Here is a 55,866-nt window from a genome sequence, read left to right on the forward strand (position 1 = left end):
CAATGAAGGCCTGGCCGCCGAAGCCCGGATTGACCGTCATCAGAAGCACCAGATCGAGCCGGTCGAGCACATATTCGATGACGCTTTCCGGCGTTGACGGGTTCAGCGACACGCCGGCCTTCTTGCCGAGATTCCTGATTGCCTGCAGCGAACGGTCGAGATGCGGTCCGGCCTCGGCATGCACTGTAATGATGTCGCAGCCGGCGTCGGCGAAGGCGCCGAGATAGGCGTCGGCCGGCGCGATCATCAGGTGGCAGTCGAAGACCTTGTCCGTTCGATTACGGATCGCCTTGACCACCGGCGGACCGAAGGTGATGTTGGGCACGAAATGGCCATCCATCACATCGAGATGGATCCAATCGGCACCCGCCCGGACGACCGCTTCGACCTCGTCGCCGAGCCGCGAGAAGTCCGCGGAAAGCACCGAGGGCGCGATGATTGTCTTGGTATCCATGGTCGTAGGCTCCCATTCTGTCGTCCGTTTCCGGTCGCTGCACACCAACCGGCGTCGTCTCGTCAGCGCGCCTTCGTCTCCGGTTCGCCTTCGAGCTTACCTTCGGCGAATACGCGGCTGCCGCGAATATCGGATTCCTCGATGGTGATAAGGTCGGCTTTCGTCAACGCCCGGTCGCGCGATGCGAAAAGCCGGCTGGCCTGGCGAAGCCGCGCCCGGTCGAGGCCATTGCGGACCGAACGGGCGTTCGAGAAATGCGGCAGTCGCATGCGGATCGGGAGATACTCTTCGAGCGCCTTGGCCGCCGCTTCGCTGAGACGGTAATTCTGTTCCGCCAGCATGATCTCGGCGATCGATTTGAGTTCGCTGACGCCGTAGTCGGGAAAATCGAGGTGATGGGCGATGCGCGAGCGCATGCCGGGATTGCTGTCGAAGAAGCGGTCCATCTTGTCCTTGTAGCCGGCAAGAATCACAACCAGATCGTCACGGTTGTTTTCCATGCATTGCAGCAGGATTTCGATCGATTCCTGGCCGTAGTCGCGTTCGTTCTCGGGCTTGTAGAGATAGTAGGCCTCGTCGATGAAAAGCACCCCGCCCATGGCGCGCTTGATCACGTCGCGGGTTTTGGGCGCGGTGTGGCCCACATATTGGCCGACGAGATCGTCGCGCGTCACCGCGACCATGTGCCCTTCGCGGACATAACCGAGACGATGCAGGATTTCGGCCATTCTGAGCGCCACGGTAGTCTTTCCGGTACCGGGATTTCCCGTAAAGTTCATGTGCAGCGTCGGCGCGCCCGAGGTCAGGCCGAACTTGCGGCGAAGCCGGTCGACCAGGAGCAGCGCGGCGATCTCGCGGATGCGGTTCTTGACAGGTTTCAGGCCAACGAGTTCGCGGTCGAGCTTTTCCATCACCTCGTCGATGTTGGATGCCTCGAACTCGGCCTGCAGATCCACCGATTCGCCCTGCGCGGCAGCGCCCTTTGCTATCGCGTCCAGCATGGTTTCGCCTAGCTCCGCTCGCCTTCGGGCCTGTCGGTCGCATAAGGCACGATCGAATAGCCCTGGCTGCGCCCGTCACGCTCCTGGCGCAGCAGCCGGAACCCGGGTTCATTGGGCGGCCGGTTGACGATGAATGACATGCGCGGCGCTTCCCAGCCCTTGGTCGAATCGAAGGCGGTGACCCGGACATACATGTTCGGCATGGCTTTCCGGCAATTGTTGACTTCAAGCAGGATGCCCGCCGGGTCCCTCAGGTCGAACATCGGGTTGCCGTACATTTCCCAATAGGTGTTTCGCGGATGCGGATCGTCGGTGTATTCGACGCTGACCGCCCAGTGGTTTTTCAGCGCGTATTTGATCTGCGCCGAAATCTGCTCATCGGTCAGCTCGGGCAGGAACGAAAACTGTCCCTGCGTGACCTTGTTTCCGGGATTGGTCATCATGGCGACGGTTCCTTTCGTCTAGAAGCTCGGCGTTGCGGTTGGCACAAAGTCGGCCGTGTCGGTCGATTCGTAGTTGAAGGTGACGTCCTTCCACGTCTCCAGGGCCGCCTTGAGCGGCGTGCACCATCTGGCCGCCTGTTCGAGGATTTTGGTCCCTTCGCGCAGATAGTCGCGGCCCTCGTTGCGGGCGAGGATCATCGCCTCCAACGCGACGCGATTGGCCGTCGCGCCGGCCTGGATGCCGTCCGGATGGCCGATCGTGCCGCCGCCGAACTGCAGGATAACGTCCTCGCCGAGATAATGGATCAACTGGTGCATCTGGCCGGCATGGATGCCGCCCGAGGCGACGGGCATCACCTTGTTGAGCGAGGCCCAGTCCTGATCGAAGAACAGCCCGGTTTCGAGGTTCTGCGGCGTGCGCTCCTCGCGCAGCGTGTCATAAAACCCCTTGATCATAAGCGGGTCGCCTTCCAGCTTGCCGACCACCGTGCCGGCATGGATGTGATCGACGCCGGCCATCCGCATCCATTTGCAGATGACGCGAAAATTCATGCCGTGGTTCTTCTGGCGCGAATAGGTCGAGTTGCCGGCCCGGTGCAGGTGCAGGATCATGTCATTGCGGCGTGCCCACTTGGCCATCGACTGGATCGCCGTATAGCCAATGACGAGGTCGATCATGACGATGCAGGAGCCAAGCTGTTTTGCAAATTCGGCGCGCTCGTACATCTCCTCCATCGTGCCGGCGGTGACGTTGAGATAATGGCCCTTGACTTCGCCGGTGGCGGCCGACGCCTTGTTCACAGCCTCCATGCAGTAGAGGAAACGGTCGCGCCAATGCATGAAGGGCTGCGAGTTGATGTTCTCGTCGTCCTTGACGAAGTCGAGGCCACCCTTCAGCGCCTCGTAGACGACGCGGCCGTAGTTGCGGCCTGACAGGCCAAGCTTCGGCTTCGTCGTCGCGCCGAGCAGCGGCCGGCCGAACTTGTCGAGCCGCTCGCGTTCCACCACGATGCCGGTCGCCGGGCCCTGGAAGGTTTTGAGGTAAGCCACCGGGATGCGCATGTCCTCGAGCCGCAAGGCCTTGACGGCCTTGAAGCCGAACACGTTGCCGATGATCGATGCAGTCAGGTTGGCGATGGAGCCGGGCTCGAACAGGTCGAGGTCGTAGGCAATATAGGCGAAGTACTGCTGCTCGATCCTGGTGCCTGGACCTGTGTTCGGCACCGGCTCGGATTTGAACGCCTTGGCGCGGTAGAGCTCGCAGGCGGTCAGCCTGTCGGTCCACACCACGGTCCATGTCGCGGTAGAGGATTCACCGGCGATGGCGGCGGCCGCCTCCTCGTGGTCGACGCCGGGCTGCGGCGTGATCCGAAACATAGCGATCAGGTCGGTCTCCTTTGGCCGGTAGTCCGGCTCCCAGTAGCCCATCTTCTTGTAGGGGATGACGCCCGACCGGTAGCGTTCCTTGCCTTCCTTGAGCGTGCCTGCTGACGGCATGTCGATCTTGTTCATGGCAGGTCTCCTGTTTGCCGCTCAGGCGGCTTTCGCGGTTGCGATATGGGGGTCTAGCTTTCCTGCGGCGTAACGTTTCGCCATCTCATCCATCGCGATCACCCTGATCTTCGACGCATGGCCTGCGGTGCCGAAGCGTTCGAAGCGATCGCGGCAAAGGTCGCGCAGGGCGTCCATGGCGGGTTTCAGGAATTTACGCGGATCGAATTCGCGCGGGTCCTCCGTCGCGACGCGGCGGAACTGTCCGGCCATGGCCATTCTGCAATCGGTGTCGATGTTGACCTTGCGCACGCCGTATCGGATGCCGCGCTCGATCTCCTCGACCGGGACGCCAAAGGTCTGGGGCATCTCGCCGCCATAGTTGTTGATGATGTCCTGCAGTTCCTGCGGCACGGAGGAAGAGCCGTGCATGACCAGATGCGTGTTGGGCAGTTTTTCGTGGATCGCCTCGATCACCTGCATGGCCAGGATGCCGCCGTCGGGCTTGCGGCTGAATTTGTAGGCGCCGTGTGAGGTACCGCAGGCGATCGCCAGCGCGTCGACCCGGGTGGCGGTCACGAAGTCGACCGCCTGATCGGGATCGGTCAAAAGCTGGTCGTGGGAAAGCGCACCTTCGGCGCCGTGCCCGTCCTCGGCCTCGCCCTGGCCGGTTTCGAGCGAGCCGAGCACGCCGAGCTCGCCTTCGACCGAAGCGCCTACCCAGTGCGCCATGCGTGCGACACGTTCGGTGATGGCGACGTTGTAATCGTAGCTCGCCGGCGTCTTGGCATCCGCCATCAGCGACCCGTCCATCATCACCGAGGTGAAGCCGTGGCGGATCGCCGACAGGCAGGTGGCTTCGTTGTTGCCGTGATCCTGATGGATGCATAACGGAATGGCCGGATGGATTTCGGTCAAAGCCTCCATCATCTTGGCCAGCATGATGTCGTTGGCATAGGAACGGGCGCCGCGCGAGGCCTGGATGATGACCGGCGCATCGCAGGCCCTGGCGGCCTCCATGATGGCGAGGCCCTGCTCCATGTTGTTGATGTTGAATGCCGGCACCCCGTAGCCGTGCTCGGCGGCATGGTCGAGAAGCTGGCGAAGGGTGATGCGGGCCATGGTCGTCCTCCTAGATGATGAGCTTCAGCGCCGCTGCCGCGACGGCTTCGGGCGTGATGTCGAAATGCCGATAGAGATCCGGGGCAGGGGCGCTGGCGCCGAAACCGGCCATGCCGATGAAAGTGCCGGTGTCGCCGATCCAGCGGTCCCAGCCGAGCCGTGCTGCGGCTTCGATGGCAATGCGCGGCGCTGAGCCGAGGACGGCTTTGCGGGTGCCGGCGTCCTGTTCCTCGAAAAGCTCCCAGCACGGCATCGAGACAACCGCGGCGGCGATGCCGTGCTCGGTCTCCAGCCGTTCGGCGGCGGCAACCGCGATTTCGACCTCCGAGCCGGTGGCGATCAGCGTCACCGCGCGGTGCCCGGCTGGCTCGCGCAGGATGTAGGCGCCCCGGCTCGACCGGTTCTCGTCGCTGTCTGTCTGGCGCAGCATCGGCAGGTTCTGGCGCGAGAGCACCAGCACGCTCGGCCGGTTCTCGCTCTTCAGGGCCAGTTCCCAGCACTCCGCCGTTTCGATGATGTCGGCCGGACGGAAGACGTTGAGGTTCGGCGTGGCCCGCAGCATCGCCAGGTGCTCGACCGGCTGGTGGGTCGGGCCGTCCTCGCCGAGACCAATGGAATCATGCGTCATCACATAAATCACGCGCTGGCCCATGAGCGCCGAGAGCCGCATCGCGCCGCGCGCATAGTCGGCGAAGCACAGGAACGTGCCGCCATAAGGCACGAAGCCGCCATGCAGTGCGATCCCGTTCATGGCTGCGGCCATGCCGTGCTCTCGGATTCCATAGTGGATGTAGCGGCCTGCGTAGTCGCCCGGCGCGATGCGGTTCATACCCTTGGTGATCGTCAGGTTCGAATGCGTCAGATCGGCGGAGCCGCCGACGGTCAGTTCGGTTGCGCCATTGATCGCAGCGAGTGCCATTTCCGAGGCTTTTCGCGTTGCAACCTTGGTCGCCTTCCCGACATGCTCCTTGCGGAAAGCGCCGAGCGCTTCGAACACCGCGTCGGGCAGGGCGCCGGCGACCGCGCTCTCGAAAGCCTGCCGCCGTGGCGAGGCGGCAAGCCGCTGCTCCCAGGCGCGGCGTGCCGCTTGCCCGCGCTCGGCAATGTCGCGCCAAGCGAAAAGGATATCGTCCGGCACCTCGAACGGCGCGTAGGCCCAGCCGATGTTTTCGCGCGTCGCGGCGATCTCCGCATCGCCCAGCGGCGCGCCATGCGTCTTTTCCGAACCGCCCAGATTGGGCGCTCCCTTGCCGATCACCGTGCGGCAGGCGATCAGGGACGGCTGGTCCGATTGCTGCGCCGCTTCGATTGCCGCCGCAACGGTTTCGGTGTCGTGGCCGTTCACCGACTGGACCTGCCATCCAGCGGCTTTGAAACGTGCCGGCTGGTCCACCGATGTCGACAGCGAAGTCGGTCCGTCGATCGAGATCGCATTGTCGTCCCAAAAGACGATCAGCCGGGAGAGCTTCAGGTGACCGGCAAGATCGATCGCCTCGTGGCTGATGCCTTCCTGCAGGCAGCCGTCGCCGGCGATCGCGTAGGTGAAATGGTCAACGAGATCTGCGCCGTGGCGGGCAGCAAGCATGCGCTCCGCCAGCGCCATGCCGACAGCGGTCGAAATGCCTTGTCCAAGCGGGCCGGTCGTCGTCTCGATGCCAAGCGCATGGCCATATTCCGGATGTCCGGCGGTGCGGCTGCCCAGCTGGCGAAACCGCTGCAACTCCTCGATCGGCATGTCTTCAAAGCCTAGCAGGTAATGCAGCGCATACTGCAGCATCGAGCCGTGCCCGGCCGACAGCACGAAGCGGTCGCGATCGGGCCAGTTGGGGGCCGACGGATCGATATTGATAAAGCGGCTGAACAGCACCGTTGCGACATCGGCCATGCCCATCGGCATGCCCGGATGACCGGAATTGGCCTTTTGGACGCTGTCCATCGCCAGTGCGCGAATGGCGTTGGCCATATCGCGTTCCGAGACGGCGGCGACGGGCTTCAGTGCTGCTGCTTGGCTGTTCATGGCGTCCTCCTCACGACACACGGTTCTTGCGTTCGATCAATTGCAGGATGAGCGGCGTCAGGATCAGCTGCATGGCAAGGTCGAGCTTGTTGCCGGGCACCACTATGGAATTCGGCCGCGACATGAACGAGTCGTGGATCATCGAAAGCAGGTAGGGGAAATCGATGCCGCGGGGGTTGGCGAAGCGGATGACCAGCATCGATTCGTCGGGCGTCGGAATCCAGCGCGCGATGAATGGATTGGACGTGTCGACGATCGGCACGCGCTGGAAGTTGATGGCGGTCTGCGAAAACTGCGGGACGATGTAGCGGACATAGTCCGGCATGCGACGCAGGATCACGTCCATCACTGCCTCGGTGGAATAGCCGCGCGTTGCGCGGTCGCGATGGATCTTCTGGATCCATTCGAGATTTATGACCGGCACCACGCCGATCTTGAGGTCCGCGTGCCTGGCCAGGTTGATCTTGTCGGTGACGACGCAGCCATGCAGGCCCTCGTAGAAGAGCAGGTCGCTCGGCGGAAATTCGCGCCATTCGGTGAAATGTCCCGGCGGCGTGCCGTACTGCTTCTCCTCATCCTCGTCATGGATGTAGGTGCGGGTCTTTCCGGTTCCCCGGCGGCCATATTCCTCGAATACCTCTTCGAGGATTGCCAGTTCATTGGCCTCGGCGTGGAAGTGGGTGAAGTTCGGATTGCCTGCCTTTTCCTCCTCGGCCACCTTCGCCTTCATCGTGGCGCGGTCGTAGCGATGAAAGGCATCGCCTTCGATGAAGGCGGCCCCGATGTTCTCGCGCCGGAAGATCAGCTCGAAGATGCGCTTGACAGAGGTAGTGCCTGCGCCCGACGACCCGGTGATGGTAATGATGGGGTGCTTTGCCGACATGGTCTTCAGGCCCTGAAAAGGCCGCGGCGGCTGAACAGCGGCGCGCGCTCGCCGATGGCGCTCGGCTCGGTGTGGTAGCGGGTGATACGCGCGACTTCCCGCGCCGATCCGAAAACCATGGGCACGCGCTGGTGCAGGCTCTCGGGTTCGATTTCGAGGATGCGGGTGATCGTATCGGTGGCGGCACCGGCCGCCTGTTCGACGAGATAGGCGATCGGGTTTGCCTCATAAACGAGGCGAAGCCGCCCCTGCCTGTAGCCCTTGCGCTTGTCGCCCGGATACAGGAATACGCCGCCGCGCATCAATATGCGGTAGCAGTCCGCGACCAGGGAGGCGATCCAGCGCATGTTGAAGTCCTTCTCGCGGGGGCCTTCGGTGCCTTCGAGGCAGTCGTCGATGTAGAGCCGTACCGCCTCATCCCAGTGCCGGTAGTTGGCCGCGTTGATGGCGAACTCCTGGGTACGCTGGGGGATGACCCGGCTCTCGTAGGCCTGGACGAAGGTGCCGAGCCTGGCCGAGAGAACGAAGACGTGCGTGCCGCTGCCGAGAGACAGAACGAGCGCCAGCTGAGGCCCGTAGATGAAGAAACCGGCGCCCAGCTGGTTCACCCCTGCCTGCAAGAACGAGACGGCCGGATTCGCATCCGGCGCGCCAATTGCGGGGAGAAGCGAGAAGATCGTTCCAATCGACACGTTGGTGTCGATGTTGGAAGAGCCGTCGAGCGGGTCGATGGCGATGGCAAGAGGCGCTTGCGGGTCGAGGAGCACCGGCTGCTCCAGTTCCTCGGAAGCGTAGAGCGCGACCGGAGCGTGGCGCATGGCATCGAGAAAGATGTCGTCGGCGAAGACATCGAGATCCTTCTGAACATCGCCGTCAGCATTGGCGCCACGGGTTCCGGCAAACGCGGTACCGAGTACCCCTTGATTGATGGTGTTGCGGATCGTGGTGGCCGCCTGCGTCAGCCGACGGACGGTCATGACGACCGCGGCGCGCAGTTCGTTCGGCTCGCCGAGATAGGAGTTCAGAAAAGCGTCGAGCGTTGCCGCTGGCATCGTAACCTCCCGATCCAGCCGCCTCTCCTCGGGTCGGCCGGATTGGGGAATGAAAACAAACGATGCTGGATAAGTAAAATTCAATAACTTTACTTTGGCACTAAAAAAAATTTAGTATGCTGCATGAGAAACCTCACGCTCAAGCAGTTCAAGACCGTTCAGGCAATCGTCCGCCACGGGAAAATCGTCAGTGCGGCCAGGGTGTTAGGCCTGTCTCCTCCAGCGGTGACGATCCAGTTGCGGCAGGTTGAGGAAGAGTTCCAGCTGGCCTTGTTTGACCGGACGGCGGACGGTATGCGTCCCACTGCCGCAGGTCTTGCCTTCGTCGAGACCGCACAGGCCATCGAGGAGCGGCTTCGTCTGCTCGAAGACAAGATGGATGCGATCAAGGGCGTGCGCGCCGGCAGCTTGCGACTCGGTGTCGTTTCCACGGCCAAATATTTCGCACCGCGGCTGATGGCTGCCTTCATGAAGGAACATCCCGACATTGACATGCGGCTTGCCATTGGTAATCGCGCCGAGACGATCGACAATCTGAAGAATCACGACATCGACATCGCGCTGATGGGACGCCCGGCGAAGGAAGTCCCGGTGCGTGCCTCGGTCTTCGGCGATCATCCGCTGGTCATCATCGCGCCGCCGGACCACCCGCTGGCCTCGGTGCGCGAGATATCCAAGGAGCGGATCGCCCAGGAACATTTCCTCATTCGCGAGTCCGGCTCCGGCACGCGCATCTCGCTGGAAATATTCCTGAGCGACGTGCCTGGCCGCATCGACGATCTCGGCGTCGAGATGGGCTCGAACGAGACGATCAAACAGGCGGTGATGGCCGGGCTCGGCATCGCCTTCATCTCTGCCCACACCATCGCCGCGGAAATCGAGGCTGGCCGGCTGGTCATCCTCGACGTTGTCGGCATGCCGATCCGCCGGCAATGGTTTTCGGTGATGCGCAGCGATCACGCGATCTCGCCGGCGATGGCGACCTTCCACGATTTTCTGATGCGCAAGGGCGCGATGTACCTGCCGCTGTTCGGCAAGCTCTATCCGCACGAGGAACCGAACACTAGAGGCCGCGCGAGTTAGGGCGCGCGGTCCAGGCAAACGCTTTTCACAAACGATGGCGTGCGTCAGCTACTGATCGGCTGTGACCTGTAGACCGATGTTCATGAGCCGAGGATCGGGAGGCATCGCTGGTGGCACGCATTTGCGGAGCCGAGGCGACTGCCATCCAAGCGGTGAGGGCCACGGGGTGCGCACCGCGTTCACGGAACGGGTGGGCTTTGACTGAGCTTCTGCTAGCCTACAATTGGTTCGGCGACAGCTTCTTCGAGGCCAGCTGCCGCTTGGTTGGCAAGACCGCGGGCCGCTGCTTGTGAATCGTAAAATTCCTCAAGTGCATAGACTCTGCCCCACCGCAGGGTGAACACGTGGAGACCACGGTTGACGTACGACGCGTCGCCATTGAGCAGCGTTGCGGTGCCGTCCCACTGGGCAAACACGGTGGTATGCCACGGCCAGCCCTTCACCCAGATGTGGTTGACCGTGAGATGGAGATTGGGCAGGACGCGGCCGAGGCGCTCAAACCAGCGGCGCATGGCTTCTTTGTCGTGGCGCTCACCACCAAGCGCGTGGGCGCCGGAAACGCGGTGATGCACATGCGGCGCGAGTGCCTTCACCGCCTCATCCCAGCGATGGTTGTTGACGTGGTCGAAGCTGTCTCGGATCGATTTCTCGACAAAATAACTGTATAGCATTTGACCTCTCCTCAAGCTTATTCGATGGCGCGATCGAAGGCACCGTGGCGCTCCGTCGGCTGATTCTGATGATGCTCGCCACCCTTGGGGAACGCTGGCGTTGATCCGGTGGAACCTTATTGGTTTCTGTCCGGTGGCTGCTGCTGTGGCCGTCTCTAATGCGGCTTTTGCCTGCTCCTAGCGCTCTCGGGAGGACCATCCGAACAGGACGCCCGCCAGCACAATGGCGGGTCTCGTTTTCATGCCCATCTCCTCATATCGAGTAGATTGCGTTCGACCTCTACGTCGGCCGCGCGGACGCGAGAGCCCACGGTCCGCAGCACGCAGGTCGCGGTCTGCACGTCGGGTCAGCGCATTGTCGCGTCGGCTCGCAGATCCATGTCAGTCTCGGTCGAGACCGTCACCTGCTCGCCGGACCTTGAGAACGCGTAAAGCGAGCCCTGGTGGCCCGGCATGGAAAAGGCCACGGAGTCATCGTTGGCGAGACCCATGACGACGCGCAGCGGATCGCCCCCCGTCTTCGGCGCGAAGGTGGCGGTGACCTCCAGCAGGTCGCCATCGACCGGGACGTAGTAGACCACCATGTCGAGGTGTCCCTCGTGCAGGCTGCCGCCTTCGACCGGTCGTCCGATGGTTGCTTCCTCGGCAAGAGCCGGGGTCGCAAGAAACAGCACCGCCAGCAGCGATGCGCTCAGGGTTTTGCTGATCATCTCGTATTCTCCTTTTTAGATTGCGTTCAACCTCTATATAGGTTATAGATTACGAATGCAATCTAAAAAAGGAGATGGCGATGCGCGTAAGTCGCACTCAAGCAGCAGAAAACCGCGAGACCGTGATCAATGTGGCAAGCCGGCTTTTTCGGGAGCGCGGCTTTGACGGCATCGGCCTTAAGGATCTGATGAAGGGGGCCGGGTTGACCCAAGGCGCCTTTTACAAGCAGTTCGCGTCGAAAGAGGACCTGGCCGCGCAGGCGTCCAGGCGGGCGATGGAGAGCGCCACCCACCGGTGGTCGGCCGCGACCGCGGCAAAGCCCGAGGATCCGCTTGGCGCGGTGATCGCGTTCTATCTCAGCATGGACCATCGCGGAGAAAAGATGGACGGCTGCCCGATCGTGGCGCTGGGTTCGGATGCCGCTAGACAGGGCACGGACGTGAAAGCGTCGTTCGAAGCCGGGATCGAGGAGCATCTCGAGATTCTCGGCCGTTTCATTGCCGAGGCCAATGGCGAGCAGTCCGATGGCAAGGCCATGGCCGTTCTCTCGACAATGGTCGGCGCGGTGCTGCTCTCGCGGGTCGTCAACGACCCCGATCTCGCGCAGGCTTTTCTGGATGCGGCGACCGATCAGGTTCGCGAAGCAGTCGCCACTTGAACGGCGTGAGCAACGCTGGCGGCCCACCCAAATCGATAGGAGACTAGATGCGACGCATCGTTGTTACAGGGATGGGAGCGGTCACGCCCCTTGCTGCCAATGTCGAAGCGTCCTGGTCGCGCCTCTTGGCCGGTCGTTCGGGCATTCGTAGGCTTTCGGACGATGTCGTGGGAGACCTGCCGGCGAAGATCGGCGGCGTGGTTCCCTCCTTGGAAGAAGATCCGGACGCTGGTTTCGATCCCGATGTCATCCTGGCTGCGAAGGATCAGCGCAAGGTAGATCGGTTCATTCTCTTTGCGCTGGCGGCGGCAAAAGAGGCGCTTGCGCAGGCGAAATGGGAGCCTGCCTCGGAAACGGATCGCTTGCGCACGGCCACGATCATCGCTTCGGGGGTCGGCGGGTTCCCAGCCATAACCGAGGCGGTGCGCACGGTCGACCGGCGCGGCGTCCGCCGTCTCTCGCCTTTTACGGTGCCGTCCTTCCTGGTGAACCTCGCGGCAGGCCACATCTCGATCCGCTATGGCTTCAAGGGGCCACTCGGCGCGCCGGTGACGGCGTGCGCGGCCGGCATCCAGGCGATCGGCGATGCGGCTCGTCTCATCCGCGCAAACGAGGCCGATATCGCCGTGTGCGGCGGCACGGAAGCATGCATGAATATCGTCAGTCTCGGTGGTTTTGCCGCGGCACGCTCTCTTTCTACCTCCTTTAATCACCGTCCTGATGAGGCCTCCCGACCGTTCAACAAGTCGCGGGACGGCTTCGTCATGGGCGAAGGAGCCGGCATGTTGGTCATCGAGGAATTGAGCCACGCGCTGGCGCGCGGCGCAAGACCGCTGGCCGAGCTTGTCGGCTACGGCACGACGGCGGATGCTCATCACGTCACCTCCGGTCCCGAGGACGGCGACGGTGCGCGCCGGGCCATGGAGATCGCAATCGCCCAAGCAGGGATTTCGCCCCGCGAGGTTCGTCATCTCAATGCCCATGCGACCTCCACGCCGGTAGGCGACCTGGGTGAGATCGAAGCGATCAAGAGCGTGTTCGGGCGCGATTTCGCGATAGCTGTCAGTGCAACGAAATCGGCGACCGGACACCTGCTCGGAGCCGCCGGCGGGCTCGGAGCAATCTTCGCAATCCTGGCGCTCAGGGATCAGATGGCACCGCCGACCCTCAATCTGGGCGCTCCCGATCCGGCCGGCGACGGGATCGACTTCGTCGCAAACCGGGCCCGGCCGATGGCGATGGGCTATGCAATCTCCAATGGCTTCGGCTTCGGAGGCGTTAATGCCAGCGCGCTGTTCCGGCGCTGGACGGATGATCTGGCCGGCGCGAGCACCGGAGGCGCTCATGATTGACGCCTTTCGCTCCGACCTTTCGTGCTTCTCCCACGCCAATCCAATACGAAGAAAGTGACCTCCATGAACAAGACCAATCTAGGCGTCGCCCTGGTGACCGGGGCATCCAGCGGCATCGGGCACACAACGGCCAAAGCCCTGCAGAACGCGGGCTTTCGCGTGTTCGGAACCAGCCGTCGCGCGGTCGCCGACCGATCCGACGGCGTTACCATGCTGGCCTGCGACGTGACCGATGATACGTCCGTGGCGAAACTTGTCCACGACGTGCTGGCCGAGACCAGGCGCATCGACCTGCTCGTCAACAATGCCGGCGTTGGCCTGCTTGGTGGCGCGGAGGAGTCCTCGATGGCCCAGGCCAAGTCGTTATTTGACGTGAACGTCTTTGGCGTTATGCGAGTAACCAAAGCGGTGTTGCCGACAATGCGCCGTCAAGGCAAGGGCAGAATCGTCAATTTGAGCTCGGTGCAGGGGTTCATTCCAGCTCCCTATTTCGCGCTTTATTCGTCGACCAAGCATGCCGTTGAGGGCTATTCCGAATCGCTCGACCACGAACTGCGTACTTTCGGAATTCGCGTCGTGTTGGTGGAGCCCGCCTATACCCGCACCTCATTTGAAGAAAATCTCGCCAGGCCGGATCAGCTGCTTGATATCTATGATTCCGCGCGCGCTGGCATGAATGCAGCTGTGCGGAAAGCGATGGAAAAAGGCGATGCGCCGGAAGTGGTAGCCAGGACCGTTTTGGCGGCTGCGACCGATCCCGCTCCGAAGAGGCGCTATGCGGCTGGAAAAATGGCGCGTCAGGTCAGTTTCCTGCGTCGTTTCGTCCCCGCATCTGCATTCGACAAAAGCCTGCGAAAGCAGAACGGGCTGCCGGTCTGAGGTCGACAACAATGATATTCCTGTTTCGGTCGAACCCGTGGGAGAGCGCGTTCCAGGAGTTCACATTTTTTGGCATTGGCACAGCCGGACGCGCGTCTTCGATGCGCTCGCGTCCGCGACTGAGCCCTGCGGTCGTTGGCGTTAGATTAGCGTCATGTTATATTGCGGCGCGAAAGAGCGGGGGCCACGTTCTTTTCACACCCGTAAGCGATCCGTATGTGCGACCCCTGCAGACTGGTCGATATCACGGAAACTCCCGGGCATGGGGTTCGGGATTCGAGGGGGACAAGGGGTAATGCTTTACACGCTCGTTATGATGGTCTGCCTGACGGATGTGCCGCAGACCTGTGAACAACGCGAACAGATGGTGGACGGCCTAGCGATGAATCCCGGGACCGCCTTCATGCAGGCGCAATCGCTGGTAGCCCAGTGGATCGAGACGCATCCCGGTTATTTCGTTCAGCGCTGGCGCGTGCTGCCCGGCCGTGGATCGTGATATCCGCCGCAAAGATCGAATGAGGTCCTACTTCTTCGCGGCGAGCGTTTCCGAGACGACCTTGGACAATTGATAGAGCCGCTGCTCGATTATCGTCGGCACTTCACAGACGTAAGTCAGTGATTGGACGCGCTCATTGAAAATTCGCGTTGCGAATTTCAGCTGTTCGGTTCGCCGATCGATCTCTTCGGGATCTGGATCCGGCTTTACCCGCAACGCATCGACATCGGACGCTTCCTTGCGCAACGCGGCGGCCATTTCGAGCTGCTTGTGGGCGTAACGAGAAATGCCGGAGATCACCTGCGAGCGCTCGGCGTCCATGTGATCGAACATGCCTTGCACCAGCATCGCCATTTTGGGTGCAAGTTGCTCGGCCGGCAAGGAGGCGGCGAAATCCTTGATCTTCTTTTGAGCTTCCGCAATCGGCATCCGGCGAGCTGCCAGCTCCTCGACCAGGGCGGAGATGGTGGGGTCGTTCGACCAGTCCTTCGCCGCTGAAGGAAGGTCCGGTCCGCTCCAGATCTGGCCGAGCGAGAGTTGCGGCACCTTGCGCTGTATGCAGGGCCAGTCTGGATCGGGGTTGGCTGCCATGGCGTTGACGCCCGGCGCGAGCATGGCAACCAGAGCCAGGCCGCGAACAAGGCTCATTCGTGCCATCAGGCATTTCCTCTCGTGTCCTGTTTGCGGGTCATCAGGCCGCGCGAAGGGTCGTAGGCGATGATGGCGGCGGCAAGGAACAGCAGCGTGCAGCCGGCAACGACGCCCAGCGACAGCCACTCAACCTGGCCGTAGAAGGCGAAGCGGATCAGTTCGACAGCGTAAGTAAACGGATTGGCGAGGCAGATTTTGTAGAGCAGGGGGCTAGCCTCCTGGATACGCCACAAGGGATAGAGTGCCGGAGAAGCGAAATAGCCGGGAAAGATGACGAAGTTCATGATGCCGGCGAAGTTTTCGAGCTGCTTGATCATCGAGGACAAAAGCATGCCGAGCGCGCACAGCATCATGCCTGACAGGAACAGCGCCGGCAGTACTGTGAGATAGCCGAGCGGCGGCGCCTTGACGCCCCAGAACCAAGCAACGATCAGGAACGCGTAAACCTGCGCGATCGACACGGCGACACCGGCGAGCATCTTCGAGATCAGTAAAAACCAACGCGGGAAGGGGCTGACCAGCAGGGTGCGCATGTTGCCCATTTCGCGGTCATAGACCATCGACAGCGAAGACTGCATGCCCGAAAACAGCAGAATCATGCCGCACAGGCCCGGCGTGATGTAGACCTCGTAGAGCACGTAGGTCTTGTAGGGCGGGATGATCGATACACCGAGCACCTGCCGGAATCCGGCGGCAAAAATGAACAGCCAGACGAGCGGCCGAACCAGCGAGGATATGAAGCGCTCGCGTTGGTGCAGGAAGCGCAGGCACTCCCGCACGACGATCCCTTTGAGGCAAATGAGGTAGTGGCGGAGCCCAAATTGTTCGAACTTCACCGGCGTGAGGGCGGCGACTTTTGCGGGCATTGCGGGAGCGCTCATGGCGACATCTCCGCGATGCCGCTTGTTTCGATGCGGTTGAGCCTGGAAAAGGCGTCGCGGATCGAACTGGCACCGCTCGTCGCAACGACATCGGCCACCTTACCCTTGGCAACCAGGTCGCCCTGCCGCAGCACGACGACATGGTCGCCGGCTTCGACCTCATCGATCAGATGCGTCGCCCACAGCACGCCGATGCCCTCGGTTTCGACGAGCTTGCGGATGGTGGCCAAAATGCCCGCACGCGACTGGATGTCGAGACCGACCGTCGCCTCGTCGAGCAAAAGCAGGGAAGGGCGGTGGAGCAGCGCCCGCGCGATCTCGATGCGCCGCATTTGGCCGCCGGAAAGACTGCGTGCCTTGTCATGCTGACGGCCCTGCATGTTGACCATGTCCAGCAGCGCGGCAATGCGCTGCCGGGCTTGGTGTCCGCCAATGCCATGCAGCGAGGCGTGGTAGGAGAGGTTCTGGTGGACGCTGAGGTCGAGGTCGAGCGTGCGTGCCTGGAACACGATGCCGACACGTCTGAGCGCTTCGCCCGAAGCGCGGCTGACATCATGGCCGAAGATGCGGATCGATCCGCGGCGAGTGCCGTAAAGATGGCTGATCAGTGAGAACAAAGTTGTCTTGCCGGCGCCGTTGAGACCGAGCAGAACGGTGAAAGTTCCCGGCGCGATCGAGAATGAGACGTCGTGGAGCGCCCGCTTCGGACCATAGGAATGGCTGATACCGGCAAGATCGAGCGCCGCCACCTCCTCTCCAGGTCCACCTGTCCTCACATGTTGCATGCCGCTGGCTCCTTCGGGGCGCGCTGGTTATCTAGTGCACTTGCAGCATCCCCGCGGCAAATATTCATCATGCCGGCCTCCCTGATAATCGCTGCGGTCTAGTGGGGCGATATGGCCACGCCCCAAGGCTGCTGGCCCACCGTGACCGATTGAACCGGCTCGTCGGTCGCCGTGTCGATGAAGGTGATGTCGTTGGAATTGCCGTTGGTGGTGATCAGCGTCTTCTGATCGGGGGTGAAGTCGAGATGCCAGACGCGCTGGCCGACCAGGATGTATTTTTCCACCTCGTAGGTTTCGGTATTGATGACGGCGACGTGGTTGGCTGGGCCGAGCGCGACATAGGCTTTCTTGCCGTCGGCGCTGATCGCGATGCCGACCGGCTGGATGGTTTCGGGCCGCAGTCCCGCAATCGCGAACTGGATCTTCTTCACCACCTCGCGTTTGAGACTGTCTATGACGCTGACGGTACCGCCGATTTCGGCACTGACCCAGATCTGTGATCCGTCGGGCTTGAATTGCGCAAAGCGCGGACGCGTATCGACCAGGACGTTGTCGGTCACCTCATGGCTGTCGGTGTCGATGAAATGCGCCATGCTGGTGGTTTCGGAGGTGTTGACCATGGTTTTGCCATCGGGACTGACGGCCATGCCTTCAGGCTCCACCCCAACGGGAATCTCGGTCATGACCTGCTTGCTCTCGATGTTGATCGCGGTGACGAGATTGTCGTCCTCGTTGGCGACGTAGAGCGTCTTGCCGTCGGGCGAAAGCACGAACAGTTCGGGATCTGGGCCCGATGGCAGCGTGCCCACGATCTGCAGCGTCGCGGTATCGATGATTTCGATTGTATCGTCATCGCTGGCGCACAAATAGATGAACTTGCCGTCGTGCGAGATGGTGATACCGCGCGGCCTCTGGCCGACTTCGACGGTCTTCACCACTTGCATCGTCGCCGTGTCGACGACCGTTACCGTATTGTCTTTCTCGTTGGAGACATAAACGGTGTAAGCCCACGCCGGATTGGCCATGAAGCCGGTTGCGAGAATGGCGAGTGCGCAAGCTCGTCTCTGCACGAAAATTCCTCCCGATTGGTTCTACTTAAGGACGCATTTCGTTTCCGGCTGATCGACGCCGAGCGTATCGAGCTCGGAGATTTGGTGGAGATAACCCTCCTGTGGCGATGTTGAGACCACCGATTTGGTGTCGCCGAGCAGGATTGGCTGGCGAAGCTGATGGTTCCACTTGCGGAAGGTCAGCTTCTGTCCCTTGAAGGCGGCGACCGAGAAATCGTCCGAGCGGATGTAGTCGCTGATCTTCTTCGGATCGTCGCCATTGGTCCGCGTGCTGGCTTCGCCCACCGCCCGCACCGCCGTCCAGGCCGACATATCCTTGGACAGCATTCGCCGGCCGGTCGTCCTCAGGAAACGGCTCTGCATTTGAATGCCACCCCATTGCTCGCTCGCGGGATGCCAGGACGATGCGACAAGACCGGCCGTGCCAGCGACCAGCCGCGGTGTCCAGGTGCGGTAGGGCACATAGGTTCCGAACACCTCGCTCTCATCGGCGACAAGCACCACGTCATGCTCCGGCAGATCCTGCGTGAACACGGAAATCTGCTGCTGTATCTGCGTAGCGCCGGTGTCGGTGCGGCGCGCCGTGCCAGTGTCTTTGAATTCCTTCTCGGCGACGATCTGACCGCCGAAGCGAGCCGCCGCGCGGCGCAACGCGGCCGCATAGAGATGATCCCGCTCATGCGAACCGTAGAGCAGCACCCAATTCGGCCATTTCTTTACTACGAGATACTGCGCCAGCGCGTCGGCCAGCATGCTTCGCGTCGGCGCCACATGGAAAATGTTTATCCGGCAGTCTTCCTCGCGCAGGCTGTCGTCAGTGGCACCGACATTGAAGACCAGAACGCCCTTGTCGCGGGCGATGTCGGCGATCGACAGCAATTGCCTGACCGAGAGGTCCGCGACAACATAGCGGTCACCTTTGGCAATCAGATCATTGAACGCCTGAGCCGCGTCGGCCTCCGGCTTGACCTCGGTTATGTCGAGGCTGAATTTCTGGCTGAGGAACTTTCCTGTCGTATTGTTGTCGCCGATCGCCACATTGGCGCCGGCGACACCTTCGTCGGGTGGCGGCAGGTCCAGCAGGGAAAGCGCCAGTTGCGGCGCGTAGGCCCGCAAATAACCTATTCTGATTTCGGTTATCTTTCTTTCCGGCCTGCCGGTTGCGACCGGTTGCTTGCCCGTCACTTCCTGGGCCATCACGTCCGCAACGTTGGCGGTCTGGAAAAAAAAGCACAAAAAGGCCGCGAGAGTGCCTGGCACCGCGCTCGTCATCGATAAAACTGCCCATTCTTGCACTAAAGTCCGATTGTTCCCGGACCAGCGCGAATTCAAGGTGCCCACAATGAGCTTAGCGGACCCCACAAGATTTATCAAAGCCCTGCAAGTGGACTTACGTGTCTGCTTTAGTCCTATGTCTTTTCGCGGAGATACGGCGGTGAATGAGCGTGTTGCGGTCTTCGACTCCGAGATCATCCGCAGCAATACCGGAATGTGAAACTCTATGGGTTGCCTTGGGAGGATTGCCTGATGAAAACGCGCGCCGCTGTCGCCGTCGCCGCCGGAAAGCCGCTGGAGATCATGGAGGTCGACCTCGAGGGCCCTCGCGAGGGCGAGGTGCTGGTCGAGATCAAGGCAACCGGCATCTGCCACACCGACGAGTTCACGCTGTCGGGCGCCGACCCGGAAGGCCTGTTTCCGGCGATCCTCGGCCATGAGGGCGCCGGCATCGTCGTCGACGTCGGCAAGGGCGTCACCTCGGTCAAGAAGGGCGACCACGTCATCCCGCTCTATACGCCGGAATGCCGGCAGTGCCCGTCCTGCCTGTCGCGCAAGACCAACCTGTGCACCGCGATCCGCGCCACGCAGGGACAGGGCTTGATGCCCGACGGCACCTCGCGCTTCTCGATCGGCAAGGACAAGCTGTTCCACTATATGGGCTGCTCGACCTTCTCCAATTTCACCGTGCTGCCCGAGATCGCGGTGGCCAAGGTCAACCCGGACGCACCGTTCGACAAGATCTGCTACATCGGCTGCGGCGTCACCACCGGCATCGGCGCTGTGATCAACACGGCCAAGGTCGAGCAAGGCGCGACGGCGGTCGTCTTCGGCCTCGGCGGCATCGGCCTCAACGTCATCCAGGGCCTGCGCCTGGCCGGCGCCGACATGATCATCGGCGTCGACCTGAACAACGACAAGAAGGAATGGGGCGAGAAATTCGGCATGACGCATTTCGTCAATCCGAAGGAGATCGACGGCGATATCGTGGCTCATCTCGTCAACATGACCAAGCGCGGCGCCGACCAGATCGGCGGCGCCGACTACACGTTCGACTGCACCGGCAACACCAAAGTCATGCGGCAGGCGCTTGAATCGTCGCATCGCGGCTGGGGCAAGTCGGTCATCATCGGCGTTGCCGGCGCCGGCCAGGAGATCTCGACGCGGCCGTTCCAGCTGGTCACCGGCCGCACCTGGATGGGCACCGCCTTCGGCGGCGCGCGCGGCCGCACCGACGTGCCGAAGATCGTCGACTGGTACATGGCCGGCAAGATCGAGATCGATCCGATGATCACCCACACACTGAAGCTCGAGGACATCAACAGGGGCTTTGACCTGATGCATGAAGGCAAGTCGATCAGGAGCGTGGTGGTTTACTGAGGAGGAGAAAGCCGCCGGCTAACCAGCCAGAGGCCGAAAAATGCAGATGTTCAACAAGGGAGGAAACAAAAATGCCGGAAAAACTGCATCCTAAGATCGACAATGGCCTGCCACGGGAAAAGGCCGACTTTGCCGGCGGCACGCTGGTCTGCGCCTGCACCAGCAACCCGGTCAAGGTGAAGGTCAAGGGCCAGATCGCCCATAACCATGCCTGCGGCTGCACCAAATGCTGGAAGCCGGAAGGCGCACTGTTCTCGGTCGTGGCGGTTGCCGCTACAAACGACGTGACGGTGACCGAAAACGGCGACAAGCTGAAGATCGTCGATCCGGGCGCGCTGATCCTGCGCCATGCCTGCACGGGCTGCGGCGTCCACATGCACGGCCCGGTCGAGCGCGACCACGCTTTCAAGGGGCTGTCCTTCATCCATCCCGAGCGCTTCCAGGAGGACGGCTGGTCGCCACCGGGCTTCACCGCCTTTGTCTCGTCGATCATCGAATCCGGTGTCGATCCGAGCCGCATGGACGGCATCCGATCACAGCTGAAGTCGATCGGGCTCGAGCCCTACGATTGCCTCAATCCCGGCCTGATGGACTATATCGCCACCTGGACCGCAAAGAGATCGGGCGCGTTGCCGGCCTAGCAGCTGCTCGACTATCATCGATCGAGCCGGGCGGCGCCGCCCGGCACGATCATGTGCACGTGCGGATGGTGGGTCATCGCGGGGCCCCACGTGGGCAGGAAAGCGGTGATGCCGACACGGGCGCCGAAAGCGCAGGCCTCGACGCCCTAATTTGCAGGCACTGCCCATTTCAATCGCCTCGATTGCGCCGAGGTGCCCAAGCGCGGTCAGCTGATACGGGTTCTCACGGTTGAGATCTCCCGTATTCTGTCCATCTGCCCAACATCACGGCCCCAGGCTTCGACATCCGGGCGCTGATGCCGCCCTGTGGAGCAGAAGAAGCTGGTGGTGCTCACGATCGCGCGAGCGGTTCACACAAGCATTGGCCTCCGCCCAGGCGGGCTGCACGAAGATCTGCCACGGCTTTAGTCGAGGATATGGGCAATTTGATCCGCCCCATCCTATTCGCCGGAAGATACACACTTGAAGATCAGGCCCAATTAGACTAAGTTTTATGAACTAAGTCACGAGGCCCGCAATGCGCACCGTCAATATTCACGAGGCCAAGACGCATCTGTCTCGTCTTATCGACAGGGCAGCCAAAGGCGAATCTTTCATTATCGCCAAATCCGGCAAGCCGATGGTCAAGGTCGTTGCCATAGACGCACCTGCGGCCGGCGAAATGCGTCGCGTGGGATTTATGGCCGGGCAGTTTTCAGTTCCGGACGATTTTGATCGCATGGCCGATGAGGAAATCGAGAAGCAGTTTGGCGGCGATGCATGAAACTTCTGCTCGATACCCATCTTCTGCTCTGGGCGGCGGGCGAGCCCGGAAAGCTCCCGCCCGCCGCTCTTGCTGAGATCGAGAATGTCGACAACCACCTGACCTTCAGCGCCGCAAGTCTCTGGGAGATTGCCATCAAATGCAGTTTGGGCCGCCCTGACTTTAGGGTCGATGCGCGTCTTTTACGTCGGGGCCTGATAGACAATGGCTATCATGAGCTGCCAATCACCGGGGAGCATGCCATTGCGGTGGAGGGGCTTCCACCCATCCACAAGGACCCCTTCGATCGGATCCTGATTGCTCAATCGATTGTGGAAGGCATTACATTGCTGACCGTCGACGATCTGGTCGCACAGTATCCTGGGCCTGTCCGTCGTCTCTGATGGAGGTGGCCCGAGCCCTCGGTGGGGTAAGCGGTTGAAGTCAGCTATCGCTTCAGACCACCCATGAACGCCTTTACTCGAGCAGAGTCGACTTGGTTCCACCAGACGCCGTCGTGCTTCAGCGCGCTGGCGATGATGACCCCGTCGACAATGGCGAGGATATCCTTGGCGTTGTCCGCCGTGACACCGCTGCCGACCAGCGTTGGCAGGCCGGCGGCCTGCTTGATCATGCTTATGTAGCCCAAATCCGCGGCGTGGCCGGTGCGCTGGCCGGTGGCGATGATGGCGTCGGCGTCGAAGAAGACCAGGTCCTTGACCAGTTCCTCCACCGGACGGTCGGCGACGATGGCGTGTGCGCCGTGCTTGACATGGGCATCGGCGAAAATGCGGATGCCGTTGGCGCGCAGCCTGGCGCGGTAGCGCGCCGCGCGGCCCGACTCGCCTTCGACAAAGCCCTCATTGGCGACATAGGCGTTCGCCCATTGATTGACGCGGACGAAACCGGCGCCGGCAGCGCTGGCGATCGCCAAGGCCGGGATCGCGGCGTTGGCCAGCACATTGATGCCGATCGGCCTGCCGAGTTCGCGGCGGATGCGGTCGGAAACAACCGCCATATAGGCCGCCGTCTCCGGGCCGATATCGTCAGGCTTGGCGAAGGGGAGGTCGCCATGGTTCTCGACGATGACGCCGTCGCAGCCGCCGTCGAGATAGGCTTTGGCGTCATCGAGCCCGCGCTGGTAGATCGCCTCGATAGCCTCGCCGTCATAGCGCGGCGCGCCGGGCAGCGGCGCCAGATGAACGACGCCGATCACCACCTTGGTGCGGCCGAAAAGGTCTAGAAGCGCGTCGCCGCCGGATTGGCCGATCTGGGTCATGAGAGCTCCATTTGATCGATGAGCACCGCCATCTCGGAGGCGGAAGGACAGGATGCCAGCGTGCCCGGCCGTGTCACAGCGATTGCGGCGGCCGCGAGCGCAAGCTCCAGCGCCGAGGTGACCGGCATGCCCCGCGCAAGCCCGCCGGCGAGGCAGCCGCAGAACACATCGCCGGCGCCGCTGGTGTCGAGCGCCTCGACCTGCGGCGCCGGCAAACGAAGTGGTTCTCCATAGTCCGGGGAGAGCACAAGGCAGCCTGCGGCGCCGAGCGTGATAACTACCGTGCCTGCGCCTTGGGCTACCAGCGCGCCGGCGGCTGCTGTCATATCATCCCGGCCGGTCAGGGTTTTCGCCTCGGATTGGTTGACAACCAAAACCTCCGCCAGGCCGAGATCGGGCAGCGAAATCGCATCGATCGGGCTGGCGTTGAGAACGGTGCGTGCGCCGTTTTCCCTTGCTGCCCCGAGGCAGGCATTGGTCACGGCAGCCCGCAAATTTCCCTGGCAGACGAGGATGTCGCCGGGCGCGATCCAGCGGACAAGTGCTGTCTGCGCAACCGGGTCGAAGGCTTCGCTGCAGGCGACGCCGCTGACGATGAAATTCTCTCCGCCTCGATCGACGACGATGGTCGAGCGGTCGCTCGGCAGCTCGAATTCGCTCACCTCAAGGTCGGACAGCTCGCTGTCGAGGCGGCTCCTGATCCATGCGCCAGCGGGGTCCTTGCCGAGCGCCGTCCAGAACGTCACCTCTGCACCAGTCCGTGCTGCTGCGACCGCCTGGTTGGCGCCCTTGCCGCCGAGCCCGTCGGCATAGCTCACGGCATTCAAAGTCTCGCCCGCGGCAGGGAAGCGGCCGACGCGAAACACGGTATCGACGCAGGCATTGCCGACAACGTGGACATGCATGGCTCAGCTCTCACCGGTCGCCCAGCCCAGCATCTGTTCGAACAGGGTCTTGTAGCCTGGCCAGGCGATGAATTGCGGCGGCAGCCAATGCGGCCCGACATCGGATGTCCAGGCCACGGTGCGGCCCTTGCCGTAATGGCCGGTGACAAGCAGCGGCAGCGAGCCATAATCCGACGACACACTGGCCAGGACCTCGGCCCCGTCCTTCAGCGTCACCTCGTTAAAACCGAGCAGGATCGGCCAGTCCGAGCCGAGGCCCCTGAGGATGGGATGGCTCGACCCTGGTTTCGGCACGGGCGCAAAACCTTCGGGAACCTCGACGCGGTCGTCGTAGGCCAGGCAATTCACCGGCAGCACGTCCTCGACCGGGGTCTTGCGGTAGCGCGCGCCGCCATTGATGCCCTGGAAGCTGTAGTAACCGCCGAACATCAATAGACCGCCGCCACCGCTGACGTAATCGCGCAGCAGACGCAGGCGGTTCGCCGTCGGCTTGGAGTGGACCCAGGTGTCGGGATGCAGCAGCAGCGTGTTGGCGCCGATGTCGGAGAGCACGACCGCGTCATAGGCCGACAGCGCCTCCATGGTCTGAGGAAAGCCGCGCTGCGCGTCATGTGCCGGCATGAAGGTGACGTCGAAGTCGGTCGCCTTCAGCGCGTCCAGCAACTCGTCCGCGCCGGTGTGGTAGGTAACGGTCGGAAACTGATCGAAACCCTTGATATGGGTCGCGGTCGACACCCAGGATTCGCCGGCAAGCAGGATTTTCTTCTTGGACATTTGAACTCCCGTCGTAACTCGAGGCCATTTAGAGCCGCGCGAATACGCTCTTTGGATTAGCGATCAGCATGCGGTCGATGGCCGCCTGCTCGACGCCGTGGCGTCTCAGGCGCGGTATGAAATGCTTCAGGATATAACCATAGCCGAAGCCGCCGAAGCGCGTCAGCATGATCTTGAGGAACACATCCTGCGACAACAGCAGGCGGTCGCCGAAGCCCGCCTCGACAAGGGCGGCGATGGCGCGTGCGTTCTCCTCGTCGGAGGGCGATTGCGCGTCCTGGTCGGCATAATAATAGTCCATGCCGATCATGTCGTATTCGAGGAACGCGCCGCGCTCGGCGAGGCTCTTCTGATAGTCCAGATCGTTGTGACTCGGGTTCATGTGGCAGAGCACGGAGTGGCGGAGATCCGCGCCTTCGGCCTCGACGATATCGAGCACTTCATGCGCCAGCCGCTCCCAGCCCGGCAGGTGGATCGACAGCGGCACGCCGGTGACGCGCGAGGCACGCGCCGAAGCACGCAGCGACTTGCGTTCCTCGGCGGTGAAATCCTTGCTGACGCCGACTTCGCCGATCAGCCCGGCCATGATCGGCGGCTGCGTCTTGCCGCCACCGACATCGTTGACGATGAACTCGGTCACCGCGTCCACATCCATCGCCTTCAGCCATTCGGGATGGGTGTGCTCGAGATAGAAGCCGGTGCCCATGACGATCTTCAGGCCGGACATGCGGCTGATGCGGGCGAGCTTTTCGGGGTCGCGGCCGATGCCGATATTGGTGGCATCGACGACGGTGTGGCCGCCCAGCGCGCGATAGCGCTGCAGCTCCGACAGCGCCAGGTCGGCGTCGTCGAGCGAAACGTTGTCGCGGTTGACGTAAGGGTTCATGCGCAACTCGCCGATGATCTCGATGTTCACCGGCTGCTCGGCGATCGCCATGTCATCGGGATGGCAGGGGCATTTCCAGCTGCGCGCGCCGTCGAGCAAGATGTGCTCGTGCATCAGCGTGATGCCCATGTCGTCGACCGGAACCGGGCCGAGCACGGTCATCACATGGCCAGTATCGACCCCGATCGCCAGCCGCTGGCCGGGCACTGCGTCATCGAACAGACCGCTCATCGGCTCAACGGCTCCGCACGGCGCCGCGGAACAGGCGGAAGTTCAGCCAGATGGCGATCAGGATGATCGTTCCGGTGACAATCGGCGTCAGGAAAGGCGACAGATGCGCCAGGATCAGGCCGTTGCCGATGACGGCCACGGTCAGCGCGCCGAGCACCGTGCCAATGATCGTTCCACGGCCGCCGAACAGGCTGGTGCCGCCGAGCACGACGGCGGCGATGACTTCCAGCTCGAAACCCTGTCCGGCATTCGAAGATCCCGATCCAAGCCGGGCAGCAATGATGATCCCGGCAAGGGCTGCCGCGGTGGCGGAAATCACATAGACGAAGAGCGTCGTTTGCCGCGTGTTGACGCCGGCGCGCCGCACCGCCTCGGCGTTGGCGCCGATGCCGGTGACATAGCGGCCGAATGGCGTCTCGTTGAAGGCGAGATAGGCGATGGTAAGGATCGCCAGCGCGATCAGCGCCGGCACCGGCACGCCAAGGAACCAGGCGCGGCCCAGCACGGTGAAAGCGCTTCCGGGCTCGATCGGGATGGAATAGCCGCCGGTGATCAGCAGCGCCACGCCACGGATCACCGAAAGCCCGGCAAGCGTGACGATGAAGGACGGGATGCCCTCATAGGCAATGAAATAGCCCTGTACCGCCCCAAGCAGGGCACCGAGCGCCAACATGGCGAGGATAACGACTGGCCACGGCAGGCCAAACTGCAAAAGCGTCGCCGACAGCGTCGCCACCAGCGCCAGCACGGATCCGACCGAAAGATCGATGCCGCCAGTGGTGATGACGAAAGTCATTGCCGCGGCGACGATCAGCAGCGGCGCCGACTGCCGCAGGATGTTCAACAGATTGGGCGACGTCAGAAAGGCGTCGGTCGCAACCGAGAAGATGATGCAGACGACCAGAAAGAACAGCGCGATCGAGACGACACTGCCATTGGCGAGCAGCGCATCGCGCCAGGTGCCCTTGTGCACTCGTGAGGGCTGGGCGGCGTGGATCGCGTCGCTCATGCCGGCGCTCCACCGCGATAGCCATTGGTGGCGGAACGCGCGCTGAACTTGCGGCCGACGATCAGATTGACCACGTCTTCGATATTGGTCTCGCCGATCAGCCGCTCGGCGACGTTGCGCCCTTCATACATGACCTGGATGCGATCGCAGACGAGGAACAGATCCTGCAGCCGATGGGTGATCAAAATAACGCTGACACCGCGCGCACTGACCGCGCGGATCAGTTCGAGCACCGCCTCGACTTCGGCCACGGCAAGCGCTGCCGTCGGCTCGTCCATGATCAGCACGGCCGGTTCGAACGAGGCGGCGCGGCCGATCGCGATCGACTGGCGCTGCCCGCCGGAGAGGTTTTCGACCTTGAGCCGCGTGTCGGCAATGACGATGCCGAGCCGATCGAGCATCTGGCGCGTCTCGTCATGCATGCGCTTCTTGTCGAGAAAGGAAATGCCTGCGATGCGGCGGCGCGGCTCGCGGCCGAGAAACAGATTGCCGGCGACATCGACCGTGTCGCACAGCGACAGGTCCTGGTAGACCATCTCGACGCGCGCCGCACGTGCGTCCGCTGGCGAGTTGAAGATCACCGGCTTGCCGTCGATCTCGATGGTGCCGGCGTCGGGAACCACAGCCCCCGACAGCACTTTGCTCAATGTCGACTTGCCGGCGCCATTGTCGCCGACGAGCCCCAGCACCTCGCCCGGCTTCAGCGTCAGCGACACATCATCGAGCGTCTGGATGGCGTTGTAGCGCTTTGAGATGCCGCTCATCCGCACCCGATAGGTCTGGCCACTGCTCATCTGGGATTCCACGCGATTGCAAGGTATCCGCGGCGCAGCTTCAGGCGGCGCCGCGGCTCGGTCGCCGACGCAGTTTACTTGAACATCGCGCGGTATTGGTCGACATTCTTCTTGGTCACGATCGTCACCGGGATATTGATGATCGGATCGATTTTCTCGCCCTTCTTGAGCTTGCCCAGCGCTTCGACCGCGGCCTTGCCTTCGCCGGCCGGATCCTGCTGCACGACCGCCACCACCCAGCCGTCGTCTATGCCCTGAACGGCCTGCTTGGTCAGATCCCAGCCGAACACCTTGACGTCGCCGGTGCGGCCCTGGCTGGTCACAGCCGAAACGGCGCCGAGCAAGGCCGGCTCGCCGGTCGCATAGAGCGAGTTCATGTCCGGATTGGCGGTCATCAGGTTTTCCGAAGCGCTCAACGCGGTCTCCTGAACGTTCTGGCCGTCGACCGTGTCGAGGAAGTTGACGGCCTGGCCGCTTTCGGTCACCGCCTTCTTGAAGCCGTCGAGCCGCTGGTTCTGGATGAATGAATTGAGTGCGCCGACGATACCGATCTTGGCCTTGCCGCCCATCTCGGTCTTCACATAGTCGGCGTAGAATTTGCCGATATCCTCGCCGGCCTTGGTGTTGTCGACGCCGATGAACGAAATATTGTCGCCGTCGGGGATCTGCGCGTCGATGGCTATGACGGGAATGCCGGCCGCCTTGGCCGCGGTGATCGCAGGCTTGACGCCGTTGACGTCGATGGCGACCAGAATGATGCCGTCGACTTTCTGCGTGATGTAGTTCTCGATCGCGTCGTTCTGCGCGCTGGGCACATTGTTGGCGTTGAAAATGACCAGCTTGGCGCCCGCGGCGTCGGCTGCCTTTTGCGCGCCCTCGTTGATCTGGTTGAAGAACAGGGCCTGCTGGTTGATGTTGACGAGAGCGAACGTATCGGCAAGCGCCGATCCCATGGCTGCCGAGCCCATGGCAATGGCGGCGGCACAGCCGGCGAGAAGTTTGAACAGACGCATTTCGGTTCCCCTTGCTTGCGGACCAGACCTCGGCTGGTCCCGTTGGTGCTACAGGCACGAGGCAAGCATTCAAGAGACTTGAATATTTGTCAATCCAAATGAACGCAAAGCGTTGCTCAGAAAGTCGCCGGCGTGTTGACCCAGAAAATGCTAGCGCGTTCCTCGCCGATGTTGCGGTAATGATGCGGCAGCTCCGACCTGAACACGAAGGCATCGCCGGTGGCGAGAGCATGGCTCTTGCCGTCGACGATCAGTTCGATCCGCCCGGCGAGCACGTAGCCGACTTCCTCGCCGGCGTGCTGGATCGGACCTTCGCTCGAGCCCTCTGCCTCGATGTGATGGATGTTGCATTGTAAGAGGTGGCCAGGCGAATATGGAATGATGCGTTCGAGCGAAATTCCTTCGCCACGCCGTAGCGCGTCGAGCGCAATCAAAGGCCTTGCGCCCGCCCGGAATACGATCGCCTCGTCGTCATCGACTTGCTCGAACATCCAGCCGATGTTGGTGTCGAGAACCTCAACCAGACGGTGAAGCATGGGCAGGGACGGCGAAGCCTTGCCGTTCTCGATCTTGGACAGCAGGCTTTCCGAGCAATTCGCAGCCGCGGCCAGCGTCTTCAGCGTCATGCCGCGTGTCTGGCGGGCGAGGCGCAGCCGAGTTCCAAGTCTCGCAGCATTTACGGTGGCGTCCGTTTCTGACTCTGGCCGCCGTCGATCGATTTTGTTCATCTGTTCGCCAACCATCCAACGGTCAAGGGCAACTATCGCGCGAGCAAAAGACCTCAGCCGACGATTTGCAAGTGCTGATGCGTCAAATTCGAGACTGTAGCCGTAGCTCCGGCATCTGGCGAATGCTGCTCCCGCATGGACCGCACTGATATCTCGCCCAGTCATCCCTGTCGCTTGGCTGCCCATCGGGGTCGAAATCGTCACCGTTACCGCGTTACGTCACGTGGTGAGTGGACTTGGAACGTCAATGCAGGCAAGGCGGGCCACGCAGCCAATCTATACAACCACGGCCGTGCCGACACGATGAAATCTGGACTGTCACCGAATTCGCGAAGTCCGCCAGAAGTCACCAGCCCCAGCGCCCTACGGAGTCTAAGCCCAGGGCGCGCAGGCTCTCCGTAGCGGCGACGTATTCAATGAAATTCTTGGGGCAGTCGCGCACGGCTTGAGCTTCGACAATTTGAAGAAAGTCCAACAGAATTAATGGACTAGCACCTTGCGGATGTGAATTGCGGAAGCGATGCGCGGTTAATGCTTTAGAAGTATAGACACATCGACACGAGGTGCGAAGAAGCAACGCCAATACAGCTGATTGGTTACGACATATTTATTTTCGCAGATATGGTATTGCCCGTCCGGGGATTCCTGTACACGGTCCCGTGGGATGGTGAAATTATGCGGCAAATAAATGTACCCACCGTCCACCCTGGACCGCACCGAAGACCGAGGTACGGCGCGGCAATCAGAACCACCGCAGCACTTGAATTTGGTCTGTGGGTCAATCTTGTCTTCGTACCAATCATGGGCGTTAGCGGCTGTTGCGGCGGCGATACACATTGCCGTGAAGATGAGCCTTCGCATGGCATTCCTCAAGTATCTGGCGGGCGCTGCTCGTTCGGGTTTCCATGTATATTAGCGTTCCATTGAAAATACCATTGGCCTCCGTCCGACTAACGCAGCTTCAGCCAGCGACGCTCGCAACTGAACGACCGCATTGGGTCACGTCATGACACACTTGCACCGAACAAAGGTCTGCTCTTGTCGCTCCGGGTTTGAAAAGCATCTGTCCGCTTTCCGGCCCGAAGCAGACCTTTGCCGAGCGGCGATCAGCGTGGCGCGGAAACCTTACTCCTCCTTCGCTTTTCGGGGGCAGACATCGGCCTGCGCGAGGTGGGGCGTTCGCTTGGGGCGCCTCCGGCGACGGCGAGTTTTGTTCCGTTCCGCCAAAGGGGGTTTGCTGGTGTGGATCTTGTTTTGGGGGTATTCTCTTGGTTGAAGAATGGGCCTAGTCGACTTCGATTGCGGTCGCTTTAGCTCGGCCGCTCCGCTCGGGAGGAGCCTCTGATTGCGATGGCGCGCTTTGCCCACCTTGCCCTTCTCGCCTTCGCATTGTTGCCTGGAATTGCGCTGGCTGGGAAGCCTTTCGTCCCGAGCTGGATCAAAAACGATCCGGTAGCGAAGACGGTGGCTATCGAGATTGTCGCCGATTGGAACCAAGTCGAGCGGTACCGCAGGGACAACATCCGGACCGACATTATCGACTTCAACGGCTACTGGGGCGGCAATCTCACGATCATCGTGCCAGAAGAATGGTCGGTCCAGATCGAGTTCATCAATGGCTCCTCGAATTTCAGGCACGGTCTGATGGTGACCAGGGTTTATGCTCGGTCAGAGATGCCAGTGAAGTTGGAGGCTGAGGATGCGATTTGGGGGGCGTACACCGCTCCGCTAGAGGGGATTAAAATTAATGAGAGGAGGCAACTCAACTTTGTTGCCCAGCAGGCGGGGAACTATTTCCTCGCCTGTCCGAGACAAACGCACCTGATGGACGGACACTGGATCGGTTTCGAGGTGAGAGGCAATCTTGAGCGGGCCGTGGCAATCGTCCATGAAGACAAGTTTCCGCAGGAGCAGCCACCAGGACGCCCATAGCGTTGCGCGAGCAACCAGCGCTATGGCTTCGTCGTGGAGATCATTGCAAATCCATGGCGGCTTACCTTGAAACTCGAAAGTCTGGCCGCGCCCGACCGGTTTAGAACTGCCCCTGGTTGCCAAGCCACCAGGTCCAAGCTGAAGCATCCAAACAAGCCTTTGGCGCAGCCGGAGCATCGGCGAGGGCTAATTTGGGCCGTAGTGTCGAAGCGTCGGTGGAGCCGCCTTCCAAGCTTGATCCACAAGTCGCCTGTTGGCGCAGATGAGCCTACTTGGGCCGCTCCCGTGTGCGACCACTTTCCGCCCGATCGAGACTTAGAGCGCTCCCACGCGGAATAGTTCGAGCCGATGCGCCCGCCGGCTCGGTCGTGCCATTTCAAGACCCCGCGGTGCTTTTCCAGAGCGACTTTCGCCTATCGGAAGGAGTCGGGCGGATTCTCCCATAGCCGACAGTCCGCGTCCGGCCCCAATCAAGTCGTTTCGTAACCGGCAGCCGCTTGCGGGTAAGGTCCTGATAGGCGAAACTGATTGGAACCGGGAGGGTTTGCCACCTCGCCTCCGAGGTTGGCCGCCGACAGAGTGCTCCGAAATGGACCGCAAGCTCGCCGCCATCCTTGCTGCTGACGTTGTCGGATACTCTGCCATGATGGAGCGCGACGAGGCGGGTACGCATGAACGGGTGCGCGCCGATCATAAGGAACTTTTCGAGCCGACAGTAGCGCGTCATCATGGCACTATCTTCAAGCTGATGGGCGACGGCCTGCTGGCGGAGTTTTCTTCTGTCGTCGAGGCGATGGAATGCGCGGTTTCGTTGCAACGTGGGCTGGCCGAGCGAAACGCCTCTTTGCCGAAAGACCAGCGCGTCGAAGTGCGCATCGGCGTCAATCTTGGCGAGGTGATTGTCGAGGGTGACGATCGGTTTGGCGAGGGCGTAAATATCGCGGCGCGACTAGAACAACTTGCCGAGCCTGGCGGCATCTGGGTGTCTGCAAAGGTCGCGCGCGAGGTTGAGAAGAAGCTGGCTTTCGGCTTTCAGTCGATGGGCCTGCAGAGGGTCAAGAACATCGCGGAGCCGGTGGAGGCATACCGTGTCACGATCGGCGGCAAGGCCAAGCCCAGGCGGGCGAGCCGCAGCCGGTCGCGGCTGCCAGTCGTGGCGAGCTTCCTGGTGCTGGTCTTAGCAGTCACAGCGGTCCTGGCGTGGTGGCAGTTCTATGGAACAAAGCGTGATATGGGCCAGGGTGGTATCCCGACCGTCGCGGTTCTGCCGTTCAAGAACATGAGCGGCGACCCGAAGCTGGAATATTTCAGCGACGGCATGACAGACAATTTGATCTCGATGCTGGCAGGCGTCACCGAACTTAAGGTGCTCTCGCGTAGCTCTACCTTTGTCTACAAGGACAAGCCAACCGATGTCCGCCGGATCGGCCAAGAATTGAACGCGGCCTACGTGATCGAGGGCAGTATCTGGAAGGAGACGGACCGGGTGCGCATCACCGCACAGCTGATCGACGCGCGCACGGGCGAAAACCTCTGGGCGGAAAAGTTCGATCGCTCTGGAAGCAATCCCCTTGTGATTCAGGACGAGGCGATCGAACGCATCATTGGCACGCTTGGTGGCCAGCGCGGAAAAATGTACGACATCGAATACAAGAAGGTCTGGGAAAAGGACACACCGGATCTTGAAGAGTACGACTTCTTCCTTTGATCCAATTTCTTTTTTGGGCAGTTCACGCCCGAGAGCCTGGTGAAGGCGACGGACATAATTCTTGAGGGCCTGGCCAAATTTCCCGACTCGTCGCTGTTATCGTGCGGACTGGCTTGGGATCACGTCTTGGCGGCCAGCCTCGGCTTTGACGAAAAGCCTGACGAACATTGGCGCATGGCGTCCGAACTGGAAGCAAAGGTTCTTCCGCGGGCCAACCTCGGACCCGACGCAAGAAAAAGCTGCTTGTGGTCATCCGTCTACGTCAGCGCTCATGAGGGCAACTTCGATCTGTCTCTGCGTAGGGCCGATGAGGTGATTGCGCTTTCGCCCGGAGACGCGTTTCTCATCGGCGACCTTTCATCAGCAGCCCGCTTCAGCGGCCTGACAGACAAGGCCATTGAGCGAGCAGAATACGGGCTCAGGAACGATCCAAACTTCGCCGATTATTATCTCGTGATGAAGGCAAATGCCCTGACGGATATCGAAAAGTACGCCGAATCTGCTGCACTGATCACGAAGGCGTCAGACTTCCTGATCACCGTTCCGCTGCTACGTGCCATCAACGATGTCCATCTTGGAAAAACTGACGATGCACGCAGTGAAGTCCTCAAGGCGCTTGCCATGCAGCCGTGGCTTAAGGCCACGCGGTGGCGCGATATGACGTTCCATATCAATCCTGCAGTGATTGATCGACAGGTAGCCGACCTCGTCGCTGCGGGATTGCCAACGAAGTAGTTTCGGTTGGAGGCCGGAGTACAGGCGTGCAGTATCCTTCCCCGCATCGTTAGTTGCTTTCAGGATGCACCGATTTGAATGTCCAGCTTTGGACCCTCCGCTGTTGAAAAGCTGCCAGTCCGCATCCGGCCCCGAAACGGTCATTCTGGATGCCATTTTGCGTGAAGCGGTCCGCGCGGCGCGGGGTTGCGCAAGAAGCATGGTTCAGTCGAAGAAGCCCGCATCCTCTTCCCCGAGATACTTCCTGGCTGCTTCGGCGTCGATATCGAGGCCCAGCCCCGGCGCTTCCAGCAGGTCCACCATGCTGTCCTTCACGATCTGCGACGGCAGGCCGATTACGAGGTCCTCCCACCAGGGGTCGGAGGCGCTCGGGTATTCGAACGCGATGTAGTTGGCGGGCAGGGTGGCGCAGACATTGATCAGCGCGCCGAGGCCGAGAAGGCCGTTCGCGGTGCCGTGCGGTGCCATCAGGATCGAGTGCATATAGGCGTGCTCGGCGACCCATTTGAGCTCGGCAATGCCGCCAATATCGGCCGGATCGGGCCCGATGACGCGCACCGCCTGCGTTTCGATCAGCTCCTTGAAATTGTGCCGCAGGTAGATCTGCTCGCCGGTATGGATTGGCGTCGAGGTGGAGGTGGTCAGCTCCCGATAGGCCTGCGGATTGACCCACGGCACATAGTCGCCGGTCAGCATATCCTCGAGCCACATCAAATTGTACTTCTCGACCGCGCGAGCGAACTTGATCGCATCGGGCAGCATCCAGCCCGGGCCGCAGTCGAGCGCCAGGCTGACCTTGTCGCCCAGCACTTCCTTCATCGCGATCACGCAGTCGAGCATGTGGTTGAAACCGCGCTCGCTGATCACGCCCTGATCCATGGCACCGTGATAGCCAGCCTTTGTCTGCGTCACACCGTAATGGAAGCCCTCGATAGTGTCCTTCATGTTGGAGTGGAACGAGATTCCTTGCTTGATCATGAAGAAGTTCTGCGGCTGCTCCATCATCCATTTCACGTCAGCGGCGTAATCCTCCGGCCGGTCGCCCGTGCGTTTCTGGCGGATCGAGCCGTTATAGACGCGCACCTTGTCGCGCACCTTGCCGCCGAGCAGTTTGTAGGCCGGCACGCCTGCGGCCTTGCCGGCTATGTCCCACAGCGCATGCTCGATAGCGCTTACCGCCGCGCCATAGGGCTTGAAAGAGCCGCGTTGGCGGATCTTCAGCATCACCCGCTCGACGTCGGTAGGGTCCTCGCCGATCAGCGCCTCGCGGAAATGCAGCACCCAAGGCTTGAGATAGGTCTTGGTGAACTCGACTTCGCCAAGGCCATAGAGGCCCTCGTCGGTAACGATGCGGACGATGGGATGTTTGCCGATGACGGCGCAGCGGAGGTCGGTGATCTTCATCTTCGGTTCTTTTCGCCTCAGCTCCAGGTGCGGTCCCAGGAATACTCGTTGTCCCAGTGATCCGTGGGCTGCCAGATGCCGGTGACACCCGGCTGCAGATGCTGCGAGATCACCTCGTCGACGACGTCGTCGATCCCCAGGCCAGGTTTGTCCGGAACAGTGATAAAGCCGTCCTTCACGAGCGGCTTGGGAACGCCGGTGACGATATCGTCCCACCAGTCGACATCGGCAGAGTGGTATTCGAGCGCCATGAAGTTTTCGGTCGCGGTCGCGACATGTGCCGCGGCCATTGCGGCGATTGGACTTTCGGCCATATGGATGGCCATTGCGACGCCGTGGTCCTGCGCCATGTCGCCGATCTTCTTGGTCTCGAGGATGCCCCCGCTGGTGAGCAGGTCCGGGTGGATAATGGAGAGGCCGCCGCTTTTGAGCAGGGGCTCGAAGCCCTCCGTAAGGTAGATATCCTCGCCGGTGCAGATCGGCACCGTGGTGGCGGCCTGCAGTTGCCGGTACTGCTCGGTGTACTGCCATGGGATCACATCCTCGAGCCAGGCCGGCACGTATTTCTCAATCCGCCTGGCGAGGCGAATACCGTTCTGCAGCGAGATGTGGCCGACATGGTCAATGGCGAGCGGAATATCCATGCCGATAACATCGCGAACCTCGGCAATATACTGCTCAAGCAGGTCGAGGCCCTTGTCGGAAAAATGGAGGCCGGTAAACGGGTGGGCAATGTTGTGCAAATCGTACGCGGCGTTGCGGGCGCGTCGCTCTTCAAGGGTTTTGACCGGGCCGCGGCCGGGATGGACGCGGTACCCTTCAAGTGAACCGGCAGGGGAGACGACCGCACCGGGTACATCCGCGATCTGCATCAGCCCCAGATCCATCTTGAGGAAGGTGAAGCCGAGCTCCATGCGCTGCTTGAGGCGCTTGCCTGTCTCGGTGCCGCTCGGCACGGTAGCGTCGGTGTCGCAATAGACGCGCACCTTCTCCCGAAACCGGCCGCCGAGCATCTGGTAGATGGGCACGCCATAGGCCTTGCCGGCGAGATCCCACAACGCGATCTCGACCGCCGAGACGCCGCCGCCTTGCCGGCCGTGGCCACCGAACTGCTTGATCCGGCGAAACAGGCGGTCGATGTCGCAAGGGTTCTCGCCAAGCAGCCGGCTCTTCAGCATCAGCGCGTAGGTGGCACTGGCGCCGTCGCGCACCTCGCCAAGCCCGACGATGCCCTGGTTGGTGTAAATCTTGAGCAGGGTCGAGGTGAACGGCGCGCCGACGATTTCGGCTACCCGCATGTCGGTGATGCGAAGCTGGGATGGCTTGGAGTTCGCGTTCACCCGATTGAGCGCTTCGTCGGCGCCATCTGTCTTTGCCATGACTTATCCTCGTTTCGGCTTGTCGCCCCGCACCCTGGGCCGGCACAGAGTGTTGCTAGCCCAGCTCAATCTCGTGGGCCTGCAGGTAGTCGCGATCCATCTCAATGCCGAGACCAGGCTTCGACGTCAGCTTGAGGCTGCCGTTCGAAATGTCGAGTGGTCTGTCGATCAGGTGATCGTATTTGCCGAGGTTCCACTCCGATGTTTCGAGTTTGTAGAAGTTGGGAACGGTCATCATCACCTGCGCTCCCGCAACCACGTTGATCGGTCCCGCGGCGTCATGCGGCGAGACCGGGACGTAGTAGGCTTCGCACAGCGCAGAAATCTTCTTGAGTTCGGTAATGCCGCCGGTCCAGGTAACGTCGGGCATGATGTAGTCGGCGAGCTTGTTCTCGAGTACCGGCACGAAATCCCATTTCGTGTGGCCGCGCTCGCCCCACGAGATGGCGGTATTGACCTTCTCACGCACCTGCTTGAGGGCGTTAAGGCTCTCGGGCGGGCAGGGCTCCTCAAACCAGTCGATCTGGCCGGCCTCCTCGAGGCTCCGACAGAGGCGAATGGCGGTGGGAACGTCGAAGCGGCCATGCGCATCGATGAGAATGTCGACATCGGGTCCTGCCGTTTCGCGGATCAGAGCCGTGAGTTCGGCGGCTTCGCGCTCGTCCTTGCGGGTCATGCTGCCATCGAGGTAGCCGTCCCGCTGTTCGCGGGGCAGGCCATCGGCGCTGCGGCCCTGGTGGGGGTAAGGATCGAACTTGAGCGCAGTGTGTCCGGACTCGACAATGTCTAGAATTTCGCGGACCACAGCCTCTTTGCTGGTGAATTTGGCCTGGTTGGGATGGGTGTAGAGCGCGATTTCATCGCGTACTGGTCCGCCCAGCAGCTCGTAAATCGGCTTGCCGAGGACTTTGCCCCTGATGTCCCAGAGGGCTATGTCGATGGCGCTCACGCATTCGACCGCGGCGCCGCGGCTTCCCATGTAGGTGAAGCTGCGGAAGATCTTGTGCCAGAGATGCTCGATACGCGCCGGATCCTCGCCTGTCACGGCGACGCCGATCTGCCGCAGGATCGTGCAGAGAGCGCGGTTGGCGAGCCTTGTCGTGGTGGTGATCTCTCCCCAGCCACTCACTCCCTCGTCGGTCGTCACTTCGACGAACAGGAACTCTCCCCAGTAAGAAGCATCGGACTTGAACAGCCACGGCCGAATGCTCGTGATTTTCATCTCAACTACCTTTGCCTGAAAATGGTCAGCTAACGATGTTCTGGACTGGATATTCTATCCGGCCCGAGCGGCGTTGCGCGCTCGCATCTGTTCCAGAATATGCCTGCCCGAACCCTCGACATGGCGGGAAACGAGTTCGGCCGCCTTGTCGGCCTCTCCCGCCTTCACAAGCGCGATGAGTTCGCGGTGCTCGCGCATGATCGCGGCACGTCGCGCCAGCGTGAAATTGAAACGCCGGCTCACGGCTCGCAGCACTTCGCGATGCTTCCACCAAAGCTCGGCGGCGTGGCGGTTATAGTGCCGCTGGTACATCACCGTGTGGAAAGCGGTATCCAGCTCACTGTGCCTGAATGTGTCGGCGAAGTTGTTCTCTTCGATCAGGCCCTGGAGACGTTCGAGTTCGGCAATGTCCTCGCCGGTAGCCATATTCACAAACCATCGTGTCAGGGCTGGCTCGATCAGAACACCGATCTCGTAGATATCCCGGACAAAATCCTGATCAATGGGTCGGACGCGCGCCCCGCGGTTGGCGACAAAGGTGACAAAGCCTTCGCCGCGCAACAGCTGCAGGGCCTCGCGCACAGGATTGGTCGAAGTGCCGTGACGCCGGGCGAGATCGGTGACCACAAGCCGTTCGTTGGCGGCGAGCCGTCCTTCGATGATGTCTTCCCTGATCAATTCATAAAGCGAGGCGCCCTCGCTGGAGGCCCCGATGGGATCGGTCCCCACCGGTGGCATCGCTTTGAAGTCGCTTATTTCGGCCAAGGTCGGCTCCCCAATTTAATACATACCTTGCCCGATATCACACACGGCTTTCGCAAACAATGTACGATCTGGCGCGTTGACAGGCAATCCATGATCTGAAAACGTACCAAGCGATCGAGAGGATACACTGAGCTGAAAGAAGCATCCTCGCGATCGAAACGAGCAAGGACCGCTTTGCTTTGGCGCAGGGCGGCATGGGAGAACCAGGGAGGATACCTATGACGAGAATTGCGCTCGGCAGTGCCGTCCTGCGCGGCACTGTCGCCACTGCTTTGATGGCATCCCTGACGTCTACATCGGCGCTGGGTGCACCGCCGGTTGACCTGAGCAAGTGGTCGCCGGAATATGTACGCTCGATTGCGGGCACACAGGATTTTGACACGGCGGCCGATTGCGCCAAAGTCACCCCGCTCGACTACAAGGGGCGACTGACTTTCTGGTATCAGGGCGTGTTCGAGGGCGACCCCGACCTCCTGCGCCAGTACTACAAGGAATTCTTCGAGACCTTCCGCAAGACATATCCGAACATCCAGCTCGAGGAACAAGCCCTCACCTATAACGACCTTCTCGACAAGTTCCGCACCGCGCTCCTGGGCAATGCCGCGCCTATGGCGGTCCGCCTGCAAATCCTGGGTGGTACCGAATTCGCCTCAAAGGGCTATCTGCAGCCGCTCAAGCCAGAGGACGTGGGGTATTCGACCGAGGATTTCTGGCCCGGCGCCATGAAGGCAGTGACCTGGGAGGGCGTGACCTACGGCATTCCGACCAACAACGAGACGATGGCGTTCATCTGGAACGCCGACATCTTCAAGCGTGCGGGCCTCGATCCGGACAAGGCTCCGGCAACCTGGGAAGACGTCGTCAAATATTCCAAGCAGATCCACGACAAGCTCGGCATTGCCGGCTACGGTCTCGTGGCTCGCAAGAATGCCGGCAATACGCCGTACCGCTTCATGCCACAGCTATGGGCCTATGGCGGCGGCGTCTTCGACGAAGCCACGGCAAACCCGACCTATGAGCAGGTCCAGCTCGATAGTCCGCAGAGCAAGGCAGCGCTGCAAGCCTCCTACGACATGTATGTTCGCGACAAGTCGGTTCCGGTTTCGGCACTCACCAACCAGCAGGCCGATAACCAGCCCCTGTTCGTAGCCGGCCAACTCGGCATGATGATCTCGCACCCGTCCGATTACAACGTCATGCTCGACCTGCAGAAAAAGGCGACGGGCACCGACAAGGACAAGGCGCAGACTGTCATCGACAACATGCGCTACGGCCTGATCCCGACTGGTCCCGACGGCAAGCGCGCCGTCGTGTTCGGCGGCTCGAACATTCACATCCTGAAGCCCGAATATGTCGAGGGCGGCAAGGTAGACGAGCCGGCTGCGAAAGCTATCATCTGCATGTGGACGAGCCCTGAATGGTCGCTGAAGATGGCCTACGCCGGATCAAACCCGGGCAACCTCAACGGCTTCAAGACCAAGTGGATGAAGGAACGTCTGGACAACATCAAGTTCCTCGACGTCACCACCTCGATGCTGCCATACGGCATCCCGTTCCCAGCGCTGCCGCAGGCCCCCGAGATCATGAACATCATCATCCCGGACATGCTGCAGAATGCCCTGACCGGAGCGATGACCGTCGACGAGGCAGCGGACGACGCGGCCAAGAAGGTAAAAGACGTGATGGGCGGACTCTAGTCCAGGCCTGACCTACGACCTGACCGGCTGCGCCGCTGGCGCAGCCGCCTCGTTCCGAAGAATAAGGGCACGCCACAAGTGACGATCGTGACCAGCAAGGCCGAGGCTCGCCGAAAATTGCAACCTGGCAGGTCCGGCGCGCTGCGGAAGATCTGGGCGCATCGCGCGGACTACGCGTACGTGCTCCCAGCGATCGCCGTGATGCTCATCGTCATCGCCTATCCGATCTACTACACGATCGAGCTGTCGTTCTTTAAGACACCGCCTGGTCTGCAGCTCCGTGACAAGAGCTTCATCGGCTTTGACAACTACACGACCATCCTCACCAGTCAGGTGTTCTGGAAAGTCACCTGGAACACACTGATCTGGACACTGGGGTCAACTTTCATCTCCTTTGTCCTGGGGTTTGCCACAGCGCTGGCGCTCCACCGCGACTTCATCGGCCGTGGTGTCTTGCGCGCTATCCTGATCATCCCTTGGGTCATCAGCGCAGTCGCCGCCTCCTATATCTGGAAGTGGATCTACCATTCGGACTTCGGGATCATCGGCGCGGTGCTGGTGGGCCTCGGAATGGCCGACCAGCCGCCGAATTTCATCGACAATGTCAGCACGGTGCTGCCCTCCCTGATCGTCGTCAATATCTGGCGCGAGTTTCCGTTTGCCATGATCATGATGATGGCCGGCCTGCAGACAGTCCCCGACCAATTGCTGCGCGCCGCAAAAGTCGACGGTGCCAATGCATGGCAGCGCTTCTGGCACGTCACCTTCCCGCACTTGCGCAACGTTTCGGTGGTGACGATGCTGCTGCTCGCGGTGGCCAACTTCAATTCCTTCATCATCCCCTGGATCATGACCGGCGGTGGGCCGTCGAACGCATCGCACATCTGGATAACCCACATTTATGAGCTCGCCTTCGGACGGCAGCGCTGGGGCGTGGCATCGGCCTATTCGGTGCTCCTGTTCCTCACACTGATGACGCTGGGCTACTTCTACGTCCGTGCGTTAAGCGGCAACGAGCGGAAAGAGGGGAGCGCATGAGCACGATTGCCGAGACAGCACCTCGAGCCCAGACCCGTCGCCGCATGCGCGTCGACGGATGGCGGTGGGCCGGGCGCATATTCCTCGTGTTCATGCTGCTTTATACTGCGTTGCCGATGATCTGGATGCTGATCACCTCGATCAAGTCCGGGTTCGCGGCGACGCAATTCCCGCCGCAATGGTGGCCGGACGAGCCTACCCTCGCCAGCTACCAGAAACTGCTCGATCCGCAGAACAGCGTCGGCCAGGACTTCCTCCGCTTCTTCTGGAACAGCCTTTTCGTGTCGACCGTCACGACAATCCTTTCGGTGATCGTGGCTGTCCCTGCGGCCTACGCGTTTTCGCGCTTCAGTTTCCCCGGCCGGAATTTCCTGTTCTTTGCCGTGCTGCTGCGCAATATGTTCCCGGCGGTGATCTTTCTCGTACCGCTCTTCATCCTGATGCGCGCCATCGGTCTGATAAACACGCATGGCTCGCTGATCCTCACCTATCTCACCTTCGGCCTGCCGCTGGCGATCTGGCTGCTCAAGGGCTTTTACGACAACATCCCGGTGCAGCTTGAGCAGGCGGCGCGCATCGATGGCGCAACACGGTTCCAGGCCTTCATCATGATCGTGATGCCGCTCTCGACGCCGGGGATCATCGCCACCGCAATCTATTCCTTCATCGGCGCCTGGAACGAATACATCTACGCCTACACCTTCCTCTCCAAGAACGAGCAGCTGACCCTGCCGGTTGGCATCCAGCGCTTCTTCTCGGAAAATACGACGGACTTTCCGGGCCTGATGGCGGCCAGCTTCATGATGAGCGTGCCCGTCGTGGTGCTGTTCCTGGTCCTGCAACGATACTTTGTACGCGCCCTTACAGAAGGCGCGGTCAAGCACTAGGGAGTTGCCGATGGCCCACGTGGTCCTCCAAGATCTCGTCAAGAGCTATGGCAGCTTCAAAGCTGTCAACCACGTCTCGCTGACGGTCAATGACGGCGAGTTCGTTGCGCTCGTCGGCCCTTCAGGCTGCGGCAAGACAACCACGCTCAATCTCGTCGCCGGGCTGACCCCGATCACATCGGGCGACATCATCATCGGGGAGCGGGTGGTCAACGACCTCGACCCCAAGGACCGGGACATCGCAATGGTGTTCCAGAACTACGCGCTCTACCCGCAGAAATCGGTCTACAAGAATCTGGCGTTCCCGCTTCAGATGCGCAAACTCCCCAGGGACGAGATCGACAAGAAGGTCAAGGAAGCGGCGCGAGTGCTCGACATGACGCACCTGCTCGAGCGCAAGCCGCGCGAACTTTCGGGCGGGCAGCAGCAGCGTGTGGCCCTTGGCCGTGCCCTCGTTCGCGACCCGGCCGTGTTCCTCATGGACGAGCCACTGTCTAACCTCGATGCCAAACTGCGCGTGCAGATGCGGTCGGAGATCAAGCGCTTCCACCAGGACCTCAAGGCGACGATCATCTATGTGACGCACGACCAGCTCGAAGCCGTGACCATGGCTGACAAGATGGCGGTGATGAATGGCGGCTACCTGCAGCAATACGATTCACCGGCGCAGGTCTTTGCCCATCCGGTGAACATGTTCGTCGCCAGCTTCATCGGCAGCCCGGCGATGAGCCTTATTCCGCTGGAGGCCTCGACGGCAAACGGCAACACGGTGTTGACCGGCGCGGAGGGCTGGCGCCTTGAGCTCTCGCCGCGCAATGCCCAGAAGGTGGCGAAAGCAACGACCAGGAAAGTCGTGCTCGGCGCACGTCACTCGACGATCAAGCTCCACAAGAGTGCGGTGCCAGGCAGCGTCCCGGCCAAGGCCTATACGGTGGAGCCGACCGGAGACGTCACCTTCGTGCAGGCGTTCCTGTCCGGCGCCATCGTCAACGTCAGCGTGCCGCCAAACATTGCCGTCGCGCCCGACGAGCAGATCTGGCTCGAGTTCGACCAGGAGCGGATGCATCTGTTCGACGGCGAAACTGAAATGGCCCTCAAGGCCAACTGAGATAGGGCGAATGCGCATGAAACGTGGGCGCGGATGACTGAGAAGCTTAAGATCACCGCGATCAAGCCCTATCCGGTGTGGGTAGGAACGCGCAACCAGATGCTCGTCAAGGTCGAGACCGACCAGGGCATCTTCGGCTGGGGCGAGAGCGGCTTGAGCGGTCGCGAGAGGGCCGTGGCCGGCGCGGTCGAGCACTATCGCGAGTTTCTCATCGGCCGCGACCCGATGCAGATCGGGCGGATCTGGCAGGAGGTTTACCGCAGCCAGTACTTCGAAGGCGGGCGAGTCCTTCAGGCGGCAATTTCCGCCATCGACATCGCCCTTCACGACATCAAGGGCAAGGCACTGGGGGTGCCGGCCTATGAGCTGCTAGGCGGCAAGCAGCGCGACCGCGTCCCCACCTTTGCCTCGACCGGCGACGAGGCCGAGGGCGATGTTGCCATCGAACGGGCCCGCGAACTACGCGCACAGGGGTGGCAGGCGATCCGCTTCTTCCCCTTCGGGCAAAACAGCAAGGACATCTTCGAGCCGCGCGAGTCCATCGGCGCTACCGCGGGTATGCTGAACAAGGCGCGCGAGGCGCTGGGCGGCGACGTGGTCCTCGGCCTCGACTATCATCATCGGCTGTCGGTGGCAGAGGCGGCGAGCTTCTGCAACAAGCTCGGCCGCGGCGTGCTTGATTTCCTCGAGGAGCCGATACGGGCCGAAACGCCGGAGGCCTACGAAGCGCTGCGCACGATGACCGAAATCCCCTTTGCCATAGGCGAGGAATTTGCCAGCAAATGGCAGTTCCTGCCCTACATCGAGCGCGGCATCCATCAGTTCAACCGGATCGATGTTTGCAATGTCGGCGGGCTCACCGAGGCGATGAAGGTCGCTGGCTGGAGCGAGGCGCATTATGTGGACCTGATGCCGCACAATCCCCTTGGTCCCGTGTGCACGGCCGCGACCGTGCATCTCGCCGCTGCGGTACCCAACTTTGCGTGGCTCGAGACCAGGGCGCCCGAAATAAAGCTGGGCTTCGACAATTCCGACTTCTTCCCCGTGCAACCACGGCTCGACGGGACCGATTACCCGGTCGGCGATCTGCCGGGGCTCGGCGTCGAGGTCAACGAAGTGGCGGTCCAGGCGCAGAGTTTGCGTTTCTGGGAAGCGCCTCACCTTACGCGCCGCGACGGTTCTGTTACGAACTGGTAGTTCCATTCAATCGGAGTCCACAATGACGCATACGTCCGACATTACGCGGCCGCCTAAAGACCTGATCGACGCGCTAAGGGAGATCGGCGCCGCGACGGTTGCCGGCACGCTTGGCCACATGGGCTTCCGCAATCCGCACATGGTTGGTCCGGTGGCGCAAAACCACGGGAAGTCGATCGTGGGGCCGGCGCTGACGCTGCAGTTCCTGCCGCAGCGGCCGGACCTCTTCACCGAAGGAGAATATGCCGATCCGGAGACGCAACTGCACCGGCACGTGCTCTATCACGCGCAGGAGGGCGATGTGGTCGTGGTCGACGCGCGCGGCGACATGAGCTCGGGCGTCTTCGGCGATATGATGTCGACGTATTTCAAGGGCAGGGGCGGGGCGGGTATCGTCATCGATGGGTGCATGCGCGACCGGCCCAATGTCGAAAAGCTCGATCTGCCCCTATGGCTGCGCGGCTGGACGCCAAATTATCACGTGCAGACCAGCATCTATCCCAATGCCGTCAACGTTCCGATTGCCTGCGGCGGTGTCACGGTGATCCCCGGCGACATCATCGTCGCCGACGACGACGGCGTGGTGGTGCTTCCCGTCGTGATGGCCCCGAAGGTGATCGAAGAATCACAGAAGCATCATGATTGGGAGGAATTCTCACGAGGGAAGCTCATGGAGGGCGGCCCGTTGCAACGCTACTATCCGCTGCATGACGATGCCCGCGGGGAGTACGAGGAGTGGCGCAAAACAAACCGCCTGGAGAACCCGAGTTAGTCAGCAGGCCTTGGCGATCAGTTTTGCCAGGCAATCGGCAGCCTCGGTCCCCGGCACGCCGAGATCTCTGACGCTATCCATGTGGTTGCGGTTCGGGAGCACATGCGACCTTACCAACGATCCCTGCCGCAGCAAGCTTGCTTTGAACCGATCGGCTTGCTGATGGAAGGGTGGCGTCTCATTGGCTCCGACCAGAACCGTCGCCTTGGTTTGAGGATCATGCCGACAGGCGAGCGGCGTGAACATGGCGACTTCCTCGTCGGTTATTCCAATCTCGTTGGCGAGAAAGGAATCCTGGAGCGGTTTCAAATCGTAGAGCCCGCTCAGCAGAAGGGCTGCCCTCACATTCGAGGAGGTATGCGCGCCGTCGAACAGGAACGTTGCAAGATGTGCTCCTGCCGAATGACCACTGACAGTCAGGGCCGCCGGGTTTCCGCCATGAGCGGCGATGTTGGCCAGGATCCACTGCTTGGCGCGGCGCACCTGGTCGACGATCGTCGCCATTCTGACCTTGGGCATCAGAGCATAATCGAGGATGACGGCAATGGCCCCGGCCTGGGTTATCGTCGTCGCCATGTATGAATAGTCGCGCTTGGAGAACATTCTCCAGTAGCCGCCATGGACAAAGATGTGCACCGGAAGCGCCGTTCTTTTGCACGCGGGAAAGAACAGGTCCATCGTCTCGGTCGGATCTGGTCCGTAGGCCACGTCTGCGGCCATCGCAATGGCGGCGCGGGCGGCCTCGCTGCGGTCAACAATGTCCTGCACGATTTGGTCAAAGTCAGCAACGTGGTCGCGGATGCGAAAGGGATCGCCTTGCATTCTTCTTCTGCTCACATGCTGACGGCGAGGTATTTCGCCTCCATGAACTCGGCAATGCCGTGATGCTGCCCTCCCTCGCGGCCAAGCCCACTCTGCTTGACGCCGCCGAAGGGAGCTGCAGGATCGGACATCAGCCCGCGATTGAGAGCGATCATCCCGGCCTCGATCCGGGAGGCCACCCGCATGCCGCGCGCCAGATCGCGCGTGTATATGTAGGCAGCAAGCCCATATTCGGTGTCATTGGCGCGCTCGATGACCTCGGCCTCGGCTTCGAAGCTCGAGATTGGCGCCACCGGCCCGAATATCTCCTCATGCGCCATCTTTGCGTCGCCCGGCACGTCGCGAAGCACCGTCGGAGGATAGAAGAAACCGCGTCCGGACAGCACTGAGCCACCGCACAAGACCCGCGCGCCTCGTGCGACCGCGTCGACGACAAGGCGGTCTATCTTCTCGACCGCCTTCTTCGTGATCATGGGCCCGCATTCCGTGTCCGGGTCGGTGCCGGCGCCGACCTTGAGCGACGACATCCGCTTCTCGAGGCCCTCGGAGAAGGCTTCGTAGATGCCAGATTGCACGTAGAGGCGGTTTGCAGCCGTGCAGGCCTCGCCGGCGTTGCGCATCTTGGCCACCATTGCGCCATCGAGCGCTGCTTCGAGATCGGCGTCGTCGAACACAATGAACGGTGCGTTGCCGCCGAGTTCCATGGAACACGAGACCACATGCCTGGCAGCCTCTGCCAGCAGAGCGCGACCCACACCCGTCGAACCGGTGAAGGAGAGTTTGCGCACCCGCGGATCGGCCAGCATGGCGGCTGTCAAAGGCCCGGGACTGGAGGTTGTCAGGACGTTGACCACCCCCGGCGGAACGCCTGCGTCCTGGTAGAGCGCGGCTAGCGCGTAGGCGGTAAGCGGGGTCTCACTGGCCGGCTTCAGGATCACCGTGCATCCAGCGGCAAGTGCCGGCGCGATCTTGCGCGTCGCCATCGCGGCAGGAAAATTCCAGGGCGTGATCAGGACGCAGATGCCGATTGGTTCGTAGTCGACCACAATGCGATTGGTGCCGGAAGGCGCAGTACCGAATTCACCGGTAATGCGAACGGCCTCCTCGGCATTCCAGCGGAAAAATTCCGCGGCGTAAGCGATCTCGCCTCGGGCATCCCGCAGGGCCTTGCCGTTTTCCAATGCGATGAGAGTAGCCAGTGCCTCCGATCGTTCCGTCATCAACTCAAAGCAGCGTCTGAGGATCTCGGAACGCTTTCGCGGCGACGTTGTCCGCCAGCCATGGGCCGCCTTGGCAGCGGCGTCAACGGCGGCGGCCGCGTCCTCCAAGGTCGCATCGGGTACGGCAGCGATGACGGCTTCCGTCGAAGGATCGATGACCGGAATTACCCTGCCATCCGCGGACTGCCGCCATTGGCCGTCAATATACAGCCCGTGCGAAATCGTGTGGAAGTCGCTGACGCCCTGATCATCCGACAGAACCTGTGAAAACGTGTTCATCTCGATATTCCCGATTGTTTACATGACGCAGCTGGCGAGGTCGCCATCAAAGGCGGCCTGGACCAGGCGTCGCATGGATCCCAAATCGAATGGCCGCGGATTGTTCTTGATGAGGCGCTCGATACCGATCGCTTGTTCCGCCGTCCAATCGAGCTTGTCGGCAGGCAGCCCTAGCTCGGCCAACGTGGGGATGATCCCGATTGCCCCAAACAGCCGACTGACCTCGCCAATGGTCGCGTCGGCCAACTCTTCGGGCCTCCGGCCTTTTCCATCGAGGCAGAGCGCGCTGGCGATCTCGGCCATCTCGGTCGCTGCGGCGGTTCTGTTGTACTTCATGACGTACGGCAGCATGGTGGCGACACCCATTCCGTGAGGGGTGTGGGTTATCGCGCCAACCGGGTATTGCACTGCGTGCGCTGCCGCCGTACCGGCCGTTCCGAACGCGCAGCCGGCTGCAAGTGCACCCATCATGACGTCGGCCCGGGCGTCCTCGTCAGACGGCTGGCGGTATGCCGTTTCAAGGCTTCGGCCAAGCAGCTTGATCGCCAGCAGGGCGAAATGATCGGTCAAAGCGGTTTTGCCGATAAAGACATGTTTCTGGGGAAGGCCGGGATCGGTCCCACGCCTGACGGCGGTGAAGGCCTCGATTGCATGCGTCAGCGCATCGGCGCCTGCGATCGCTGTCAATGCCGGCGGGCATGTCATCGTCAGTTCAGGATCGCAGATGGCCGCGGCCGCGATCAGGTACGGGCTGGAGATGCCGACCTTCAACGTGCGATCCGGATCCGCGATCACGGCAACCGGGGTGACTTCAGAGCCGGTGCCGGCTGTCGTCGGCACCGCGATCAGCGGCAGTGTCGGGCCGGGCACCTTGAACTCACCGTAGTAATCCTGGAGCTGACCGCCGTGACTGATGAGCAACGCCGCGCATTTGGCCATGTCGAGACAACTGCCGCCGCCAATGCCGATCACCACGTCGGGCGCGAACTGCCGCGCTTCCTCGACGCAGACGGCAACCGTGTCCCGGGGGACGTCGGGTAGCACACGGTCATGCACCAGTACGTCTATCGAGGCGGCTCGCAGCGCCGCGACAATCTCTGCGAACGGGCCTGTTGCGGCAAAACGTTCATCGGTGCAGACGAGCACTCGACGCCCGAGCCTGGCCGCGACAACCGGGATGACGTGGCGTTGGCCTTTCCCGAAAAGAATTTCGCGCGGCAGCCTTATGGCAGCGAAAAGGCTCATGACCTGCATCCTGTGATGATGTCTGGATTGGGATACGGAAGGGCGTTCAACTCGGCCCAAAGGCTGGGTTTGACGTCAAACTCCACTTGCAGCGCGGTTGCGTATCGACGCGCCGAACCATCGCCCGCAACGCTGGCGGTCCGTTCAGGTTCCGCAGGTGAGGAAGCACGGGCTGCCAGGGCGGCACGCTGTTCCAGCAGGGCCTTTGCAAGTGCCATTGCTTCGTCTCGAAACAGCCTCAAATTATATCCTCTATAAAATCGTATATGATATAGGATTGCATTGGTCGGAGCATCGTGTTAGCGACTCAATGTGTCAAGAGGCAAAACGTGCAGGCCATGAACTTACCCAGTGTAGACGGAGCGAACCTCGCCGGCGGGCGTATCCAGCGCTCCAGCAGCCTGGTTGAGGACGTCTACGAAGCGATTTTTGCGCAACTCATGTCGCTGAAGATTGCGCCGGGCTCGCGCATCACGGTCGACAGTCTTGTCAAGGAATTCAACGTCTCCCACACGCCGATCCGCGAGGCGCTCGGCCGGCTCGAAGGCGAAGGCCTTGTACTGAAGACGCATCTGATCGGTTACCGCGCTGCGCCGCAGATCACGAAACGACGGTTTGACGAACTCTACGAGCTTCGCCTGTTGCTCGAGCCTCATGCAGCGGCCAAGGCAGCGGCGCTCATGGACGAGGCGAAACTTGCCGTACTTCAGGAATCCGCAGGCGTCATGGCGCGCCGTGAGGGCAAGGACGAGCGCCTGCGGTATTCCAACTTCGCCCGCCAGGACGCTGTTTTCCACGACAGGGTCATGGAATTCGCCGACAACGAACTCGTGCGCGAGACGCTGGCGCACCAGCATACCCACTTCCACATCTTTCGCCTGATGTTCCATTCGCGCGTCACCGAAGAGGCGCTTGACGAGCATGAGGCCATCCTGGCCGCTTTCGCTGCGGCCGATCCTGCCGCTGCCGAGCAGGCGATGCGTCGTCATATCGAGCATTCCCGCGACCGTTTGTTGCTGGCGTTCGACTGAGACTTGTCCCGATGTCCCCGTACCCGTCGTCGACGATCATCACGCAGGCCAGTGCCAACGAATACTACCTCCCCGATTCACCTTCTAGAAACTCAAACCCACCGGGCGAGTACAGGTCTCGCCCGGCCGTTGTCACAGGAAAGGAAGTACCATGCCAGGCAAAAAGATCCTGATGCTGACCGGTGAATTCACCGAGGAATACGAAATCTTCGTCTACCAGCAGGCGATGGAAGCGGTGGGCCACACTGTTCATGTCGTGTGCCCAGACAAAAGCGCCGGAGACCTGATCAAAACGTCGCTGCACGATTTCGAGGGCGATCAGACCTACACCGAAAAGCTCGGCCACTATGCACTGATCAACAAGACCTTTTCCGACGCTGAGAAGCAGCTGGAGCAATACCACGCTGTTTACTGCGCCGGCGGTCGTGGTCCCGAGTACATCCGCACGAACAAGCGTGTGCAGGCGATGGTGCGCCATTTTCACGAAACGAAGAAGCCGATCTTCACAATTTGCCACGGCGTGCAAATCCTGATCGCGGTAGACGGCGTCGTGCGTGGCAAGAAGGTCGGCGCACTGGCGGCATGTGAGCCCGAAGTGACGCTTGCGGGCGGCACCTATATCGACCTGTCTCCAACGGAGGCTTATGTGGATGGGACGATGGTTTCGGCAAAAGGCTGGACGGCGCTTGCAGCGTTCATCCGCGAATGCCTGAAGGTGCTGGGGACGGAAATCCGCCACGCGTAGACCTTTGCTCCGGCGCATCCAAAAGGCTGCGTCGGTTCCCTTGCTGCAGAGGAAACTTGTCACCGCCAATTCGGCTTCGGATCATAAAGCATCTGCATCACGCTGAGTTTGCGTCCCAGGGATCAGAAGCATTTCGTCATGCATTGGTGCTCGTTTAATCAAATCCTGTGAGCAGCGCATCAGTGTTTCCCTTGCCGAAGCCAGATGCGCTCGGCAGGCAACCTCAATCCGAGTGGAGTTGCGGCGGCGTAAAACCCGCCGAGGCTCTAACTGCAGCCGGATGAAAATTCAGTGGCAGGTCAGGGAGGGCCTTCGCCGGCAGGACGGTACGTTGCGCAGGAGTCATGTCCAGAAGGTTGTCCAGCGGGCTGACGTAGGAGCCGATCGAATTGCGATTGGAGGCTCAACACTCGGTCTGCTGGAATCGCTTGCCGTGGCTGAAGGAAAGCCTGGAGTGTACGCGGCGGGGCACGACGTTCGTAATTTCTTACCGAAATGGCTCGCCGATCGTTACGGGCGAAAGTTCGTGCTCTCTGGCGTGTTGCTGTTCCTCACTGTGGTCTCGCTCCTTGCCGCGTTTAGCCGAGACATCCAATCCCTTACAGTGCTGCGTGGCATTCGGGCATCGCTCTTGGGGCCTTCCACCTCTGGTCATTTCCTACCTGACGGAAATCCTGCCGCCCAGACGCCGTGGCATGCTGATCCTTCTCGTCAGCACCACCGCCGCCCTTGGCCCCCACTGCTACAATCTTCATCGCCCGCTGGCTTGCGCCGCTCCAGCCATTGGGCTCGACGCGTGGCGCTGGGCGTTTTGCCTCGGCAGTTTCGGCGCAGGGGTCTTAGGGCTCCTGTTTCTGATCCGGAATCACCGCGGTGGCTGTTGTCGCAGAGCCGGCTGGCGGAGGCTGAAACAATAGTCCAGGCATTCGAGCGTTCCCCGAGAATAGACTTCCGAGAAAGTCCTGATTGCACTGCGCGGAAATGTAGGCCTCAATGGGGCCGTCAAGGGAGGGCGGACGCCATCATAGTGTCGGTACGGACAGACCCGCAACCTTTAGCTGTTGAGACAGTGATCGATCCGTCCCGCAAGCGGCGGCTGATCGACCTTTCCGAACTTTGGCGATATCGGGAAGTTGTGTTCTTCCTGGCCTGGCGCGATTTCAAGGTCAAATACCGCCAGACTTATCTGGGTGTGCTCTGGGCAATGTTGCAGCCGCTCGTTGCCATGTCGGTCTTCAGCGTCTTGTTTGGCCGACTCGTGGGCATCTCATCGAACGGAGCGCCATACCCGCTGTTTGTCCTGTGTGGGCTCGTGCCGTGGAATTTTTTTTCGCGGGCGGTTGGCAGCATGACGGGCAGCCTTGTCAGCAACCAGGAACTTGTGAAGCGCGTCTATTTTCCGCGTCTGATCATTCCCATATCCGCTATGGCCACGTGCCTGACCGATATGATCGTCGGCCTCACTCTTTTGTTCGCGGCGCTGCTGGCATTCGGAATCTGGCCGGCACCACAGGTGATCTTCCTGCCACTGTTCGTGCTCGTCATGGCTGCGTCGGCGACGGGGCTGGGAGTGGCACTATCTGCGATCAATGTCCGCTTTCGCGATGTGGGATATCTCGTGCCGTTCAGCCTTCAGATAGTTCTGTTCATGACTCCGGTTGTCTATCCGGGCAATCTCGTGCCGCACTTTTGGCGGCCGCTCTACAGCCTGAACCCTATGGTGGGGATAGTCGAAGCCATGCGCTGGAGCGTACTGGGCACGCCCGCCGATTGGGTCATGATCTCGATATCGACTCTCTCCTCGCTGGCCCTTCTCGTTGCCGGACTGGCTATTTTCTCAAAGTCCGAACGCGCGTTTCCGGACCTGATCTGAGCAATGACCGACACAGTGATTGAAGCCACCAATCTCTCCAAGGCCTACAGACTGGGGGTGGCGAACAATAGCTTCCCTACCTTGCGGGACGCGCTGGCCAGCGGCGCAAGGCGAATCCTTCACAGGAAGCCCGCTTTGGGTCGACGCAACGGTGGAGACGATCAATTCTGGGCCCTGAGGAACGTCTCCTTCCAGGTGCGCGCAGGCGACGTCCTTGCCGTGATCGGACCCAACGGCGCGGGAAAGAGCACCATTCTCAAGATATTGGCGCAGATTGTGGAGCCGACTTCCGGTCGCGCGACGATACGCGGACGGCTGGGAGCTTTGCTGGAGGTCGGCACGGGGTTCCACGCGGAGCTGACCGGCCGCGAGAACATCTATCTCAACGGAGCGATACTCGGCATGCGGCGCGCCGAGATCAGATCCAAGCTCGATGAAATCGTCGATTTCTCCGGCGTCGAGCCGTTTCTCGACACGCCCGTCAAGCGTTACTCAAGCGGCATGTACTTACGCTTGGCCTTCGCGATTGCCGCGCATGTCGATCCCGATATTCTGGTGATCGATGAGATATTGGCCGTTGGCGACGCCGCATTCCAGAAGAAATGCATTGCCAAGGCCGAAAGCGTTGCCGGAACGGGCCGCACAGTGCTGATCGTTAGCCACCAGATGTCGGTTCTGCAGCGGCTTTGCAACCGCGCAATTCTTATCGACGGCGGGACGATCCTGGCCGACGGCCCGACGGGCGACCTGGTCCGGAATTATCTGCAGACACTGGAAGCGCGAGCGAGCACCGATCTGAGTACACGAACGACGCGCACCGGGCGAGGCCGCCTGCGCGTCGTCGGCATCGAGGTTTTCAACAAAACGGGTCCCGTCGCGTCGGGGCAGCCGGCGGTTTTTCGGCTTCAGGTCGATGGGCCGCGCGAACTTGCACAATGCGTTATTACCATTATTGACGACCTCGGCGATCCTGTGACGTCATTCGACACGATGGAGCACTCCGAGCATGATCGTCAGGGCGAAGTCTACACGGTGCATGTAGAGAGCCTTATGCTGAGACCAGGGCGCTACAGGATTGATGTGGCGCTAGTGGCGGACGACAGGGTGGTCGAAGACCACGTCGAGACCGCCGCCGTGTTCGATGTCATGCCCGGCTTGCTCGACAACCGACCGGTTACCGCCCAACCCGGCTTCGGCAGTGTCAGCTTTCCGCACCGATGGGTGACTAGGCGTTGACGCTTGTTTTCAAACTGAAGCACGCACGAGTTTACGCCGAATCAGGCGCCGTTGCTTTGCTGTCCACATCATGATCTTCAGGATAAGCCGGTCGGCCCTGCTTCCAATCGTCGGCGGCGCGACGTAGGGCGCACGCGCCAGCCGCAGCGTCCATCGGACGTGGAAGCCTCGCAGTCCACTTTCCTGCAAATGTTGCGCGACCCAGTCGAGGAATGCAGCGCGGGCAGGGTGTTTCCCCATGTGGTCGTAGACCCCTCGCTCAGCCGCCGCCGCCGATGTCGAACCGGAATACTGCCGGTAGCGTGCCAGAGTTACAGGCGTAACAAAGACGGGAAGACGCAGGAATAGCTTCGCCCACAGAGCTTGGTCTTCATAGAGATCGAAGCGCTCCTCAAAGCCGCCGACCGTGCTGACCGCGCTCCTCCGCAAGAGCACCGAACAGGTACACGGAACGTGACCGTTCTGGATCAGCAGAAGTCGCCTTAGAAGCCGCGGGGGCTGATGCAAACGGCCGGCAAGCCCGTCCGTCGGCTCGATCCAGTCGGGGCGCTCACCGTCTGGATACCACCATCTCGTCGGCCCGAAGATCATTGCGGCTTCCGGGTTGGCATCGGCTGCCGCCAGAACCGTCCGGAGCATATGCGGTTCGTACAGATCGTCTGCATCCAGGAAGGCAAGCAAATCGCCGCTGCCGGCCTCTATTCCGGCGTTTCTCGCTGCCGCCGCGCCACGCTTGGATCCGGGAGGCCTGTTCAGCACCTTGATCCGAGGATCGGTTGCTGCAACATCATTGGCGATCCTGACACTGTCATCCGTCGAGCCATCGTCGACCAGCAAAAGCTCCCAGTCCGCAACTGTCTGGGCTTGGACGCTAGCGATCGCTTCGCCCAGAGTTGCCTCCGCATTGAGGAAGGGGGTTATGATCGTCACTCGCGGTAGGGAAGTCATCGCCGAAGCCATCCTTTGATACTTCGCTTGATCACCTTGCGGCGCTCGCGCGCAAGCGCTTTCCAGATTGCTGAACGAATGCGGAAAGAGGCGCCCTTATCCGCCATTGTGCGATTTAGCCATTTGAGAAACGTGATACGCGCGGCCTCGACAGTGCCTGCCTCAGCGCAGGCAACAGAGCAACTTTCAGAATGCTGGCGGTATTTTGCCCAGGTCCGGCCGGACACATAGGCGGGCGCGAATGCGAGCGCCTTGGCAAAGAACGTCTGGTCCTCGAACATCAGGCGAAAGCTGTTCTCGAACCCCCCAAGCGTTGCGAATAAGCTTGAACGCATCAGGGCATTGCAAGGTGTCGGCGTCTGGGCCTCGTTCTGAAGCAGCAGCTCAAACAGCATGGGCGGCTCGTATCGGGTGTCTGGTTCGACGCCGAGCGGGTAGTAGAAGTCCGCGCGGTCAGCAGCCTCTTGCCAGCTATGCCAGATCAGAGTCCGGCCATAGATCATGCCTAGCGCCGGATCGCTTTCCATGATGGAGACCTGTTCGGAAAGCTTTTCGGGCAGCCATGCATCGTCTGCGTCGAGAAATGCGACATAGGCGCCGCGCGCTTCCGTCAGTCCACGGTTGCGCGAGGCGCTGATACCGTGATTGCCATTGTCATGGTGAGACAATAGTCGCACCTTGCCCGGCAGCCGCTGCTCATAACCGCGTATGATGGCGGACGACTGGTCAGTCGAGCCATCGTCGACAACGAGGAGTTCCCAGTCGGTGAAGCTTTGACCTACAATGCTGTCAACAGCTTCCCGGAGATAACTCTCACCATTGAACACGACTATAATTGCCGTGACACGCGGCTGTCCGCCTGAATTGTCAGCCATGGCATAGCACCATGCGCCGAAAGTCAGCTTCACCCCAATCGGCGACCGTAACGCGCGGCAATCGGAAAGGGTCGACGCGAGGCCCAGCTTCGCGCGGCAGGGTAGTTACTGCATAGTCCATGCCGGCAGACCTTACGGCGTTGGCGGTGCTGCCATCGAAATCTCCAAACGGGTATGCGAATCCCACCACCCGCCGTCCTGTAATCTCCTCGCATTTTTGGCGGCTGCCTGAAATCTCGCGTTCAAGATCGTCCCGTTTCAGTAGCGGCAAGGATGGGTGCGTACAGGTGTGGGCGCCGATCGAAACGCCATCGGTGTCGGCGAGCTGCCGCAGCTCCGAATGCGTCATGGCGCGATCGCGCCCTCGGGGACTGGCGTCGGTTCCTGCCCA

Annotated in this window: 55 protein-coding genes and 1 pseudogene (2 of these 56 cut by a window edge); 22 read left to right on the plus strand and 34 right to left on the minus strand. The window is 61.3% G+C overall.

The features are described from left to right. The 8 genes from rpe to NKH23_RS20070 form a co-directional block, all read right to left on the minus strand. Positions 1-454, minus strand: the 5' portion of a protein-coding gene (rpe, locus tag NKH23_RS20035; protein WP_352978119.1) for a ribulose-phosphate 3-epimerase. 233 nt of this gene lie to the left of the window's left edge; 454 of the gene's 687 nt are visible here — the first part of the coding sequence; its start codon is at positions 452-454; its stop codon lies off the left edge, out of view. A gap of 62 nt (positions 455-516) precedes the next feature. After that, positions 517-1,455 carry a CbbX protein gene (gene cbbX, locus NKH23_RS20040; RefSeq protein ID WP_352978121.1) on the minus strand — a complete coding sequence of 313 codons (939 nt, stop codon included), beginning with the start codon at positions 1,453-1,455 and terminating at the stop codon, positions 517-519. A gap of 8 nt (positions 1,456-1,463) precedes the next feature. Beyond that, positions 1,464-1,898, minus strand: a complete 435-nt coding sequence (locus NKH23_RS20045; RefSeq protein ID WP_023678835.1) for a ribulose bisphosphate carboxylase small subunit — start codon at positions 1,896-1,898, stop codon at positions 1,464-1,466. Positions 1,899-1,916: 18 nt separating this feature from the next. Further along, on the minus strand, positions 1,917-3,410 hold the full coding sequence (locus NKH23_RS20050; RefSeq protein WP_376705236.1) for a ribulose-bisphosphate carboxylase large subunit: 1,494 nt from the start codon (positions 3,408-3,410) through the stop codon (positions 1,917-1,919). Positions 3,411-3,431: 21 nt separating this feature from the next. Further along, positions 3,432-4,511, minus strand: coding sequence for a class II fructose-bisphosphate aldolase (gene fba, locus NKH23_RS20055; RefSeq protein WP_352507750.1), 1,080 nt, complete (start codon positions 4,509-4,511; stop codon positions 3,432-3,434). A gap of 10 nt (positions 4,512-4,521) precedes the next feature. Further along, a complete protein-coding gene (gene tkt / locus NKH23_RS20060; protein WP_352978123.1) occupies positions 4,522-6,528 on the minus strand; it encodes a transketolase in 2,007 nt (668 codons plus the stop codon). A gap of 10 nt (positions 6,529-6,538) precedes the next feature. Continuing rightward, positions 6,539-7,411, minus strand: coding sequence for a phosphoribulokinase (locus NKH23_RS20065; protein WP_023678839.1), 873 nt, complete (start codon positions 7,409-7,411; stop codon positions 6,539-6,541). A gap of 5 nt (positions 7,412-7,416) precedes the next feature. Next, positions 7,417-8,463: a class 1 fructose-bisphosphatase gene (locus NKH23_RS20070; protein WP_352978125.1), complete on the minus strand. Its 1,047-nt coding sequence runs from the start codon at positions 8,461-8,463 to the stop codon at positions 7,417-7,419. Positions 8,464-8,586: 123 nt separating this feature from the next. On the opposite strand from NKH23_RS20070, the gene NKH23_RS20075 reads away from it, so the two are divergent. Continuing rightward, complete coding sequence (locus NKH23_RS20075) at positions 8,587-9,546, plus strand: LysR family transcriptional regulator (protein WP_352978127.1); 960 nt, start codon at positions 8,587-8,589, stop codon at positions 9,544-9,546. Positions 9,547-9,758: 212 nt separating this feature from the next. On the opposite strand, the gene NKH23_RS20080 is transcribed toward NKH23_RS20075, so the two are convergent. Both NKH23_RS20080 and NKH23_RS20085 read right to left on the minus strand, forming a co-directional pair. After that, on the minus strand, positions 9,759-10,217 hold the full coding sequence (locus NKH23_RS20080; RefSeq protein ID WP_352464226.1) for a nuclear transport factor 2 family protein: 459 nt from the start codon (positions 10,215-10,217) through the stop codon (positions 9,759-9,761). 347 nt (positions 10,218-10,564) lie between these two features. Next, positions 10,565-10,927 carry a hypothetical protein gene (locus NKH23_RS20085; protein WP_353017029.1) on the minus strand — a complete coding sequence of 121 codons (363 nt, stop codon included), beginning with the start codon at positions 10,925-10,927 and terminating at the stop codon, positions 10,565-10,567. Positions 10,928-11,007: 80 nt separating this feature from the next. Between NKH23_RS20085 and NKH23_RS20090 the strand changes: the two genes are divergently transcribed. The 4 genes from NKH23_RS20090 (at position 11,008) to NKH23_RS20105 (ending at position 14,313) form a co-directional block, all read left to right on the plus strand. Further along, a complete protein-coding gene (locus tag NKH23_RS20090; protein WP_353017032.1) occupies positions 11,008-11,586 on the plus strand; it encodes a TetR/AcrR family transcriptional regulator in 579 nt (192 codons plus the stop codon). A gap of 47 nt (positions 11,587-11,633) precedes the next feature. Then, positions 11,634-12,938, plus strand: a complete 1,305-nt coding sequence (gene fabF, locus NKH23_RS20095; protein WP_353017035.1) for a beta-ketoacyl-ACP synthase II — start codon at positions 11,634-11,636, stop codon at positions 12,936-12,938. Positions 12,939-13,001: 63 nt separating this feature from the next. Continuing rightward, complete coding sequence (locus tag NKH23_RS20100) at positions 13,002-13,817, plus strand: oxidoreductase (RefSeq protein ID WP_353017038.1); 816 nt, start codon at positions 13,002-13,004, stop codon at positions 13,815-13,817. 295 nt (positions 13,818-14,112) lie between these two features. After that, positions 14,113-14,313: a hypothetical protein gene (locus tag NKH23_RS20105; RefSeq protein ID WP_023678847.1), complete on the plus strand. Its 201-nt coding sequence runs from the start codon at positions 14,113-14,115 to the stop codon at positions 14,311-14,313. Positions 14,314-14,340: 27 nt separating this feature from the next. Here NKH23_RS20105 and NKH23_RS20110 read toward each other — a convergent pair whose 3' ends face one another. From NKH23_RS20110 to NKH23_RS20130, 5 genes are all read right to left on the minus strand, one after another. Beyond that, entirely contained in the window at positions 14,341-14,970 is a 630-nt protein-coding gene (locus NKH23_RS20110; RefSeq protein ID WP_353017040.1) for a hypothetical protein, read from the minus strand. Beyond that, a complete protein-coding gene (locus NKH23_RS20115) occupies positions 14,970-15,830 on the minus strand; it encodes a lanthanide ABC transporter permease protein PedC (RefSeq protein WP_353017052.1) in 861 nt (286 codons plus the stop codon). The genes NKH23_RS20110 and NKH23_RS20115 overlap by 1 nt, the downstream gene beginning before the upstream one ends. Positions 15,831-15,841: 11 nt before the next feature. Then, on the minus strand, positions 15,842-16,630 hold the full coding sequence (locus tag NKH23_RS20120) for a lanthanide ABC transporter ATP-binding protein PedB/LutE (protein ID WP_353017043.1): 789 nt from the start codon (positions 16,628-16,630) through the stop codon (positions 15,842-15,844). Positions 16,631-16,728: 98 nt separating this feature from the next. Further along, the gene (locus tag NKH23_RS20125; RefSeq protein WP_353017046.1) at positions 16,729-17,700 is read right to left on the minus strand and encodes a YVTN family beta-propeller repeat protein; all 972 of its coding nucleotides are present in this window, start codon (positions 17,698-17,700) and stop codon (positions 16,729-16,731) included. 21 nt (positions 17,701-17,721) lie between these two features. After that, on the minus strand, positions 17,722-18,897 hold the full coding sequence (locus NKH23_RS20130) for a lanthanide ABC transporter ABC transporter substrate-binding protein PedA1 (RefSeq protein ID WP_353035234.1): 1,176 nt from the start codon (positions 18,895-18,897) through the stop codon (positions 17,722-17,724). 330 nt (positions 18,898-19,227) lie between these two features. Between NKH23_RS20130 and NKH23_RS20135 the strand changes: the two genes are divergently transcribed. Then, a complete protein-coding gene (locus NKH23_RS20135) occupies positions 19,228-20,355 on the plus strand; it encodes an S-(hydroxymethyl)glutathione dehydrogenase/class III alcohol dehydrogenase (RefSeq protein WP_353035236.1) in 1,128 nt (375 codons plus the stop codon). A gap of 71 nt (positions 20,356-20,426) precedes the next feature. Next, positions 20,427-20,996: an S-(hydroxymethyl)glutathione synthase gene (gene gfa / locus NKH23_RS20140; RefSeq protein WP_353017121.1), complete on the plus strand. Its 570-nt coding sequence runs from the start codon at positions 20,427-20,429 to the stop codon at positions 20,994-20,996. A gap of 20 nt (positions 20,997-21,016) precedes the next feature. On the opposite strand, the pseudogene NKH23_RS20145 reads toward gfa, so the two are convergent. Next, a pseudogene (locus tag NKH23_RS20145) lies at positions 21,017-21,121 on the minus strand (transposase); the annotation flags it as partial. Between the two features lie 392 nt (positions 21,122-21,513). Here NKH23_RS20145 and NKH23_RS20150 point away from each other — a divergent pair. Both NKH23_RS20150 and NKH23_RS20155 read left to right on the plus strand, forming a co-directional pair. Continuing rightward, entirely contained in the window at positions 21,514-21,759 is a 246-nt protein-coding gene (locus tag NKH23_RS20150) for a type II toxin-antitoxin system Phd/YefM family antitoxin (protein WP_352977445.1), read from the plus strand. Next, a complete protein-coding gene (locus NKH23_RS20155) occupies positions 21,756-22,142 on the plus strand; it encodes a type II toxin-antitoxin system VapC family toxin (protein ID WP_352977447.1) in 387 nt (128 codons plus the stop codon). Before NKH23_RS20150 ends, NKH23_RS20155 begins: the two co-directional genes overlap by 4 nt. A gap of 44 nt (positions 22,143-22,186) precedes the next feature. Here NKH23_RS20155 and NKH23_RS20160 read toward each other — a convergent pair whose 3' ends face one another. The 8 genes from NKH23_RS20160 to NKH23_RS20195 form a co-directional block, all read right to left on the minus strand. Further along, complete coding sequence (locus NKH23_RS20160) at positions 22,187-23,017, minus strand: BtpA/SgcQ family protein (protein ID WP_352977449.1); 831 nt, start codon at positions 23,015-23,017, stop codon at positions 22,187-22,189. Continuing rightward, positions 23,014-23,922 (minus strand): ribokinase, encoded by a 909-nt coding sequence (locus NKH23_RS20165; protein WP_352977450.1) that lies wholly within the window; start codon positions 23,920-23,922, stop codon positions 23,014-23,016. The genes NKH23_RS20160 and NKH23_RS20165 overlap by 4 nt, the downstream gene beginning before the upstream one ends. A 3-nt stretch (positions 23,923-23,925) precedes the next feature. Beyond that, on the minus strand, positions 23,926-24,696 hold the full coding sequence (locus NKH23_RS20170) for a glutamine amidotransferase (protein WP_352977452.1): 771 nt from the start codon (positions 24,694-24,696) through the stop codon (positions 23,926-23,928). 28 nt (positions 24,697-24,724) lie between these two features. Further along, positions 24,725-25,813 (minus strand): phosphotriesterase family protein, encoded by a 1,089-nt coding sequence (locus NKH23_RS20175; RefSeq protein WP_352977454.1) that lies wholly within the window; start codon positions 25,811-25,813, stop codon positions 24,725-24,727. A gap of 4 nt (positions 25,814-25,817) precedes the next feature. After that, a complete protein-coding gene (locus NKH23_RS20180; RefSeq protein WP_352977455.1) occupies positions 25,818-26,822 on the minus strand; it encodes an ABC transporter permease in 1,005 nt (334 codons plus the stop codon). Continuing rightward, entirely contained in the window at positions 26,819-27,616 is a 798-nt protein-coding gene (locus NKH23_RS20185; protein WP_352977457.1) for an ATP-binding cassette domain-containing protein, read from the minus strand. Before NKH23_RS20185 ends, NKH23_RS20180 begins: the two co-directional genes overlap by 4 nt. A 74-nt stretch (positions 27,617-27,690) precedes the next feature. Next, positions 27,691-28,629: an ABC transporter substrate-binding protein gene (locus NKH23_RS20190; protein ID WP_352977459.1), complete on the minus strand. Its 939-nt coding sequence runs from the start codon at positions 28,627-28,629 to the stop codon at positions 27,691-27,693. Between the two features lie 116 nt (positions 28,630-28,745). Beyond that, entirely contained in the window at positions 28,746-29,357 is a 612-nt protein-coding gene (locus NKH23_RS20195; RefSeq protein ID WP_023679230.1) for a cupin domain-containing protein, read from the minus strand. A 1,350-nt stretch (positions 29,358-30,707) separates the two neighbouring features. On the opposite strand from NKH23_RS20195, the gene NKH23_RS20200 reads away from it, so the two are divergent. The 3 genes from NKH23_RS20200 to NKH23_RS20210 all read left to right on the plus strand — a co-directional run bounded on the left by NKH23_RS20200 (position 30,708) and on the right by NKH23_RS20210 (position 33,732). Continuing rightward, positions 30,708-31,289 (plus strand): sulfocyanin-like copper-binding protein, encoded by a 582-nt coding sequence (locus NKH23_RS20200; protein ID WP_352913646.1) that lies wholly within the window; start codon positions 30,708-30,710, stop codon positions 31,287-31,289. A 589-nt stretch (positions 31,290-31,878) separates the two neighbouring features. Then, positions 31,879-32,997: an adenylate/guanylate cyclase domain-containing protein gene (locus NKH23_RS20205; protein WP_353035238.1), complete on the plus strand. Its 1,119-nt coding sequence runs from the start codon at positions 31,879-31,881 to the stop codon at positions 32,995-32,997. A 39-nt stretch (positions 32,998-33,036) separates the two neighbouring features. Then, positions 33,037-33,732: a tetratricopeptide repeat protein gene (locus NKH23_RS20210; protein WP_353035240.1), complete on the plus strand. Its 696-nt coding sequence runs from the start codon at positions 33,037-33,039 to the stop codon at positions 33,730-33,732. Positions 33,733-33,936: 204 nt separating this feature from the next. Here NKH23_RS20210 and NKH23_RS20215 read toward each other — a convergent pair whose 3' ends face one another. Genes NKH23_RS20215 through NKH23_RS20230 form a run of 4 tightly spaced genes read right to left on the minus strand, consistent with a single transcriptional unit; the run spans position 33,937 to position 38,502 of the window. Continuing rightward, on the minus strand, positions 33,937-35,136 hold the full coding sequence (locus NKH23_RS20215; protein ID WP_352913652.1) for a mandelate racemase/muconate lactonizing enzyme family protein: 1,200 nt from the start codon (positions 35,134-35,136) through the stop codon (positions 33,937-33,939). Positions 35,137-35,153: 17 nt separating this feature from the next. Further along, complete coding sequence (locus NKH23_RS20220) at positions 35,154-36,515, minus strand: mandelate racemase/muconate lactonizing enzyme family protein (RefSeq protein WP_352718866.1); 1,362 nt, start codon at positions 36,513-36,515, stop codon at positions 35,154-35,156. Between the two features lie 55 nt (positions 36,516-36,570). Continuing rightward, a complete protein-coding gene (locus tag NKH23_RS20225) occupies positions 36,571-37,737 on the minus strand; it encodes a mandelate racemase/muconate lactonizing enzyme family protein (RefSeq protein ID WP_352718867.1) in 1,167 nt (388 codons plus the stop codon). Positions 37,738-37,791: 54 nt separating this feature from the next. After that, positions 37,792-38,502, minus strand: coding sequence for a GntR family transcriptional regulator (locus tag NKH23_RS20230; RefSeq protein ID WP_023679253.1), 711 nt, complete (start codon positions 38,500-38,502; stop codon positions 37,792-37,794). 218 nt (positions 38,503-38,720) lie between these two features. Here NKH23_RS20230 and NKH23_RS20235 point away from each other — a divergent pair, with 218 nt between their 5' ends. From NKH23_RS20235 to NKH23_RS20260, 6 genes are all read left to right on the plus strand, one after another. After that, the gene (locus tag NKH23_RS20235) at positions 38,721-40,199 is read left to right on the plus strand and encodes an ABC transporter substrate-binding protein (RefSeq protein WP_352718868.1); all 1,479 of its coding nucleotides are present in this window, start codon (positions 38,721-38,723) and stop codon (positions 40,197-40,199) included. A 78-nt stretch (positions 40,200-40,277) separates the two neighbouring features. Continuing rightward, positions 40,278-41,237 (plus strand): carbohydrate ABC transporter permease, encoded by a 960-nt coding sequence (locus NKH23_RS20240; RefSeq protein WP_353035242.1) that lies wholly within the window; start codon positions 40,278-40,280, stop codon positions 41,235-41,237. Further along, positions 41,234-42,124: a carbohydrate ABC transporter permease gene (locus NKH23_RS20245; RefSeq protein ID WP_023679256.1), complete on the plus strand. Its 891-nt coding sequence runs from the start codon at positions 41,234-41,236 to the stop codon at positions 42,122-42,124. Before NKH23_RS20240 ends, NKH23_RS20245 begins: the two co-directional genes overlap by 4 nt. 10 nt (positions 42,125-42,134) lie before the next feature. Continuing rightward, positions 42,135-43,232 carry an ABC transporter ATP-binding protein gene (locus tag NKH23_RS20250; RefSeq protein WP_352595570.1) on the plus strand — a complete coding sequence of 366 codons (1,098 nt, stop codon included), beginning with the start codon at positions 42,135-42,137 and terminating at the stop codon, positions 43,230-43,232. Positions 43,233-43,265: 33 nt separating this feature from the next. Next, the gene (locus NKH23_RS20255) at positions 43,266-44,429 is read left to right on the plus strand and encodes a mandelate racemase/muconate lactonizing enzyme family protein (protein WP_353035244.1); all 1,164 of its coding nucleotides are present in this window, start codon (positions 43,266-43,268) and stop codon (positions 44,427-44,429) included. 22 nt (positions 44,430-44,451) lie between these two features. After that, a complete protein-coding gene (locus NKH23_RS20260) occupies positions 44,452-45,201 on the plus strand; it encodes a ribonuclease activity regulator RraA (protein WP_352718871.1) in 750 nt (249 codons plus the stop codon). On the opposite strand, the gene NKH23_RS20265 is transcribed toward NKH23_RS20260, so the two are convergent. Genes NKH23_RS20265 through NKH23_RS20275 form a run of 3 tightly spaced genes read right to left on the minus strand, consistent with a single transcriptional unit; the run spans position 45,202 to position 48,767 of the window. After that, on the minus strand, positions 45,202-46,023 hold the full coding sequence (locus NKH23_RS20265; protein ID WP_352718872.1) for an alpha/beta hydrolase: 822 nt from the start codon (positions 46,021-46,023) through the stop codon (positions 45,202-45,204). Between the two features lie 11 nt (positions 46,024-46,034). Continuing rightward, positions 46,035-47,522 (minus strand): NAD-dependent succinate-semialdehyde dehydrogenase, encoded by a 1,488-nt coding sequence (locus tag NKH23_RS20270; RefSeq protein ID WP_352718873.1) that lies wholly within the window; start codon positions 47,520-47,522, stop codon positions 46,035-46,037. 18 nt (positions 47,523-47,540) lie between these two features. Further along, entirely contained in the window at positions 47,541-48,767 is a 1,227-nt protein-coding gene (locus NKH23_RS20275) for an iron-containing alcohol dehydrogenase (protein ID WP_352718874.1), read from the minus strand. 338 nt (positions 48,768-49,105) lie between these two features. On the opposite strand from NKH23_RS20275, the gene NKH23_RS20280 reads away from it, so the two are divergent. The 4 genes from NKH23_RS20280 to NKH23_RS20295 all read left to right on the plus strand — a co-directional run bounded on the left by NKH23_RS20280 (position 49,106) and on the right by NKH23_RS20295 (position 53,652). Next, positions 49,106-49,798: a GntR family transcriptional regulator gene (locus NKH23_RS20280; RefSeq protein ID WP_352718875.1), complete on the plus strand. Its 693-nt coding sequence runs from the start codon at positions 49,106-49,108 to the stop codon at positions 49,796-49,798. A 151-nt stretch (positions 49,799-49,949) separates the two neighbouring features. After that, the gene (locus NKH23_RS20285) at positions 49,950-50,543 is read left to right on the plus strand and encodes a DJ-1/PfpI family protein (RefSeq protein ID WP_352718876.1); all 594 of its coding nucleotides are present in this window, start codon (positions 49,950-49,952) and stop codon (positions 50,541-50,543) included. Between the two features lie 1,069 nt (positions 50,544-51,612). Then, a complete protein-coding gene (locus tag NKH23_RS20290) occupies positions 51,613-52,416 on the plus strand; it encodes an ABC transporter permease (RefSeq protein ID WP_352718877.1) in 804 nt (267 codons plus the stop codon). A gap of 3 nt (positions 52,417-52,419) precedes the next feature. Continuing rightward, entirely contained in the window at positions 52,420-53,652 is a 1,233-nt protein-coding gene (locus NKH23_RS20295; RefSeq protein ID WP_352718878.1) for an ABC transporter ATP-binding protein, read from the plus strand. 9 nt (positions 53,653-53,661) lie between these two features. Here NKH23_RS20295 and NKH23_RS20300 read toward each other — a convergent pair whose 3' ends face one another. The 3 genes in view from NKH23_RS20300 to NKH23_RS20310 are tightly spaced (each overlapping or abutting the next) and all read right to left on the minus strand, a layout consistent with a single transcriptional unit that may run on beyond the window. Further along, on the minus strand, positions 53,662-54,600 hold the full coding sequence (locus tag NKH23_RS20300; RefSeq protein WP_353035248.1) for a glycosyltransferase: 939 nt from the start codon (positions 54,598-54,600) through the stop codon (positions 53,662-53,664). Continuing rightward, complete coding sequence (locus NKH23_RS20305; RefSeq protein WP_352718880.1) at positions 54,597-55,475, minus strand: glycosyltransferase family 2 protein; 879 nt, start codon at positions 55,473-55,475, stop codon at positions 54,597-54,599. The genes NKH23_RS20300 and NKH23_RS20305 overlap by 4 nt, the downstream gene beginning before the upstream one ends. Then, a protein-coding gene (locus NKH23_RS20310; RefSeq protein WP_353035250.1) for a polysaccharide deacetylase family protein crosses the window boundary here: on the minus strand, positions 55,468-55,866 show its 3' portion. Its footprint extends 603 nt past the window's final position; the window shows 399 of its 1,002 coding nt (coding positions 604-1,002); its start codon lies beyond the right edge, outside the window; its stop codon occupies positions 55,468-55,470. Before NKH23_RS20310 ends, NKH23_RS20305 begins: the two co-directional genes overlap by 8 nt.

The organism is Mesorhizobium sp. M1328 (assembly GCF_040318075.1).
Taxonomy (GTDB): domain Bacteria; phylum Pseudomonadota; class Alphaproteobacteria; order Rhizobiales; family Rhizobiaceae; genus Mesorhizobium.

Bases quoted from the DNA above. Each gene is read 5' to 3' on its own strand.
- NKH23_RS20080 (WP_352464226.1), bottom strand. From the start codon at position 10,217: ATGCTATACAGTTATTTTGTCGAGAAATCGATCCGAGACAGCTTCGAC.
- NKH23_RS20075 (WP_352978127.1), top strand. From the start codon at position 8,587: ATGAGAAACCTCACGCTCAAGCAGTTCAAGACCGTTCAGGCAATCGTC.
- NKH23_RS20100 (WP_353017038.1), top strand. From the start codon at position 13,002: ATGAACAAGACCAATCTAGGCGTCGCCCTGGTGACCGGGGCATCCAGC.
- fba (WP_352507750.1), bottom strand. From the start codon at position 4,511: ATGGCCCGCATCACCCTTCGCCAGCTTCTCGACCATGCCGCCGAGCAC.
- NKH23_RS20190 (WP_352977459.1), bottom strand. From the start codon at position 28,629: ATGCGTCTGTTCAAACTTCTCGCCGGCTGTGCCGCCGCCATTGCCATG.
- NKH23_RS20130 (WP_353035234.1), bottom strand. From the start codon at position 18,897: ATGGCCCAGGAAGTGACGGGCAAGCAACCGGTCGCAACCGGCAGGCCG.
- NKH23_RS20175 (WP_352977454.1), bottom strand. From the start codon at position 25,813: ATGAGCGGTCTGTTCGATGACGCAGTGCCCGGCCAGCGGCTGGCGATC.
- NKH23_RS20180 (WP_352977455.1), bottom strand. From the start codon at position 26,822: ATGAGCGACGCGATCCACGCCGCCCAGCCCTCACGAGTGCACAAGGGC.
- NKH23_RS20275 (WP_352718874.1), bottom strand. From the start codon at position 48,767: ATGAGCCTTTTCGCTGCCATAAGGCTGCCGCGCGAAATTCTTTTCGGG.
- NKH23_RS20070 (WP_352978125.1), bottom strand. From the start codon at position 8,463: ATGCCAGCGGCAACGCTCGACGCTTTTCTGAACTCCTATCTCGGCGAG.
- NKH23_RS20085 (WP_353017029.1), bottom strand. From the start codon at position 10,927: ATGATCAGCAAAACCCTGAGCGCATCGCTGCTGGCGGTGCTGTTTCTT.
- NKH23_RS20170 (WP_352977452.1), bottom strand. From the start codon at position 24,696: ATGTCCAAGAAGAAAATCCTGCTTGCCGGCGAATCCTGGGTGTCGACC.
- NKH23_RS20135 (WP_353035236.1), top strand. From the start codon at position 19,228: ATGAAAACGCGCGCCGCTGTCGCCGTCGCCGCCGGAAAGCCGCTGGAG.
- NKH23_RS20295 (WP_352718878.1), top strand. From the start codon at position 52,420: ATGACCGACACAGTGATTGAAGCCACCAATCTCTCCAAGGCCTACAGA.
- NKH23_RS20185 (WP_352977457.1), bottom strand. From the start codon at position 27,616: ATGAGCAGTGGCCAGACCTATCGGGTGCGGATGAGCGGCATCTCAAAG.
- NKH23_RS20090 (WP_353017032.1), top strand. From the start codon at position 11,008: ATGCGCGTAAGTCGCACTCAAGCAGCAGAAAACCGCGAGACCGTGATC.
- NKH23_RS20250 (WP_352595570.1), top strand. From the start codon at position 42,135: ATGGCCCACGTGGTCCTCCAAGATCTCGTCAAGAGCTATGGCAGCTTC.
- NKH23_RS20045 (WP_023678835.1), bottom strand. From the start codon at position 1,898: ATGATGACCAATCCCGGAAACAAGGTCACGCAGGGACAGTTTTCGTTC.
- NKH23_RS20160 (WP_352977449.1), bottom strand. From the start codon at position 23,017: ATGACCCAGATCGGCCAATCCGGCGGCGACGCGCTTCTAGACCTTTTC.
- NKH23_RS20195 (WP_023679230.1), bottom strand. From the start codon at position 29,357: ATGAACAAAATCGATCGACGGCGGCCAGAGTCAGAAACGGACGCCACC.
- NKH23_RS20280 (WP_352718875.1), top strand. From the start codon at position 49,106: ATGAACTTACCCAGTGTAGACGGAGCGAACCTCGCCGGCGGGCGTATC.
- fabF (WP_353017035.1), top strand. From the start codon at position 11,634: ATGCGACGCATCGTTGTTACAGGGATGGGAGCGGTCACGCCCCTTGCT.
- NKH23_RS20155 (WP_352977447.1), top strand. From the start codon at position 21,756: ATGAAACTTCTGCTCGATACCCATCTTCTGCTCTGGGCGGCGGGCGAG.
- NKH23_RS20110 (WP_353017040.1), bottom strand. From the start codon at position 14,970: ATGGCACGAATGAGCCTTGTTCGCGGCCTGGCTCTGGTTGCCATGCTC.
- NKH23_RS20065 (WP_023678839.1), bottom strand. From the start codon at position 7,411: ATGTCGGCAAAGCACCCCATCATTACCATCACCGGGTCGTCGGGCGCA.
- NKH23_RS20150 (WP_352977445.1), top strand. From the start codon at position 21,514: ATGCGCACCGTCAATATTCACGAGGCCAAGACGCATCTGTCTCGTCTT.
- gfa (WP_353017121.1), top strand. From the start codon at position 20,427: ATGCCGGAAAAACTGCATCCTAAGATCGACAATGGCCTGCCACGGGAA.
- NKH23_RS20200 (WP_352913646.1), top strand. From the start codon at position 30,708: ATGGCGCGCTTTGCCCACCTTGCCCTTCTCGCCTTCGCATTGTTGCCT.
- NKH23_RS20105 (WP_023678847.1), top strand. From the start codon at position 14,113: ATGCTTTACACGCTCGTTATGATGGTCTGCCTGACGGATGTGCCGCAG.
- tkt (WP_352978123.1), bottom strand. From the start codon at position 6,528: ATGAACAGCCAAGCAGCAGCACTGAAGCCCGTCGCCGCCGTCTCGGAA.
- NKH23_RS20270 (WP_352718873.1), bottom strand. From the start codon at position 47,522: ATGAACACGTTTTCACAGGTTCTGTCGGATGATCAGGGCGTCAGCGAC.
- NKH23_RS20255 (WP_353035244.1), top strand. From the start codon at position 43,266: ATGACTGAGAAGCTTAAGATCACCGCGATCAAGCCCTATCCGGTGTGG.
- NKH23_RS20235 (WP_352718868.1), top strand. From the start codon at position 38,721: ATGACGAGAATTGCGCTCGGCAGTGCCGTCCTGCGCGGCACTGTCGCC.
- NKH23_RS20220 (WP_352718866.1), bottom strand. From the start codon at position 36,515: ATGGCAAAGACAGATGGCGCCGACGAAGCGCTCAATCGGGTGAACGCG.
- NKH23_RS20265 (WP_352718872.1), bottom strand. From the start codon at position 46,023: ATGCAAGGCGATCCCTTTCGCATCCGCGACCACGTTGCTGACTTTGAC.
- cbbX (WP_352978121.1), bottom strand. From the start codon at position 1,455: ATGCTGGACGCGATAGCAAAGGGCGCTGCCGCGCAGGGCGAATCGGTG.
- NKH23_RS20225 (WP_352718867.1), bottom strand. From the start codon at position 37,737: ATGAAAATCACGAGCATTCGGCCGTGGCTGTTCAAGTCCGATGCTTCT.
- NKH23_RS20205 (WP_353035238.1), top strand. From the start codon at position 31,879: ATGGACCGCAAGCTCGCCGCCATCCTTGCTGCTGACGTTGTCGGATAC.
- NKH23_RS20120 (WP_353017043.1), bottom strand. From the start codon at position 16,630: ATGCAACATGTGAGGACAGGTGGACCTGGAGAGGAGGTGGCGGCGCTC.
- NKH23_RS20285 (WP_352718876.1), top strand. From the start codon at position 49,950: ATGCCAGGCAAAAAGATCCTGATGCTGACCGGTGAATTCACCGAGGAA.
- NKH23_RS20305 (WP_352718880.1), bottom strand. From the start codon at position 55,475: ATGGCTGACAATTCAGGCGGACAGCCGCGTGTCACGGCAATTATAGTC.
- NKH23_RS20300 (WP_353035248.1), bottom strand. From the start codon at position 54,600: ATGACTTCCCTACCGCGAGTGACGATCATAACCCCCTTCCTCAATGCG.
- NKH23_RS20245 (WP_023679256.1), top strand. From the start codon at position 41,234: ATGAGCACGATTGCCGAGACAGCACCTCGAGCCCAGACCCGTCGCCGC.
- NKH23_RS20215 (WP_352913652.1), bottom strand. From the start codon at position 35,136: ATGAAGATCACCGACCTCCGCTGCGCCGTCATCGGCAAACATCCCATC.
- NKH23_RS20165 (WP_352977450.1), bottom strand. From the start codon at position 23,922: ATGCATGTCCACGTTGTCGGCAATGCCTGCGTCGATACCGTGTTTCGC.
- NKH23_RS20260 (WP_352718871.1), top strand. From the start codon at position 44,452: ATGACGCATACGTCCGACATTACGCGGCCGCCTAAAGACCTGATCGAC.
- NKH23_RS20115 (WP_353017052.1), bottom strand. From the start codon at position 15,830: ATGCCCGCAAAAGTCGCCGCCCTCACGCCGGTGAAGTTCGAACAATTT.
- NKH23_RS20050 (WP_376705236.1), bottom strand. From the start codon at position 3,410: ATGAACAAGATCGACATGCCGTCAGCAGGCACGCTCAAGGAAGGCAAG.